Below are 57,671 nucleotides of genomic sequence, written 5' to 3' on the forward strand. Positions count from 1 at the left end.
TATCCACTTTTACAATTACGAACGATTACAGAAAAAACTAAACGGCCTCAGTCCCAAAGAATTTAGGGCTAAGGCCGCATCATAGATCTTTATTTTTTGTACTGTCTACTTGACGGGGAGCAGTTCAGGTTGCGCGCTAAGGGTGGGTATTCACGTTCCAGTAAACTTGAAGGGACATCCCATCCAAGCCCATTATATAGGCCAAGTGTTATCAGCACTTGGTCTTTCTAATGCCTTTTTAACAGTTGCATTGCAGATAAAACACAATTACTTATAGATAGTCGTCCGTTACTGTGTTGACTTCTTGTTGAATCATATCTCTTGCAATTGCGCTGTTGACTTCGAGATTTTAGCCAAGCTACAACGAGAGCCTAGCGTTCACAATAGTGAAAACTCTTCGGCTTTTTGTTTGTCTATACAGACCATACGAGTGTACGCTCTAATCTACACTTCAGGTACGTATGAGCGTTGACTCCGTGTGGACTTCAGACACTTTGGGTACATGCCAGAGAAACTCACAAAACCAAGTGCCATGTACACGAAGCACTTGTACGATGCGACCTCTCGGCTCTTACTTTTCCCCCACCGCCACCGGATTCCCCTTATATGAAATCCAATCGCTCCAGCTGTAGTTTTTACTTGTGATACAGTTCCCCTTCAACACCCTAACTGTGAAAAATTTCGCTCTAATTATGATAAGGTTCTCCGTAACGGGTCTATCGGCGAAAAATGGAGCCGTTTTTGATGGTTTTTTACAAGTCATAATATACTCCGGTTAACTTTTCGGATTGTAACCAAAGTTTTTCCGCAAGCTGCACATCCAATGCCTTTTTGGGAAAATCTACAGACTTCGGTTTCTTAGCCTTTAGTGGATTCATTCCTAACCCTATGTAATTATCTCCGGTGACTGTCGAATCCGTCGCCGCAATAAGTGATGGCCAAGATGATTGATCAGGAGGAGTTCCGAATATTTTCATTAATAGCAGTCCGAATGCTTTGGTTCCCTTCGGTGCATTTCTCCCGATGCCTGTAGGACTTGTACCGGGATGTACTGCTATAGAAGTGATACCTCTCTTCTTCGCACGTCGATTTAATTCTCGGGCAAACAGTATATTTGAAAGTTTAGAGCGATTGTATCCTGCCATTGGTCTGTATTTCTTATCCATCTTTAAATCAGAAAAATCTATATCACCCATTTGAGCTGACTGTGCGCTAACTGTAATGATTCGCCCGTGGTTTTTTTCAATTAAAGGTAATAACAAACCTGTCAACGCAAAGTGACCAAGATGATTGGTTCCGAAGTGCATTTCAAATCCATCGGCCGTCAGTTCACGAGTGGGAACTGCCATTACCCCAGCGTTGTTTATAAGGACGTCTATTCCTTTCATTTTCCCGTGGATCGTGTCGGCGAAGCCTCGAACTGACTTCAGATCAGCCAAGTTTAATGGCTCCACTGATACATCAATATTCGGTGCCGTTTGTTTCATCTTTATGATTGCTTCTTCGCCGCGCCTAGGATCACGACTTCCAATGATCACTTTGGCATCGTGCTTCGCCAGCTCTAATGCCGTATAATAGCCTACTCCGCCATTGCCTCCCGTTACGATAGCGGTTTTTCCCCTTAAGTTTGGGAGATCGTCAGGCGTCCAATTTGGTCTCATGAATTATTCCTCCGAAAGGTTATATTTTAAATATGTAATTGGGTCATTACTACATGCAAAACTGTTTCAGTCAGTCGTGAATAAACGAGGATTGTTTGATATAACGAGCATGTTCGACTGAATCGATCATGAATCTGGCCACGTCGTCACGAGAAATTTTAGCTAGCATGGAAGGAGTGAAAGCACCGTGCTTGTATCGCCCTTTGCCCGGCTCATTGGTGAGCCTTGATGGCTGAACGATAGTCCAGTCCAGTCCACTTTTCCGCACAATACTATCCTGCCTTTCCTTATCGTAAAATTCTCGGAACGTTATTAAAGAAACTAGCATTACTATCATTCTCATCCCAATCCAGAGCTGTTTCCTGCTTTCTCTGCTGGTGCCAAAGCCCGTAAGAACGACCAGTCTCTTTACTTTATGCCTTCTCATCGCGTTCACTATTGAACGAGTCCCACGTAAGCATAGATCTGAAGGACTTCCTGCTGTGGCTCCTAAAGCTACAAACACCGCGTCTTGCCCCTCAACAGCCGATCCTACATCCTCTTCACTAAATACATTGCCTTCCACAACTATTAATCCCTCCCGGGTAAACGGGATTCGATCTGCGGCACGTACAAAGGCTTTTACGGTATGTCCCTTGTTGATCGCTTGGTCAATTAGCTGTAAGCCCGTACCCCCGCTAGCTCCAAAGATGGTAAACTTCATTGTTCTTTGCCTCTCTTTTATCTATATTTCACCTATAATAAGTGAATATTCATTTATTAAAGGCGGAAAGAACAGCGATGCTGCGCATCGCTTAAAATACTTGCTATGCCTTAATAGCGTCCCAACTCATCTTGATGGCAGAATCTAATTGTTTACTATCCAGTATGTTCCCGTTCTTCAAATGTGCTTTCAACAATTCAGCTATTGGCAAGATGGAGTAAACAACTAATATGTTAATATCTACCTTCTTCAATAGCCCCTGTCGGATGCCGGCGTCAAACATCTCGAAGATCGGTTGAAACTGAACTGCCGTATCCTCTAGGCACCATTTCTGGGGCAAAGGCGAATTCATTATTTGCTCCAGGAACAAAAAATAGTCTTTGAAGGATTGAATAAAATCAACATAGTTGCGGATGATAGCCTCAAATTGTTCGTAAACTGTTCGGGTATGATCCACTCCCTGAAACATTCTCTCGCTCATCTTGCCTTTAATCTTCAAGTAGGTCTTGTAGAGCAGATCCTCCTTGTTCTCATGGTAAATATAAATCGTCGCTGCCGATACACTCGCTCTTTTGGCAATTTTGGAAATCGATGTTTCTGAGAACCCAATTTCATTAATAAGCTGTACTGTCGCGTCGAATATGGCTTCGACTTTGTTATCATCTCTGTATCGCATGAAACAATAATAAACGTTCGTTTATTTATTGTCAACATTAAGATATTATTGATAGCAATTACATGTCTTCCTCTAGCAACACCCGCGCCTCAGAAAGACTCTCAGCTCCAAATTTCACCCTATTTGTGATACGGTTCAGCTTAACGGGTTTATCGGCGAAATATACTCCTAAGTGTGCCGCGCGGCGGCGTTTCAGGCTTTAAAGCAGGTTTCCCATAATTCCTTCCTAATTATCTACTGAAGCCAAGTTTGTCATTATTTCCGCTCCCCCTCTATGCTATGCTTTAGTCGAATTCAAACTTGCCATAAGCCATTCTTTATTCAGGTAATTCTAGCCGCCGATTTTGGTGGCTTTATTTTTCATCGATTTCTTTAAGTTCAATAATTTCACGAATATCTCTTGAATGAAGCTCGACTACTTTATTCCGTAAAAAGCCCTATAAGCCAAACCAGCCGTTAGATTACTGGATTCGAGCTTAAAAGGGCTTTATTTTTACGAGTTGAGAAATTCTTATTTTAGATATGCACTCCAATGCAATCCTTTTCAACTAATACTGGCCTTAATCGTCGGTAATGTTTGATTAAAACTAACGTTCCCAGTTCGTTCAATCGTGTTTATAGGGACTGACTTTGAATCGGTATACTTAGTTCTTTCCTTTTGAGCATCACGAATTTTTTCTAATTAACTTCTTGCATCTATTCGATTCCTCCTCCAATGGCAGGGCAGCAAATCGCGGCAACTACGATTGGATAATCCGCTCCGCCTCCAAAGCATCCCAGTTCGGCGTAGGCACATCCGACTTGGTCCTCAACTCGGCGAATGTGTAATTCAACGCATGAAGCTCCACATCCGTCCCATCAATCAACCGACTAATCGGGAGCAAGAAGAAAAGCTTTAGAGCCCAGCGAACTAAGCGTGGATACCTTATAATCGAAGATGCTTGACCCGCCGGGGTCAGCGGGTAACCCAATGAATCCAGTACGTGAAAGCCCTCCCCCATCGCCGCCACCAACTGACGCAATCTCTTGTCGTCACGAACAACTTTTTTCATTTGGAAGCCATGGAACAGAATGACCATGTTCATGGGCACGACTAACACCATGTGATTTTTTAGCCAGGCATCGATCTGATCATGATAGCTGAGCTTGTACTTGGTTCGCTTGAATGCCTGGTCCAGCAGGGAGCGGAACGGAATGGGGCTGTTCAGTCCCCCGATGACCATCTGCCCGTGGCCGCCACGGATGCAAATGACTCGTCCGTCGGTACGTGTACCTGCGGTAGTTTGGAATCCAAAAGCGATCTGTTTGGGCGATTGTCCATGTTTACTCAAATAGTCCTGCATGGCGTAAGCATCCATATTATTGCCTACCATTACGATATGACGGCTAACGTTTTCTGCGAGGATCGGTAGCACAGCCCCGAAGTCTGAATACTTCATCATGACGAAGATCAAGTCATACGCGTCACCTGTCTCCAGTCTACGAATTACACGAACCCGATCGACAGTTGTCTTGCGCTGAAGGTAATGTCGAATGACCAGTCCCTCCTTTTCCAGTTCCTCCGCTCGCTTTCCTCTTGCTAACACAGTCACGTCATGACCGCTCTTTATCAGGACATGTGCCAGATAGCTTCCCTGCACACCTGCACCGTACACAAGTATGTTCAATATAGTCCCCTCCCCATGCAATTAACAGATGTTGAATATGTAACATCTGTGTACTACAATCAAGGTATCATTGGAACTAAAGCAAGCGCAATGGCTAATCGTAACTGCTTTTGTTGAGAAATGAACAATGAAAGCTGGATATGTTCAAAAAAGAGGGGAAAACATGGATCGACGCATCGAGCGATCAAGACAAATGATTATGCAAGCGTTCATCGAGTTGTTGGAGGAGCAGGATTTTGAGAAGATCACCATTCAAGGGATTGCGGATCGGGCCAATGTCAACCGCGGAACAATCTATTTGCATTTCACAGACAAATATGACCTGCTGGAACAGAGCGTGGAAACGTATCTGATGATGCTTGTTGACAGCTGTTTACAGGAGGAAGGAGCCGCTGAACTATCCCGGGATCTGCTGATTCGTGCGTTCACGTATCTGAAGGAGCATGCGTCGATCTACCGCGTGTTGATGACCAACAAAGGCATTCCAACTTTCAGACATCGTATGACACAGATCATTAAGGGAAATATTACCGTGGTGGTGAACTACATGAATCTGGAAACGGGTATCCATCGAGATGTGATGGCGCAATTCTTATCCATTTCCGTTACGGGGTTGATTGAGTGGTGGATCGTCGAATCCATGCCGTATACGCCAGAAGAGATGGTCGAACAGATGACTAAGATACTGGAAGCACGGCTGCAGCTATGGTGAATTTAATTACTAATCCAAGTATAACATTCTTTCTTAGGGACTCTATTGAGTCCCTTTTCATGTTAAATGTATGCATAACTTCGGAACTTCGGCGAGAATGCGAGGTTCCAAGTTTACAGATTTCCTGTAAAATAATGATATGAAAAAAATATTATCGTTCATGGATTGGGGTATATTCGCTCTTCGTTTGTACCATTATATTTTGCTGTTGTCACAGGCTCTGGCGGTAAGTGAGTTTTCGATCCGAACGTTACTAGACGTGATTTGGCTGAGCATAGCCTTTGTCATCCCTTTGCTGTTCTGGTTTCCTGGGCGCCGGACGAACAAAGTCTGGTTCTGCATACTGGAGCTATTACTTGGCGGTTCTTATTATGTGCATTCTGTGATTGATCCGGATTTGACTTCAAAGGCGGACTATTTGCTGCCGAGTCTTACAATGGGGTACTTATTGACTAAGCAAACTTTTTGGATCATTCCCGTCGTTGTTTTCATTCCTTTTTCCTTTCAGTCTTACCTCAGATTATCTTGGGAGCAAGCCCTAAGTATCGGAACAGACAACCTGCTGTTCTGCTTCATTGGCATGTGGGTAAGCTTCGTCGCCAAGGCGTATGATCAGAAAAATAAACTGGTAGCCGAAGTGGAGCGTCAAAACAAACTGTTAACTCACTACTCGACCGAGATCGAGAAGATGACTTTGCTTGAAGAGCGCAACCGCATGTCGAAGGAGATTCATGATACACTGGGACATTCCTTTATCTCACTCATTCTGAGTCTTGATGCCTCTATTGCCCTTATGGATAGCAAACCCGCCGAGGCCAAAGATCGATTAACTCGCTTAAGAACATTGGCTGAGAACAATCTGGACGAGATGAGAAACATCGTTCACGAGATGGGAGAAGAAGAGGAATCAAGTCTGATTCGACAGGTTGAATCCCTTGTGATCCGTTTCCGGGAACACACGGGTACGGTCCTGACTTTGAGTCTGCCAGAGATAGAAGGCTCCATACGTTTTGAAGTACGGCAGGCGATCCTTCGGGTCATCCAGGAATCCCTTACAAACGCACTAAAACATGGGAAGGCATCTCAGCTTCATCTGGAGCTTAAATTTTCCGAGAGCGTTCTGCAATTGTCCGTTCGAAATAACGGGAACCCGATCGACAAGCCCAATTTCGGTTTCGGCTTGACCACGATGAAACAGCGGGTTGAGCGGTTGGGTGGTCGCCTTCAGCTATTATCGGTGGAGGGAACTCCAGCAATGACCGAAGTCCGATGTGAAATCCCGCTGATAGGAGTGATGCTGCATGGAGAAAATTAAGGTGCTGATCGCGGATGATCAAGAACTGATTCTCGAAAGTTTACATATCGTGTTGTCCATGGAAGAAGATTTGGAAATTGTCGGTTTGGCCAAGAATGGCGAAGAGGCACTGAAGGGCTGTGAGCAGTTTTTGCCGGATATGGTGTTGATGGATATCAATATGCCCGTTATGGACGGCGTCGCCGCAACGGCCCTGATTAAAGATCGAATACCTGCAACCAAAATCATCATGCTGACCTCCTATACGGAAGTTGAATATGTATTAGCGGCGTTAAGCTGTGGAGCAGAAGGTTATCTGCTCAAAGCCCTTCATCCCAAAGAACTGGCTGCAGGCATACGGGTGGTTCAGGCGGGAGGGACTCTAATCTCGCAGGAAATGGCGAGTAAAATGATCAAGAGCATTAACAATACCACCCCTGCGAGAAATAATGAATTCGGGCTCACTGCCCGTGAAATAGACGTGCTGCATAAGCTGGCTTCTGGCCTTCGTAATCAAGACATTGCCGAGGCGCTGTATCTTAGTGAAGGGACGGTCAAAAACTATATCTCACTGATTTATTCGAAGCTGAATGTGAAAGGAAGACGGGAGGCCGCCCGCAAAGCCCGAGATTCGGGAATGCTGGATCATTCATAATCCGATCCCCAAGAAGCTGGTCACTCATTAGAGTTACCGGCTTTTTTCACCTATAGCCATAGACGAAATGATGACTAAAGCGCACTGTCTCTTGTGACTTTTTCAGCCTATACTCATAGCATCAAGCAACACAGGAGGCGATGTTGGTCATGAAGAAAAAAGCATCTGAAAATAAAGAGAACCTGCAGAATGGCGGGAAATTAAGCGCTTGGAGTTCATTTTGGCGTTTTCCAATCGTCTGGATGCTTGTGGGAGCTATCGGTATTGTTCTTATCGATACGTTATTCCGGCAGCTGACTGAGCGAGTCGATGGGGTGATTTCCCTTGTCCTTACACTAGTGATGGGGTTGCTGGCCATCTTGGTTTATAAGCTCACGCTGACATACCTGGCCCGGCGTTCCACTCCGGAGATAGCTAGACAACGCGCAGGGATTGAAGCTGTCCTTGGCGTACTTACCGGAACCATCTTTATTGCAGGGTCCGTCTTGATTATTATGGTGCTGGGAGGTTACTCCTTTCAGTGGGCAAGTTCTGCGAATGCGGGTTCTGTTCTACTATCCACCATTGGAGCAGCTTTAGGAGCAGCCATTGTCGAGGAGCTTATCTTTCGTGGACTTATGTTTCAAGCCATTGATAGATTGGGGGGAAAACCGCTCGCACTCGCTGTGACTTCTCTATTCTTTGGAGTTGCCCATCTTGGCAATACAGGGGCAACATTATGGAGCGCGTTCGCCATAGCCCTGGAAGCAGGTGTTCTGCTCGGAGCGGCCTTCCTGTGGCGGCGGAACTTGTGGTTTGCGATGGGACTGCATTTTGCTTGGAATGCCCTTGAGGGCTTGCTTGGCATTCCTGTTTCCGGACACTCAACTGCTGGTCTATTTACTGTAGAGGTGAACGGTGCCGCACTTCTCACAGGTGGCGATTTTGGACTTGAAGGTTCCATTGTTCCGGTTTTGGGTAGTCTTCTATTGTCTATTCCTATGCTAATTGGGGCTGCACGGTATTTTAGGGCCGAGGCCCGGAACCTTCCTATATCCAAGTAAACGGCAGATAAGTTTTTCTGAAGGCTAATCTATGCGGGATCCCTTGTCATGAAAAAAGAAGTTTTATACATTCTCCATTTACCTTGTACTCGATCTTATGTCTACGAGTATACTCAAGGTATGCCGAATAAAGGAGGTATAAGTGGTATGGAGAGCCGACGTTTCTCGTCCGCATTAGGCGAATTTATCAAAACGCGCCGATATCGGCTTCAGCCTGAAGAAGCGGGAATCAAGTCATTCCCCTGATGTGTTGTCCCAAATCAGCCAAGCGCTGCAGCTGGATGAGGACGAGCGGAAGCACTTATTCGATCTGGCCGCACCCGATCCGGTCCGTTTCAGTATGGCACCGAAATCAGAAAAAACCGAAGCCGGATTTCTGTAAAACCTTGTGGATCAATCACGTTATCCTTCTTTCATCGCAAATGAGGTTGCCGATATGATCGTTTGGAATCGGGGAGCAGAGCTCGTTATTGCGGATTTCGGTCGTCTGCCGGAAAGTGAACGAAACATGGTGACGCTGCTGTTTCTGGATCCGGAATACCCGAAAAGGCTGTTGAATTGGGAACAATTCGCCCGTTACATGACAGCATTAATTCGGGCAAGCTTCGACCGTAACAAAGACAACCCGATGTACATGGAGCGATTCGAACTTTTGAGACGGAATAGCGAGGACTTCGTACGTTTGTGGGAATGGCATGAAATTCGGCAAAAAAGCTCTGTCCCGGTCCATTATCTCCTCCCGGACGGACAGAAGCTGGAGTTCACGATCCATTGCGCCGCCGCCATCGACAATGATCTTGGACTGCACTGGTGCTTTCTCGTTCCGACGCCTGGTACAGGCACGGAGGAGAGACTCGCGCTGCTGCTAACAGAAGACACCGAATCGTCATGGTCTTCCTAACCTATTAGTCCTGGTAATAGTAGGAAGGCACTGTGGTTAGCCCCGCCTGTCGTTGGTATGATCAAGACAACTTTAACGACAAGGGGCTGTTTCATAAAATCATATCATTATCAAGGCAAGCTGGCCGTTGTAACCGGCGCTTCCTCCGGAATCGGCGAGGCGTATGCATAAGCGTTGGCGGCGCGAGGCTGCCATGTCGTACTGACCGCACGTTCTCAAGATAAGCTCGAAGCGTTGGCTGGAGAAATCAAACGGAAGCACGGCGTGCAGGCGTATGCCCTGCCCAGCGATTTGTCCCAAGCAGTGGCCTTGATCATGGAACGCATTTCGCGCCCCAAAGCACACTGAGGGGATGTGAGCATTCGTATCTCTCCTATTCCGAGGACTAATAGAACGGGACACTGAAAAAGGTCGACATCAACACAATTGGAGTCTTCTGAGCTATTCAAGTTTGACTAAATACAGTGTTTCTATCTGACTGTAGCAGTAAATAAGTGCATCACAAAGAGATCGAGCTAACTTTGATGATGAGATTGAGGAATACTTCCAAACTATTGCCTTGCCTCTTCCGCTAATAAAGCAGAGGGGGCTTTTTGTGTTCCTAGCAAAATAGTTCGTAGTAAGTAGGGGATTATGATAGCAATCTAATTTTTTATATCGTATGATTTTTTACATACAATAAGATTTTGCAATAAGCTTCATGGAATGGAGAAACTATGAAAAAAATTATTGCCTTTATGATTGCATTACTTATACTGTTCACCGGATTCGCAACACCAAGTTATGCATTATCAGATTCGCAATCTGATTCCATACAAACATTGTTGGATGATGCAAGCCGTATATCAGGTGTACCGGGAATATCAATCTCCATACTTGCGAACAATGAAGTGCACTACTTTTCTTCCGGGTACGCAGATCGTGAAAAGGGACTGCCGGCAAGTGAAAATACTCTATATGAGCTGGCTTCGGTAAGTAAAGCTTTTACCGGCATGGGTATTCTGCTGATGGAAGAACAAGGACTGCTGTCCATGTCAGACTCTATCCAGAAATATTTGCCTTGGTTTACGTTAAAGTATCAGGGGAAACCCGTTGAGATGCAAAGTATGACACTCAATAACTTTTTACACCATACTAGCGGCTTAACAAATGGCCGTCACAGTCAAAATATTCCACAAGGCAATACGCCGGATATGTTGCAAAAAACCGTAGAAATGCTCGTAGATTCTGAATTGTCGTTCTATCCTGGGGAGCAGTATCATTACGGAACTGTTAATTATGACGTATTAGGTCTGGTTATTGAGGTTGTGTCGGGACAAGGCTATGAAGACTTTATGAGGGAACAGGTATTTCAGCCGTTGGGTCTTCACCAGACGTATGTTTATAAAGAAGATGCTCAAGCCACCGGGCAGTTGGCACAGGGCTACCGTTCTTCCTTTTTTATGACAACTCCATATAACGCGCCGGATTATTCCGGGAATAAACCCGCAGGCTACATCATTTCTTGTACAAAAGATATGGCACGTTGGATGGGCATACAGATGGGTATTGTGCAGGACATACCCGAAATATTCCATACAGTTATCGAAAAATCACATCAGGGTGATAGGTCTGTTCCGGCTGTCAACGAAATGTATTATGCGGCGGGCTGGTTGGTAAACGCCAACCAATCGATTATAGAGCACCCAGGGGGCAATCCCAATTTCGGAACCGAAGTGGTCATACTACCAAATGAACGAATAGCCATCAGCTTGCTGACCAACGGCGAAAATATCAATAGAAGCATGGTACTAAAAGTTAAAGATATATTAGACGGCAATCTGACGCAGTCATATAGAATAAGCGGCACACAGCTTTTGGACATCATTTTGTCGTCTGCCACAATTATTCTTTGCCTATTGGCTGTTCTGTTCTTTCTCTTAGGTTTACGCAGAAGGAAAACGAATGAGCGGCAGCCAATGACAAAAAAGCGAATAATCGTAACAGCTATTTTGCTGATTGCTACGATTGTCCAGTGTATAACGTGCTTTGCATTAGATTGGTCAGCGATACTTGTTTGGCGAACATATAGTGTTCTTACAGCTTTGATTTCGTCGGCATTATTAACAGCAAGCATTACATGGTTTGTATACACTCGCCGATATAATGCCTCACTCCGAAAATAAGCATTTCATTCGTTCGCCTTATTGAAAAAACGCGAAGAGTTCTTTTAATGTGAGAACAATATTAGCAAAAAGGAAGTGCCATGCAGCCCCTATTTTTCGCCCTACTTATGATAAGGTTCAGCTTAACGGGTCTATCGACAAAAACAAAAAGCGGCCTAATGGCCGCCATGCGTTGTGTTTAGCTTGCTGCAATGCTTTGTCCAGAGGACTTGATTACTTCAATACTCCCCTTTAATGACGAAGAACGTACCTCGAATCGTCCCGGCCAGCTTGGACTTCTGTCTTGCGAATTTGAACTTTTTCTCTTCCAGTTCCCGAGGTACTTCCATCCCCTCGGACAACTTAAATCCTACGGCTCGCTTCTTAGGATCATCCACCGTATACATGACGTTAACCGCCAGACCGTCTTCATAGAAGACGAAGGCCCATTGGATATTTTCGACTTGAAAACGTGCCGTTTCCAGCGGTTTGGCTGCAAACGCAATACCACGTTCTTCTTTTAACACTCGTTCCACATAATCTAGTGTCTCCTGGCTTTCGCCGGCAGGTACGACCGTGAATTCATGCTTGTATTTGTTCATGAAATAACGGGCTTCATTCGCACGCAAACCAGCTAGCGCTTCTGCTACCGGCGAAGAACCCAGACCGGACGTAGACACGTTTTTAAAATCAACGATAGTGGACATCCTCATTCCTCCTACTGATCTCGTTTACTTCTACTTCTCTACAACCGGAACCCACATTTCGCCATAAACGAGGCCGTCCCGCTGCCCTATCTCAACCGTTGCATTAGGCCCGCCGACATAGGCGTAATTATCGGCTGCCGGTAAGGGCTTGACCAAAAGCAATGCCTGTAAGCATGCTGCTGAGCTCATTGGCCGACTTACCTTCGCCTTTAACGACGAGATATTGTCCCTTAGGGAACTGGATCACTCTGTGCTCTTCCGGTACCGATGAATCCGTCATAACGCCGGCGTAATACATCATCTTCTGATTGACCGCTTCGTTTACGGCAAAGATGTAGGCGTTCGCAGAAGAGGCGGATTATTCCCGTCGACAATCTCACCGATGTCAAACCATACCCCGAGAAAAAAAGGATGAGCAAGAAAAAGATTGCAGAACAACTAGGCAAACAAGAAGAATCCATCAACCTGGTCGTCGAACTTGGTCCCAAGGCGATTGCCCAGTTCAAAAAGTATCATCCTCTAAAAATGACGATTTCATATACGAATCCTTATCAAACTACAGCGATCTTAAAGACGTTCCTCAATGTTCATCATCCGGATGAATTGACCGAGATCACAAATTGGCTGCTTTTCTTGGGTGCAGATATTAAGGTCAGGGAAATACCGAAGGAGGTTGTAGAAGAATTGCAGGACAGAGTGGAGGTGTTGGGGAACAAGTAATTGGCCTTAACATGGCCGATCAGTTGAAAAGACGGATTTTCATCAAAGGAAGGGCGGGATCTGGCAAATCAACTCTGCAGAAGAAGCTTGCCTCCGCTGCTTGCCCATTGTCACGAGCAGCGTACCGGCTGGATAGTTCCGTTCAAATCGGTTGCTGCTCATAAGTCCCGACCTTATGAACGGAGGTGAATCATATGTCGGAGCTTGCCCAGCATCCATAGCCGCATATAAAACGAATAATAACGGCGTGACTTGGTATCAAGTCGGTTGCTGCCAATAATACTTATATACTTCGAAATACATAGGTACCCTTTTGGGTATCCGTATTTAATTTTTAATCAGTAGTTTATTTTGACTATCTCCCAATCAAAGTTAAGGCCATCCTTAGCGGATGGCCCGAGATGAGTTATGATATTAAGAAGTAACCTCAAAAACGGTGCCTTGGTTAAAATAAGTCACCTTCATAGAACCATAAATTTCTACTTACAAAGTAATCTGAACGGAGCCCAAAATCATAATCGGATTCAATGACGAAAATCATTTAGTTACAATCCGATTGTACCTAATGTAAGCTAAGCCCCTCTAACTGGAGGGTGAGCCCCTTCATCCCTTTCCATTTTATATGACTCTTAAAATGTCCCTTTAATTCTACTTATGTTTCGTAGTATCAATACGGTATCATAACTCCCTTAATCCCACACCAACCTTTCACTTGTAGAACGGTTCACTGAAGTGAATCTAGGTGAGATTTTAATAATTTTGTCTTCATAATAAATTTATATTCGGGATATGTAACTCTATATCCCAGTAATTTAAAAAAACAATATTTTTTCGTAACCGGAGGGACTATTTTTTTATTTTTAGAATATAAACTACTTCTAACTTTATCTAATCCATTAGAATCTTTCATAAGCTCTACATAATGATCAATGTTTAGTATTGGAGTAGGTATTTCCTTCTTACCCCCTGTACCAATTGAATAATTAGTTATTATAAAATAGTCTACATTTTTGGGTTTAACACCCTTATATTTTTCACCATAATACTCTTCTAAAATTGTTAATACATTGGCTTGAACATATTCCTTAGCCTCACCAATTTGGTTATATCCTTCTTCTAACATTTTATCAAGATTCAATATATCTCGGCCAGATTCCACTGGAATTTTATATTTTAGTTCTACTACTTGCAATTCATTATTGTTTTCATCATAAATCAATAAATCCATACCAGGTCGTATATTTTTAGACTTTTCATCTTTATTAGAAGTGAGGTAATTAGAGAATATATTATTAGTTATTTTCGATATCATTTCATATTCAAAATTATTTTGAGCTTTGTCATAACTCTTGAATTGTCTTTTTGCTAATAATCGTAAAGCATTTACCTCTGGTCGTGTCAAACTAAAAATAACTTCTGGAACTAGTAATAAATCATTTTTTAAATGTATGAAGTACGTCAAAGAGACATCGCTCTTTAATAGATTGTCGTATGTAAAGAAATTAATTATATCAATTACTTTTTTAGTATCAAGAGTACTTTTCTCAACAATTTTAATTACCCAATCATCTTTAGAATATATTAACCCCACTTCATTATTAACATGCAATATATACGTATTATTTTTTTTCTTACTTAAAAAGTTTTCAGTAAATAAATCCGTTAATGCTGTAGTAAACTCTTTATAATCCTCTAGATCAAATCCTGAAAACTCAACTTTAATATTACAATTAAAATCTAAGTGGTGTACTTGTTTCATTAATTCTTTATAATCAGTTCTAATGGACCCACTGATGTTATTCAGACCTTCATGTTCGGTTGTCTCTCGTAAAAGTGAATCATAACATACGTGCTGTTTGAAAACTTCTTCATTAGTGTAATTAAATGTAATGTGATTTTTATCTTTTCTGTAACGCATAATACCTTTATTATGTAAATCCCAAAAAAGGTGAAATCTATCGTAAGCATATGCGATTCCCATTAGCTTAAAAATATCTTCAACTTGTATTTTTTCAGCTTGCTTTTGAGGTGTATTTATACAGTATTGTGTACACCAACGCATAATCCATTTTATTGATTCTTGAAAAAATGAGAGTTCATCTATCCTTTCTTGTTTTGTATCATAATATTCTTTTATTATCTTTTGAATTTTATTTTGATTAATGAGAGTTAACTTATACAAAACTCCCGCTTTCTCAAATAATAAAAAATATGCTTCCTCAATCGGTAAACTAAATAATTTATTTTTTTGTATTTCACACTCTATCTTTTTTTTAAAATCGTACAAGATTTGATGCTCATTCACGTTAATCACCTGTTCTTAATTAAATATTCTCAGCTGAAGTAACTACTTCAAACCACTCCCAATAGTGAATTACTGGCGATTCTACAGTTTATCTCAGTAGAACAACACGATGCTGTTATCAAGCTTATGGAAACGGTGACGCGAGATTATTACGAATTCCATCGGTCTTGGTGAAGCCTATGCGCAGCAAGTGGCAAGAGAGGCAATGGAAGAGTGAGATAGCTCCAGAAAAATGGATAGGGAGACCGCAAAGGAGAATGCTGTGAAGGATGTTCTCCGTGTAATACCGAGGATAAACATGTAACTATGATCGAACGGATGGAACAAGTCGAATAGAGACGACTACTGTTTAGCTTTTATTCTCGTTTCAAACGATATACTTTTCTTGATAAATATTCAAAATATGCCACCTCCTGATGCTTCAATTATGTTCATCCTTTCAAAACAATTTTTGATACATATGTAACATATGATAAAATTCTATCAATAAAATAACATGATTCTTCTAATGTAATAGAACTTATATCTATATCACCATGTCTAATATCTCTATATTCATTATGAAATATTTTCCACCTGTGTCCATCTGTAACAATAACCTTTGATCCCCATACATTCAGTTTTCAAAGAGCAATGTGTACAAGAATATTATAGCGAATTTTACAAGTAAATTGCAGAAGATGTCAGATGCTTGACGTGGCAAAAGGAAATGTCTTATCCGAAGACAATTCATCTCATGATTAAAATCATAAATGTTCTCGGCTATTTCATAAAAAAATCAAGCAAAACGATTTGCAGTCGCCCACTTTGTAATTACCTTATCTAAAATATCAAGACGTGGCAACGACCGATACCAATGTTGCGCTTGGTCTCCAGGCAAACAACTCGCGCCCGCTAAAAATGCCCTTTTAATCCATGGTGTGAGCTCCGATATATTACGTCTTCTTGCACGGAACCAATGATCTAGTCCAGCACGCCCCATCGCTAGTATAAGCTCCCTTTGGCAATATTGGTCGGTTAACTCCGTGAATAGTCTCATGAATTTATCATCGTTATTCCATTCATTATTGTATGTAAACGTACTAAGTATCCATATCCTATTGTATTCTAAATGCCCAACCACTGAGTCCGTGCATAATTTTAAAAGATCCGTTCCAATTCGAGGCTTTATTAAATTATTGATATCGATCGTTTGAAAGTACAACATTACTTCTTTGATAACTGGATACAACTTATTAATATTACGTAATAGACAATCGACACTGTCGGGACTTCCAATCTGCGTAAGGCGTTTTAAAAGGAATTTTACAAGAGATATATCAATATCATCTGCTTCCTCCAAATGTCTCTCTAAGATTCCCTCTAGGTTTAAACGTTTGATCTGTTCTTGAATATCGTCACCAAGTTCGTCCAAGTCAAAGGAATCATATGGATTGAAAATCACAATATCAGACAGTATTTCATGAAGCTGCTCACTTAATCCATTGATTTCTTGGTCTCGCTCGCTCCCCAATATCTTACTTTCGAAATTATCAACTGTCATGACCCGAGTCTTATGTTGCTGTAAGGTTAGACCATGGTTCTCAAACAAAAGGTTAGCGAGTGTACCTAATGCTCCAAGTGCGTCCTTCTCACTTTCGCAAAAAATTCTGAAGTCATCTACAAAACGACAGTGTATTAATCCCTCTCCCACTAAACCGCGATCAACATCATCCAGCACCAATTCAGCCAAAAGTCGTGATGCTGATTGCCCAACAGGAATACCGTAAGATACGCTCCCGTTAAGCTGGCTTAGACATCGTTTCAAGGCTTTTATATGGTTTGTTTTCGTGGTTGCTTCTCCTAGTGCTTGTTCCAGTGGGTGAGAATAAATACGAGGAAAGAAATCAGCAATATCAGCTACAACGACATATTCGTATTTTCCGGATTGTGCTAAAACTGTACAATGATCTTGAAATGCCTGCCAATTATAACTTTGGTCATACATTCGCCCATCATCATCAGGTTCGAATCTACTGGAAAAAACAATATTCTCATCTTTAGGAATTCTGAAGTTTTCAATGTCCTTCGCTATCTCGTAAATCAGTGATGTAAAAATAATTGAATCTAATGGATCCAACTGAGTAGAGATTCGAAAACCATACCGATGTTTAGGTGTTAATAAGCGACGATATGATCGCAATTCCCAGTTCAACACATTCTGCTGAGTAATTTCAGGCTTTATTTCCGAGTCCCAGTACGCTCGAATTGCGGCAAACTCAAACGGCAAAGGGAAAATATCGGTATCACCATATTTTTCTATATGCTCTAATGCCCAGTCGTAAGACCGCTCTTGCAGCTTTAACATGTTAAGCCTCCCTTATGAAAATTGAAAAATTACTAATAAATCATTAAGTTCTAAATATTTGAGTCCTACTTTTCGTCGTCACTTATGGTACTGTTCCCCAATTAATTTCTAAACAATCCCGGATCGATTGATAAGATTAGCTCACTGCGGCCGAAGGAGAGGCGCCGAAACGGCTACGATGCGGTTAGTCGTGCGGATGTGTCCAACTGATCCGATACCTGCCAAACTTATCTCTTGCCAAATGAACCCCACAGAAATTGGATATGTATAAACCAGTCCATTACTCAGTATCCGTCATATCCGCACTCTGTATCACTAGACTATCTTTGTGCTTCACATATACAATCGCAATAGGAAAACTTGAGGGAGACCCCTTCCCACCTTCCAGTACTCTGACTTCACGTGCACCGAAAACGTAATAGTCACTATCTAATAATTCCTTGATCATTTTGGTTATTTCAAAACTGAATCTAACTCTTTCACCGGATTCAAAATCGCTTAGTAAATCTCCAAAATCATGCAGATATTGTAGAAAGCCTGAAATCAATTCAACCTCAGTCTCATTTTTGGGTTCATCATGGTCAAATTCATATCCCATTGCTCTATCCAAAATATTAATGATTTCTCTTCCGGTTGTAATTCTAGGTAACTTTTCAGGAATATTCTCCTTGATTCTTTTAATTCTCGGAGGTTTGTCTTCTTGGTGGTCAAGGCTTTTAGATACCCAAAGCTCATGGTTTACTTTAAGTTGTTTAATAATATCTTCGGTAAACGTCTCGGGTTGATCATCAATCATCTTATGATGAATACGACATAACAGAATTAAGTTCTCATAAGTATCTATTTCATCTTTAGGGCGGTTTGGATCATGTCTAGGCCCATTCCTCTGTCCAGAAATAATATGGCATTCCTCACCGACAATTGACGAATCATCTTTTTCAGTCTCATCAACAATTAGTATTTGCTTACATATGGAACATCTATTTCCCGATCTACCCCATAATATCTTTCTAGTCTTATCTGAGATCGACATGGGATTTTCGCTGACCTCCCTTAAATATGAGTTCGACTAATGTCCTACACTTTAGAGACTTTTATTATTTCACCTCTAGTTTCTTAATGGAACACGTAGCTCGCCATTAGTTCAATAATACCACGAATTTGGAAAACATTGTCGCATTTGGTCGTACAAAAATCCCCCTAGAACCCACCTCTAGGGGGATTAGCATATTTTTATAGTACCTTCCTCCAACACTATTACAGGCTTTTACATCCTTCTTGTTACAAATTTTAGCTGTCACTTATGGCACCGTTCCCCCGATTAATCTAATTGCCCCATACATCTGCTCCACCAGCACCAGCCGCATAAAACATCTGGTAAACCGAGCGGCGTAGGTACGCAGCGGAAAAATGGTTTTAGATGATGCCACCGACATCTATGAAAGACCTACTAAAGACTGTAATTGTAATAACTCGATGTTCCATAATCGTATAATGAAATTGATTTATTCTTTACTTCTCCACTAAAATGGCATGACTGCCCATAATCATATCCTTCAAACTTAAGTCCTTTTATTTTAAGTTCAATATGGTGGCTGTCACCATAATGGTATAAATCGTATTTTGAACTTCCATGATTTCCTGAAACATGACAACTATTTTCGTAATCATATACCTCAACTTTACTATCATCTATCTTACCATCAATGCTGATGTATCTAGATTGCGAATAGTCATACACCGAACCTGTTTTAACACCTGAAATAATCCTTCCAGCGATATAAGCAACAGCTGCCCTTGTATGATTTTTCATTGAGATTCCTCCTATTTTTAAATGTTTTATTGGTGGTTTCGTTCATCGTTCATATATTCACGACGTCCATTGCCCTTAGATAGCTCTTATCTTAGGAGAATGGATGTGTCCGCAGCCTATACTTCCTGAAGAACTTCTGTGGACCTAGAAACGAAAGGATCGATGAGCGAATATGGTGTTATGTGATGCTCACTGCTTCATTGGGATACTTTCAATTATTATTGATTTTCTTCATTATTATTAAATATCTTTCTGAACCCAATAACAATTCACTATAAAAGAACATGTACTGCATGTGATAACTCATATTAAAACTACTCTTGTGATACTTTATTAAATGGTCTACATATTCTTTATAAAAGTTCTTTATCCGCTTTTCTGTCTTTATTGTGTCAAGATAGTTTGATAATTCTATTAGTTTTTGTTTAGTATATTCCAGTACATCCCGAATTTCTTCTTCTGTTAATTTCTCATATGCTTCTGATCTGGAGTTCCAATGGTTATCGAACACTTCGCGGTTTTCATTTAAGATGAAGTATATTGGTTTGACTAATTCTCTTTCTTGTTTCAACCTATGCATTTCGAATGCATTTTTTAATTTCCGAATAATGAGACATCCCACCTCATTTAAAGATCTACTATGCTCTTAGGGAGTTTCACATAACATCGTATTCACGAGCTTAGTAAATACCTTTGTTACAATCTGGTATTCGAAACCGCTCACCTTGTCTAATCTTACCACACAAGTGGGAAATAGTGGATATATTTATAGTTACATGGAACTAGAAAACCTCTGAAACCAACGGTGTCAGAGGCACGTTACCCCACGTTTTTATTTCCTTGACAACCCAAATTTCGCCGTCACTTATGGCACTACTCCCCGTTTTAATTATTTGCCCGATACACTTGCTTCAGCAGAGCACATGCATTCGATTAGTGCGGGAAGGTCAGTCCCGATTTCAACGAGAGGCTGGGCAAATGGCAGCTTTTTAAGCGGAGCCGCTTCCATTGACAATATAGCGAAAGGGCTTTTCCTTTGTCTGGAAAAGCCCTCGGTCAGAGACACGTGCCTTCGTTTATCATTTAAACGTAATAAGACAATTTCAGAATCCACCTTTTGCAGAGCCTCATTGTACCCTCAAAAAAATAGGCGGATTGCAGCTCTTTACAGACTATACGGTAGTACAGCTTTATTTGATAAATATTTCAGTTATAACCTTAGGCTTCCATACTCTACCTACTTCTACATCATCCCTAATGCGCCCAGAATACACCCCAAGAAATTTTGTTACCATTGATCCTCCGATTAAATGACGCCCATCGGCTGTCGAATACCCACTTGAGATTCTAAGAATCACTGGTGACCCCGACATCCCACTTCGTGTTGTTGCATCAATTAGAAACATTCTTCGTCCTTCGTAATCCACCATCGGGTCTGAGGCTATATGGCCTGTCTTCCATATTGGCCAACCAGTGGAAGACAATCCTAATGGAAATCCAATAATGGATGTTAGTATTGCTGGTCGAAGCACTACATCAGTATTTATCAGATTAAAATCCAATGGATATAATGAAATATCATTTTTTTTAGTTACAGGAATAGCTTACAGCTAGAGTGTTTTGCTAACGGTCAATCACTTGGGTTTGCTACTGGCTTTGTCCCCATTCTTGTTTTATAGTGCGAGTCCCTCATACTATAATTAATTAAACAGTTTGTCCAAACTCTTGCTACAGCAGTGTTCATACCATTTGATTTCATTAGCTATAGTCGAAAATCATCAGGTAGTCAGGAAAAACGCCTTTAAATTTCACCAAATTTCGCCCTACTTATGGTACGGTTCCCCCCGATTAATCTTCACCGCCCTATAAACCTGCTCCACCAGCACCAATCTCATCAGCTGGTGCGGCAAAGTCATCCGCCCAAAGCTAAGCTTCTGCTGGGCGCGCTTGAGTACCGAGGGAGCAAGACCATTGCTCCCTCCAATAACAAAAGCCACGTGGCTGCGCCCATACGTGGCTAACTTATCGAGCTGGTCCGCGAGATCCTCGCTGGACCAGAGCTCGCCATCGAGCGCGAGCGCGATGACGTGGGCGTCTGGCTTCAGCTGCGCCAGAAGCCGCTCCCCCTCACGCTCTCGCACTTGCAATTCTTCCGCCGGACTCATCGTCTCCGGCGCCTTCTCATCGGGCACTTCCGTGAGCGTAAGCTTCACGTAAGGCCCGAGCCGCTTGGCATATTCCGCGATGCCAAGCGTCAAGTACTTCTCCTTCAGCTTCCCGACGGACGCTATCTGAATATGCATATGAGGCCCATCCCTCTACCTATTTTTTGTACACTAACAGAAGTGGGCAGACGCTCTCTCTCACCTTTACAAGCAGCTCGTCTGCTCCATCACTCCAGCTGTCTTCATCTTTCCCGTCACGCTATACCACCAGGAACGCCGCAGCATCCTCGCAGAAGTCGCACTTGCGCGGCGGGTCCCAATCCGCGAATTGCGTCTCCTTCAGATCGACCACATCCGGCGCATCCTCGTATTCGTCTACAAAACGCTCCAATGCCTTCTCAATACACGGTTTACATACACAATACATAGCTGATTCGCTTCCTATTCTTCGAGAGTATAAGTGCTTATTCGACTTCTTCCAGCATAGCAGAACAGGCCCTTTTCTGTGAAGAAAACATTTTGTTAGCAAGTCACATGAAGAAAGCATGTGGCGCCACCCCTACCGCTACACCGACCGCACAAAGCTGCGCATGTTGCCGAACCCAGCACCCCGCCCCTCATCCATCCTGTATATCCAACCCTTAGTCTATGTAGACAGGCAAAGCCTATTCCAACAATCCGGAACACAAGTCTTCACCTAAATATCCGCTCCAAAAAGCAGCACACTCATCTATTTCTTCACATGAGTCTTCGCCGCTGTTGGCCGCCAGTTGATCATCTTGATCAGTTGATCCTGCATATAGGCAGGCGTATACTGAAAGCCGCCCTCAATCCAGTGGAACACAAGGCCCATGAGCGCATGGATGCTGTACACCATCATCAGCTCGCGGTTGATGGACTCCGTCTCCTGCTCCAGCTCCTCGCTGGACAGCTTCTTGATCGCCCCGAACATCTTCTCCTTGATAACCGGCAGCACATCGCTGTGGAACAGCGTCGTATACACCGGCGCACGGTCGTGAATATGCTCAAAGATCTTCACCGAGTTCGCCGTCAGCTCATCCACCCGGAACACATCCAGATCGCCATACGGCGCACGGAACGACTCAATCAGCTCGTCGATCAACTCCGAGATGACTTCGTCAAGCAGCCCCTCCTTGTTCTCATAGTGGGTGTAGAATGTCCCCCGGTTATAATTGGCCCGCTCCACGATCTCCGTAATCGTGATAGCCGAGAAGCTCTTCTCCGACATAAGAGTCAGAAGCGCATCCCTGAGCGCCACCTTGCTGCGCGCAATACGCCTGTCCGCCATAATATTTTCTTCCTTCCACAAAAAAGTAATCAACAACCGTGCGTGTTTTGTCTGTTAACGTACAAATGAAAACGTTTTATATATTGTGGCAATCTGCCTTATTGTATATATTGATCTTAACACCTGTTCGCTATTATACAAGTGTTAAAATTCCGCCTCACAGGCGCATAGCCGTAGTCCATCAAGAACCATACTAACTCTTTAAGAGGAGGACTCTCACATGAAACTTAATGGCCAAGTAGCCGTCATCACAGGCGCAGCATCCGGCATGGGCAAAGCGACAGCCCTGCTCTTCGCAGCAGAAGGCGCGAAGGTGATCGTATCTGACCTGTCCGCCGATAACGCCGCAGTCGTCGTGCAAGAGATTGAAGCGAAGGGCGGTACGGCCATCGCCGTCGCTGCCAACGTAGCCAAAGAAGAAGACGTGCAAAATCTCATCGATACAGCCGTAGACACCTACGGCACGCTCGACATCCTGGTGAACAACGCCGGCATTATGGACAACTTCGTGCCAGCCGCCGATCTGACGGACGAGCTGTGGGATCGCGTCTTCGCCGTCAATACGACAGGCCCGATGCGCGCGATTCGCAAGGCGCTCCCAATCTTCACCGCGAAGCAAAGCGGCGTCATCGTCAACGTGGCATCTGCTGGCGGCCTGTACGGCTCCAGAGCCGGGGCCGCGTATACCGCAGCCAAGCATGCTGTCGTCGGCCTGACCAAGAACGTCGGCTACCAATACGCGACGCAAGGCATTCGCTGCAATGCGATCGCTCCAGGCGGCGTAGCGACGAATATTAGCACCACCATCAATTCGCCGAACCCGTACGGCATGGAGCAAGCCATGAAGGGCATGGGCCTCAACCCGCGCACAGGCGAGCCGGAAGAGATCGCCAAGGTTGCTTTGTTCCTCGCCTCCGACGACTCCAGCTTCGTGAATGGCACAGTTGTCACAGCCGATGCCGGCTGGACGGCCTACTAATCGATTCGTTGCTGCGCTAATGCGGAGATTCATTGCCTAACCTCAGCTCATAACAAAGCCGGAAGGCCCGTCACAAGACGCGCCTTCCGGCTTTATTCATATGCGCTTACTCCTCCGGAACCTGCTCCTCCAGCTTCAGCTTCACAGACTGCAGCTCGCCGTCCCGGTAGAAGGATACCGTAATGTCTTCACCAATCTTTTTCTTGCTGTATAAGTACTTGCGCAGCTCCATCGTGCTGCTCACCTTATAATCATCCAGCTTCACGATGACGTCGTTGAACGTCAGCCCCGCTTCTTTGGACGGGCCTACTGCCTCCAGCACGATTACACCTGACAGTACCTCATCCGGCAGCTGAATGGCTCCCGATCCGCTTGACTCGCCGCTCTTCGGCTCTCCGCCGCCCTCTTGCTCATCCTCGAACATCTTCTCCAGATCCTGCTGCTCCCAATACTGCTCCAGATCCATCGTATAGACACCGAGATAAGGACGAGGCACATAGCCTTTGCTAATCAAGCTCTCCACGATCGGCATCGCATTGTTGATCGGAATCGCATAGCCGATGCTCTCGACGCCGAAGTCGGATATCTTCATGCTGTTGATGCCAACCACACGGCCGTTCAGATCAATCAACGGTCCGCCGCTATTGCCTTGGTTGATCGCGGCATCGACCCGGATCACTTCCTGCTCCCAGTCAATGACGCCGTTCTGATTCAGTGATACCGGAATCACTTCCTTGATGACGCTGACGACACCCATCGTGATCGACTCGCCCATGCCAAGCGGATTGCCGATCGCCATGACGAACTCCGCAGCACGCAGCTCTGAGGAGTTACCAATCTCCGCCACCGTATCGATGCCCTTGGCGTCGATCTCCAGCACCGCCAGATCGGTAATCTGATCCATGCCGACGACGCGAGCCTCGCGCACCTCGCCAGTTGTCAGCACCACTTTCACCTTCTCCGCATTCGCCACCACATGATAGTTCGTTACGATGAACGCTCTTCCGGCCTTCTTCTCTATAATCACGCCCGAGCCGACGCCTGCCTCGCGCAGGACACCCGAGCCTTCGTCTCCATTCTCCAGCCGCTTGCCGCCAATTCCGAGTCCGAACATCTGCTCATTGATGACACTGACTACCGCCGGCTTCACCTTGGCCGTCGCCACAATCGTGCGCTCTGAAGGGTCGCCTGTTGCCGTCAGATGGACCGGCGCCGATCCGCCGCCCCCAAAGCCGCCGAAGATCAGTCCGAACAGGAGGGCCGCAGCTACGGCACTCGTGAAAGACGAGATGAACGCAACACGCAGATTAGACCACTTGCGCTCAGTACTCCCGCCGAAAGATACCCGATGATCGTCCTGCTGGCTCTTGCGGACGGTTCGCCTGGACACCTTGGTCGAATAAAAATCGTCGTCGAATATGCTCACCCGGGAATCTCTCCTCTCTCTTTCGAACCTTGCGGCAAATTTCATAATCTAGGAATGTTTTCGGAAGAATTGACTAAAATAATAATAGATTCAAAGCCTGCTGCTCTACATTTTTTTCAAGAGAGACCGCTTACGCGCAAATTTCGGTATAAAGGAGAGATTCACGATGAAAACAAAGCCGTCCCAAGCATGGGAACACGTACAGCTTGCTGCCAAGCTTGCCGATCTGAAGGAGGAGCATTACCGCACCGTTCTCACATTAAGCGCCATGCTGGAGCTGTTCATAGAGAAGGGCATCCTTAGCCGAGAAGAGCTGGAGAGCAAAGCCGAAGCGCTGGACGCGCAGCTGGAATCGCTTATTTCCGCTTCACTTCGTCCCATGGGGTAGGCTTGTCGTGATACGTCTTGCGCAGAGGAAATTCATCCTGTTTATAAAATATTCCGTGGTTCTCCAATATAGAATTGACCGTTAGCATAGCCAGGTCCATTTGATTATGATCCAGGCTGAGATGCGCCAGATAGACACGCTTCGTTCGGTCCGTCATCAGCTCGATGAGCGCTTCGCCGGCTGCCACATTGGACAGATGCCCGACGTCGCTTAGGATACGCCGCTTAATATTCCACGGATAGCGGCCCATGCGCAGCATCTCGGTGTCATGGTTAGACTCTAGCACGAGCACATCGGAATCCACGATCTGGCTTCTGACTTTCTCGCTCACATAGCCGAGATCCGTCGCGAGGCTCAGCTTCTCTCCTTGCTCCTGGAAGCAATAGCCGACCGGCTCCGCCGCATCATGCGAGATCGGATACGACTGCACGCGCATCGAACCAAAGTCCAGCGCCTCACCCGTCTCCATAATAACCCGCTTCTCCGCAGCGATCGTCCCGACATGGCGTTCCATTGCACCCCAAGTCGCTTCATTGGCATAGATCGGAAGCTCGTACTTGCGCGCGAAAGCGCCGAGTCCCTTAATATGATCGGAATGCTCATGCGTCACGAACAGGGCGTCCAGATCATGTCCGGCAATGCCCCGCTCCCGCATCAGCTCGTCCAGCTTCTTCATGCTAAGGCCCGCGTCTACTAGCACCGTCTTCTCGCTGCTCTGCACGATCGTCGCGTTGCCGGTCGAACCGCTGGCCAATACTGTAAATCGAAGTCCCAAAACGTCCAGTCCTCTCCCATTGCCTCTCTCGAAGCTACCTACATTGTAACCTCGATTGCGTCCAATTTCCCCTGTTGTTTTCTGGCTATCCGAATGAGAGTCAGCCATACGGCAATTAACCTGCCATTCTATCAGATGCCTGACTCTATCAATCATCGTAAAAGAGGAAGAGAGAAGACCCACAACACGATCCTGCCCAGATCCATCATGGCCTCTAGCCAGGTTATCGTGCCGGTCCTCCTATCTCTATACCCTCTTCCGGTCATCTCGCAACATCTATGATCCATCTATTGTATGAATCTCTTATATAGACAGCTGCCGCTGCTCTATTACGCTGCATACTAAGCATAACATGGCAGCGCGCCGACAGCTATGCCGCCGGCGACTCAGAACCCGCTTCCTCGTCTGCGCCTTCTGTCGCAACCTCGCCGCTGATCGCATGGACATAATACACCTTGCCATCCCCCAGCATGACGCGCCAGGTCGGAGCCGACACTTGCTTCTCGGAGTCGAAGATCTGGCCATGATAACCAAGCTGAATATCGGCAATCACTGAGCCTTCGTCCAGGTAAGTCTCAATCAAGGACACGACAACCTTCGCCGATCCGATCACTTGCTTCTCTTCGCCGTGGCCAATCGCCTCTACACGATCCTGTTGGAAACCGGTGATTTTCCGGTTGCTTGTATACAGGAGCTCTAGCTTCACATTGAACATCGGGCGTCCGTCAACCATACGATGCATGACAAATACGCCATCCCGGTCACTGTGCAGATCATATTCATAATCCTCAATATCCGGGATCTGACCGCCCAATGCTTTCACCAGCTCTGCCTTGGTGAATATGAGTGCGCTATCGACCGGCTTCTCCAGCTTCTTCGGCAACGACTTATGATCCGATTGAAGCAAATACGTCAGGTCACTCAGCTTCGGCGTTCCGGCAGGCAGATTGGCAGTCAGCGAGATGCGTTTCTGCCCCATGAGCTGCACCTTGTCCGCAGGCAGCTCCGCAGAGTTCACATTGGCGTTCAACTGCTCGCTAATATCCACCCACAGCTGATAGCCGAGAAGGACATTCAGCATCAGGAACGATATGATCAATACACTTTTCGCTCGACCCCAATCCACTTGCCTCCACCTCCTCTATCAGCCTTATGATCTGGCCCGCAATAATTCCGGGTCACCCTGCTCTTCTGTGTCCGGTACATGCTCCTCCGGAACCTCTGCCTGCTCTTCATCCTCTGCTCCGCTCGGATCATCAGGCGGGCTGTCGGGATCGTCTGGATCAACAGGCTCTTCGTTATTCTCTGTCTCCTGAGGAGGCAGCACAGCAGAGCCAGTCCCGGGCCCATCGCCAGGAGCGGTGCCTTGCTCCGCTCCTGCGCTGGTCTGTTCTTCCTGACCACCCGTCGCATCGGCATGACCTGGCTGGTCCGTATGAGCGTCAGCGGTGCCATTCCCTGTATTCGGCTCAACCGGCTGCTCCCCTTCCGTAGCTTCCAGAAGCACAACCTCGGAACCGTCGGTCAGCTTCACCACCCATACAGGGATGAACTTCAGCCGGTTTTCCTCCAGCAGTACCGCTCTCAGCGCCGGGAATAACGCGGTTACCTCGCCGCGGCGTGGATAACGCTCCAGCGTCTCCTCCAGCCTTGTCCCGCCCTGCAGCCAGCGCGGCTTGCGCGACTCCGTCTGCGCACTGAGCGTAATGAGCGACCGCGCATATTCCGTCACTACCCCTTGCTGCAGCGTCAGCCGGATATGGCCGTACCGGAACGCCAGGTTGTCGATGACCGGATATTGATCAATATATTGTCTGAACGTCACATATTTCTTCTCTTGCTCCGGCGTCGAGCTTATCAGCCGATGCGTGCCGTCCCAGCCGCCATGCTGATTGATAAAGTCCACCGACGCATAGACGTTCTCGCTAAGCGGCGTATCGCTGCTGATCGTGGCAGCCGGATTCGTATAGTTGATCCACATGCCGTCCTGCTCGACCTTAAGCCCTCTCTTCCCGTCTGTGAAGATTTGCGAGCCGCTGCGATCCTCGAAGGAGCGCGTCGTGCTGGAATCGAAGGGCAGGCTGCGCTGCATCTGCTCCGGCGAATACGTCTCGTACGGGTAGATCAGCTCCGTCGCCATAATCGGCTCCACCGGAATGTAGAGGCCGTCTGCCGTCATGCGGTATTGCGGCAAATGCGCCCCGAAACCGACATAGTCCTGCACATCCCTCACTGTCAGATCGGCCCTTACAGATTCATAGACGACATGCTCCTCGCTGCTGAAGAAGAATGTTCGGATCTCTTCCGTATCGGTCGTCTTGAAGATCCAGATCTTGTCGATCTTATCACGAAGGAACAGCAGGTCTCCCTCCATCTTCAGCAGCTTCTGCAACAGCTCGACCGATATGCCGTCCGCAAAGCGGAGCTCGATGCCAATCGAGTCCTTGCGCACCTCATCCCAATCCAGAATGCTCGCCGTACTGCGCTGGAAGCCCTTGAACTCCCTGCCGACAATACGCTGGTTCAGGATCATCTCGTAGAACTGCGTGCCGGGATAGATAACCGTGTGCTTGTCCTCGCCCATATGGATAATTAGTTCCTCCGGGAAGATGACGCTCTCCACGCTTGTCGTCTTGCCCAGCGGCTCCGCATTGACGTAATCCTGATCGCTTCTCACAGTAGCGCCCAGACCCGGCATGCTATAGGCCAGCAGATAACTCTGCAGGAGGCTGAGCACGACCAGAACAATAAGTATAGCTGTCTTCGCTTTCTCCATCATTCTGTCTCGCCCCCTTCCTGCAAGAGCGGCAGTGTGAATGATACCGTCGTGCCTTCATTAAGCTCAGAGGCTAGCAGGATCGTGCCGCCATGCGCCTTTACGATTTCCCGGGCAATCGATAATCCCAGACCTGTGCCGCCCATATTACGGGAGCGCGCCTTGTCTACGCGGTAGAAGCGGTCGAAGATACGCGTCAGATCCTTCTTCGGAATGCCGATACCGGTATCCTTCACGCTGATCTCCAGCAATCCGGTATCCTCCACCTTGCGGGCGGCAATCTGGATGGAACCGCCGTCAAGCGTATATTTGATCGCATTGGAGATGAGATTGTCCAGCACCTGATCGATCTGGTCCCGGTCGAGCCAAGCCTTCTTCAGTCCCCGCTCGACATACACATTCGCCGTAATCGATTTCTGAAGCAGCTGGAAGGAGAAGCGGTCTGCCACCTCGTCCAGCATCTCATGAATATTCGTCTGTCTTCGTCTAAGCGGAGCTTGATTGGAGTCCAGTCTGGACAGATGAAGCAGGTCGGTAACGAGCCTGATCATCCGTTCCGTCTCGTTGCTAATGACGCCGACGAATCGTTCGGACAGCTCCCGCTCCTCCAATGCCCCGTCACCAAGCGCCTCCGCGTAGCTCTTGATCGTCGTAAGCGGCGTCCGCAGCTCATGCGATACATTCGCGACGAATTGACGGCGCGACTGCTCCAGCTTCTCTTGCTCCGTGACATCCTGCAAGACGGCGATCGTACCCGTAATGCCCTTGTCTCTCCGATGAATCGGCGTAACCGTCAGCTTCAAGAGGCTGTCATCATGGCCCTCCGTCTCCGCGTGGTCGCGGTTAATGAGCAAGGTACGCCCGCGCCCCGATTGCAGCTCCGCCAGCTTCTCTGGCGATAGCCCCAGCAGATCGGCCAATTCCACACCCTGGAACGTCTCGACATCGAGCAGCTCCAGCGCCCGGCGATTCCAGACGATAATGCGGCCACGCTCGTCGGCGGCGACCACTCCGTCACTCATATTGGAGAGGACCGACACCAGCTTCTCATTCTCCTCTTCATTCGCCGAGAGCGCTTCCTTCAATCGAATCGTCATGTCGTTAAAAGCCATACTGAGCCGCCCGATCTCGTCATCCCCAAGGACAGGCGCCTTCAGATCGAATCGCCCGTCGGCGACCGCTTCCGCCTGTCGCGTAAGGCCTTGAATCGGATTCGTAATCGTATGGGCGAGCAGAATGCCGAGCACGCCTGTCAGACCAAGCGCGATCAGCGTACCGGAGAAGAAGATTTGATTGACCCGATTCACCGTTTCGTACAGCTCCGTCATGGAAGCCACGACATAGACAGCCCCTACGACCTTGTCATTGTACGTCACAGGCAGCGCAATCATCTTCTTGCGCGTATTGTCCTCATCGATAATCTCTTCTTCATTATCGGGAATATTCTGAAGCGCACGGCTGACCGCCAGCGACTTGTTCTTCTGCCCGATATAGGATTGATGGACCTGCAGCGAGGTCGCCACGACCTTGCCGTTCGCATCCAGCACCTGAACCTCGGCGCCGCTAATACTGAACAGGTTGCGGACGACGAGATTCAGATCCTCCGTCGTATTGTCGGTGGAATCCCCTTCCGATTCCATGTTCGGCAGCAGGCTTGGCGCCGCGAACTTGGACAGGATATCGGCCTGCTCCTTCAAGTTGTTCGTGAAGCTCGTAATGAGCGAGTTCTTGACCGTGCTGATAAAGTAAACGCCGATAAGCTGCATCGCTACGAGAATAAGCAGCAGGTAGATGATGACCAGCTTGACCTGAATCGTGCGGAAGAAGCTCCGCGCCTTCATCCGTTACCGAAGCCTCCCGACTTCGCGTTGCGCATCATGTAGCCTAAGCCGCGTCTAGTCATAATATATTCCGGACGGCTAGGGTCGTCCTCGATCTTCTCCCGCAGACGACGGATCGTCACGTCCACCGTCCGTACGTCGCCGAAGTATTCGAAGCCCCATACCGCTTGCAGCAGATGCTCGCGCGTCATCACCTTGCCGCTATTGCGCGCCATATAATAGACAAGCTCGAACTCCCGGTGGGTCAGGTCCAGCGGCTCGCCATTCTTGTATACGACATACATATCCGTATCGATAAACAAATTGAACAGCTTCAGGCCAGACTGCTCCGACTGCCCGTCCTGCTGGCTGTCCGAAGCGCCATCCGAAGCTTGTCCGCTCTTATTCTGACGGCGAAGATGCGCCTTCACCCGTGCCAGCAGCTCCCGCGTGCTGAACGGCTTCGTCACATAGTCATCTGCACCCAGCTCAAGGCCGAGCACCTTATCAATCTCCGTATCCTTTGCTGTCAGCATGATGATTGGCATTTGCAGCTTAGTGCGCACCTCGCGGCACACATCCATACCATCCTTCACCGGAAGCATCAGATCCAGCAAGATGAGATCCGGCTGCTCCTCGAATGCGAGACGCACCGCTTCCCCGCCATCGAAGGCGCAGATGACCTGATGGCCTTCCTTCTCCAAATTAAATTTTATAATATCCGCTATCGGCTGCTCGTCATCGACCACTAATATTTTTCCGTGCATCGTTACACCGCCTGTCGCTAGTCCTAGTTATGTCTCTATTCTAACATATCAAGGCGCAGCCTACACAATCAAACTCCGAATACACCACCAATGATATGCCCATAAATTGGATTGCATATTTCGGAAGAAATTACGATTTTTGAAGCAACTATAAAGCCGATTCATGCGTTTATCTAATATCGAAAAAAAAAGCACAGCCCGGACCTAGTGTCCAAGCCATGCTTCTTCGCCATTATTCTGCCACGCATAAAAAGTATATTATAAGTACTTCATCGGATTCTGAGGTACGCCTTTCTTGTGAATCTCGAAGTGCAGATGCGTGCCAGTGGAGTTGCCTGTATTGCCCATCACGCCGATCTTGTCGCCCTTCTGTACTTTCTCGCCCTTCTTCACGCTGTAAGAGCTCAAATGCCCATATAACGTCTTGAAGCCGTTCTGATGATTAATAATAATCGTCTTGCCCGTGCCTCTTCTCGATTCGACAACTTCTACAATACCGGAATCGGATGCCAGAATGCTCTTATTGCCGATAAAGTCGATGCCGGAATGCAGACGGCCCCAACGTTGGCCGTACTTGCTTGTAATACGGTAATTCTTCACCGGGATGGCGAACTTGCCTGTCCCCTCACCGAGTACGACCATAGTGCCTTTCTCAACAATCTCCGAGATGGGCTCTACGATGACTTCTTTATTCATCAATTCCTCGGTTACAACGTAACCGTTCTGTTTCACAATTTCATACGTCAGACGCTGCGTGCCTTCGACACCTTGTCTGATCACCTTCGATTGGCCAACTCTAATCTTGTCGTTCTTGCGAACTTCGACAGGAGCTGCAATCTTCTCCAGCTCAACCAGGCTCTCGACCGTACGGACGGTCAGCTCCGGCTGGAGCACCGTCAGATCAAGCTCGTCACCGACGGTAATGCGGTCATCCTCGATCCACGGGTTGTTCTCGTAGATCACTTGAGGAGAAATATCGAATTTCTGTGCGATACAACCAATGCAGTCGCCCGCTTGCACGACATATTTGGTAGGCTTCGTACTGCCGTCGATAATCTTCTTGTAGATCTCTTCTCCCTCGGCAATTTCCGTAGGGCTGATATCAACGCTAGCTACCTGAACTTCCTCTACGAACGATACTTCTGTTACCACTTTGCCCGGCTCGGTATGCTCCTTGGCATCCTCCGTCTCCGACGCCTCGACCTTGCCGTCCTTGTTGTAGGATAGCGTCGTAACCGTCTTCGCTCCTTTTGCCGCCGCAGCGAGCTCTGGAGCAAACTTGCTCTGAACGCGCTTCAGGATGCTGTCGGCTGTTGCCTGATCCTTCACGACGCCGATGACCTTGCCTTCAATCTTCACCTCAACGCCAACTGCATGGGATGTGAACATACTCTCCAGCTTAGCAAGTGTCGCATCTGTCTCGGGGACCGCTTTAAAGGCACTATCGCTTTCGTATGTAATATCACCTGAATCCAGCACCATCGTAACATCCGGATTCGCTTGCTGTACTTTTACCGCTGCTGCGTCAACCAATTGATCAACCGCGCCAGGGTTCTCTACTGTTCCTACTGCTTCGCCATTCATATATACATGATAGAATTGGAATGTGTTGCGTTCAACGTATTGTGTATATTGCTGATAGCCGATAATGCCGGCAACCGTGAGCAGTACTGCCGCCCCGCCGATGATTTGCGTCGACTTCTTCCGCCAAAGTGGGGTAGATACGATCACGTCAGCCGCTTGTTGCTCGGTCTTACCTGTCAAGTCTTGCGAGTTCGTACGTCGAAAGTACTGAGTAGTTCGTTCCCATACTTTCTTCATACGACTCATGTCCCTGAAACCGGTCATGATAGTCTCCTTTTCGCACTTCTGCTGAGAGATTTGCGAGTTCCAAACAGAAAAAAGACGAATTCTCCTGTCGGATCACTCGCCTAATACTTTATCACAGCCTTTACAATAGGGGCAACCTTTGCCATGGTAACGTAATATTAATATTTTTTCAGAATCTCCATCATTTGCTCGTATTCCGACTTGTCGAGATGCTGTGCCATAATCTGTTGAACGCTCGTCAGCTCCTGCTCCGTAAGTCCTCCTTCCATATATTCAGAGATTTCCAGCCAGGACTCCGGAGGCAGCTTCGTCATTAATAATTCGAACAATAGCGACTTATCCTCTTCGCTCATCTCATCCTTCGCCGATGCAATATCGTCGGTTGTCACCGCCGTCTCCGCGCCATCGATTTCGACCTCGGCTCCAGTCTGACCCGTTCCTTCCTGTACACCATCTACCGGATCGCCGCCTTGACCGCTCCCCGCGCCAGGCTCCTCCTCGATCCCGCCGAATACTTCCTTCGCAGCCGGCTCCTGCCCGTTATTCGCGCTGCCGCTCTCTTGCTCGGGTTCTATGTCGGAAGCCAATAGGGGATCGCTGCCCCACAGCTTGCCCCACACACCGGACATCGCCATAGGCGGCACTTCGACGGGCAATTCGAACTGCTTCAGCACCGATTCGACATAGCTAGTCACAATATATCCCGTCGTCCAGATTGACAGAAAGCTGAGGATCAACCCCGCTGCTACGATCTTGCCAATCCAAGCCAAACTCTTCCATACCATTCTCCCTCAACTCCTATCCGTTATCTATCATTATGGTCAAGGATCGAGAGAGGCATTCCTCTTAGGAGGTCAGCAGACAAAAAAATAGCGCCCCGGATCGCTCCAGAGCGCTATGCCTGCGATTATTCTATTCGTAGATTGGACGAACCGGATTCGTCTGCTCGCGGTTGCGGCCGACCGAGAAGATGGCGATCGGAATGCCTGTCAGCTCGGAGATACGGTTCAAGTAGTTCAGCGTGTTCTGCGGAAGGTCTTCCAGCTTCTTCGAGCCGGAGATATCCTCCGACCAGCCCGGATACTCCTCGTATACCGCTTCGCATTCCGACAGCATCTTCAGGCTTGCCGGATAGTGCTCGATGATCTCTCCGCGGTACTTGTAGCCTGTGCAGATTTTCACCGTATCCAGACCCGTCAGTACGTCCAGCGAGTTCAGGGACAAGCCTGTAATGCCGCTTACGCGGCGCGCGTGACGGACGACAACCGTATCGAACCAGCCTACGCGGCGCGGACGTCCTGTTACGGTGCCGTACTCATGGCCTTTGTCACGGATAATTTGGCCGATCTCGTTATCTTGCTCCGTTGGGAACGGGCCATCGCCTACACGTGTTGTGTACGCCTTCGCCACCCCGATTACTTGCTGAATCTTCGACGGTCCTACTCCGGAGCCGATGCAGACGCCGCCTGCGGACGGATTGGACGACGTAACGAACGGATACGTGCCTTGGTCGATATCCAGCATGACGCCTTGCGCGCCTTCGAACAATACTTTCTTGCCAGCGTCGATCGCATCGTTCAATACAACGGAAGTATCCGTGACATATGGACGCAGAATCTCTGCGTAGCCCAGATAATCGCTCACGATTTGGTCAGCGTCAAGCGGCTCGCCACCGTACACTTGCTGGATCAGGTTGTTCTTCTCCAGCATTACGCTGCGTACACGAGTCTCGAACTCCTCAGCGTCCATCAGATCGCTGATGCGGATGCCGTTACGTGCGGCTTTGTCCATATAGCAAGGGCCGATACCTTTGCGCGTTGTGCCGATTTTGTTGTCGCCCTTGCGGTCCTCTTCCAGTGCGTCAAGCACCAGGTGATACGGCATGATGACATGCGCGCGGTCACTGATTTTTAAGTTGGTTGTCGAAAAACCATTGTCATGAATATAGTTAATTTCGTCGATCAGCGCTTCCGGATTAATAACCATACCGTTGCCGATGACGCAAGTTTTATCATGGTTAAAGATGCCCGATGGAATCATCGTCAGCTTATACTTTTTGTTATCGATGAGAATGGTGTGTCCGGCGTTGTTTCCTCCTTGGTAACGAGCAACAACGTCAGCTCCCTCTGCTAGGAAGTCGGTGATTTTGCCTTTCCCTTCGTCTCCCCACTGCGTACCGACTACAACTACCGTAGACATAATCATACCCCCGTCCGATGTTTTCGAACATCGAAAATTACCGTCCCTGCAGCTCCTTTAACGCGGCGCTCGCCAGAAGACAGCATTATTAGTGTAGCAGTCTCACCTGCAGAAGTCAAACGAAAAACGAACAATTGCACAGTCGCCCATGCAATTGTTCGGATATTACGAGGCTTGTGACGGATCCTGATGGCTCCGGTCCAAGCTTACGAATTTATTGTAGTTTTTGAGGAAAACCAGCTCGACGGTGCCGACCGGACCGTTACGCTGCTTGGCGATGATAATCTCGATGATGTTCTTCTTCTCCGATTCCTTGTCATAGTAGTCGTCCCGGTACAGGAACGATACGATATCGGCATCCTGCTCGATCGAGCCGGATTCCCTAAGGTCGGACATCATCGGACGCTTGTCCTGCCGCTGCTCGACGCCCCGGCTAAGCTGCGACAGCGCGATAACGGGAACTTCCAGCTCACGCGCAATCTGCTTCAGCGTACGGGAAATTTCGGATACTTCCTGCTGGCGGTTCTCGCCAGCCTTGCCGCGTCCCTGAATGAGCTGCAAGTAGTCGATCAGGATCATGCCTAGTCCGCGTTCCTTCTTCAGTCTGCGGCACTTCGCGCGAATGTCGGCGACAGTAATGCCTGGCGTATCATCGATGAAGATCTGTGCCTCTGACAAGGCTCCGATCGCCATCGTCAGCTTCTCCCAATCGTCGCCTTCCAGGTTGCCTGTCCGCATGCGCGTCGCGTCGACATTGGCCTCGGCACAGATCATCCGCTGTACAAGCTGAGCCGCTGACATCTCCAGGGAGAAGATCGCGACGGTCTCCTTCGCCCTGACGCCCACGTTCTGGGCGATATTCAGTGCGAAGGCAGTCTTGCCGACGGAAGGACGCGCCGCCACGATGATAAGGTCGCTTCGCTGGAAGCCGGCCGTCATCCGGTCGAGATCGACGAAGCCCGATGGAATGCCCGTCGTTCCGCCCTTGTTGGCATATAGAAACTCGACCTTCTCGAATACCTCCATCAATACATCCCGAATGGAGATAAAGCCGCTGCTGGACCGCCGGTTGGAGATCTCGAGAATCTTCTTCTCCGCATCGCTCAGCAGAACGCCGACATCCTCAGCGTTGGCATAACCATCGGTGACGATATTAGTTGCGGTACGGATGAGGCGCCGCAGCATCGATTTCTCTTCAACGATCTGGGCGTAATAATCGACGTTCGCCGCAGTTGGCACGGCATTGGCGAGCTTCGCCAAGTAGCTGACGCCGCCAATTTCCTCCAGCAGCCCTTGATCCTGGAGATGCGCCGTAAGGGTGACTAGATCGACCGGTTGATTGCTCTCGCCCAGCTCAATCATGGCTTCATATATTCTTTGATGTCCGCTGCTGTAGAAATCCTCGCTCCGAATCCGCTCCATCGCCGTAATCAATGCTTCCGGCTGGAGCAGAATCGCACCGATGACCGCTTGCTCCGCTTCCACGTTTTGCGGCGGAACCCGGTCGAACATCGGCTCCATACTCATCGTGCGCCTCTCCTTTCATTTATATACATTGCTAAAGTAGTCAAAAATCAAATAGCTGGGCATAAACGCTGCGAGAGGGGATTATTCCTCCGATCGCTGTTGTAGACGGAATCTCTCATTTTCTTCAACCGCTAAGCGGTTAGAATCCGTCTACAAAGGCGAACACTTCATTTCTCCGGAACAATCCCCTCTTCTCCGCGCGTACCCGCACGCCGAGCTTTTTTAATACATCAAGCCATGAATAATGGCTTCAAATGAATTTTCAACTGAACAATCCTTATTCCTCAGCCGTCTGAACGTTCAGCTTCGCTTTCACGTCAGGATGCAGCTTTACTGGAACCTGAGTAACACCCAGCGTACGGATCGGCTCATCCAGCTCGATTTTGCGCTTGTCGATTTTGACGCCTTTTGCTGCCAATGCTTCGGCGATCTGCTTGCTGGTGATAGCGCCGAACAGGCGGCCGCCTTCGCCAGCCTTTGCCTTAACGACAATGGTCATCTCTTCGAGGCGCTTGCCCAGTGCCTCAGCGTCTTCCTTTTCCTTCTGCTTGCGCTTCTCTTCGGAAGCCGTCTGAACCTCAAGCGTCTTCAGGTTGCCGTCCGAAGCCAGCTTCGCCAGACCTTTCGGCAGCAGGAAGTTGCGTACATAGCCCTCCGACAGATCCTTCACTTGGCCTCTTTTCCCTTGGCCCTTCACGTCTTGCAAGAAGATTACTTTCATTCGAATAACCCCTCTTCCGATTCAATTTGTTCGAGTACGGCCTTCAGCTTGGCCGCTACCTCGCCGACAGTCCCTTCGAGCTGGGCCGCCGCATTCGTCAGATGGCCGCCGCCGCCCATCCGCTCCATAACGACCTGTACGTTCATGCCGCCAAGTGAGCGTGCGCTGATGCCGATTAATCCGTCCGGCCTCTCGCCAATGACGAAGGAAGCCAGTATATCGGTCATATTCAGCAGCGTGTCGGCCGATTGCGCAATCAATAGCTGCGAATTTACCTTGCCGCCTTCGACTACCGCAAAGGCAACATGGTCATACAACACCTGCGCATGCTTGATAATCTCCGCTTTGTTCACGTAGCCTTCGAGATCCTCCTGCAGCATGCGCTGGATCATCATCGTATCCGCACCGTTGCGCCGCAGGAAGGACGCCGCTTCGAATGTTCTGGCTCCCGTACGGAGCGAGAAGCTCTTCGTATCGACCGTAATGCCCGCGAGCAGCGATGTCGCCTCGCGAATATCGAGCACGACCCGGTCGTGGATATATTGCAGCAGCTCGGTGACCAGCTCGCATGTGGAGGAAGCGTACGGCTCCATATAGACCAGAATCGCGTTGGAGATGAATTCCTCACCGCGGCGATGATGGTCGATGACGACAATGCGGTCGGTCTGCGACAGCAGCTTAGGCTCCTTAACCATGGAGGCCTTATGCGTGTCGACGACAATTGCCAGCGACTGCGGTGTTATCAGCGCCATCGCTTGCTCCGGCGACACGAACCGCTTCGATAGCTTCTCGTCCTCGCGGATGAGCTCCATCATCTTGTCAATGGAGGAGTTGACTCCCTCCAATACGATATAAGCTTCCTTGCCGAAGAGCTGAGCCGCCTTCAGTACGCCGATCGCCGCGCCAACGGCGTCCATATCTGGCAGCTTGTGACCCATAATGACAACATTGTGGCTCTCACGGATCAAGTCGCGCAGCGCATGAGCGACAACCCTCGCTCTGACGCGCGTCCGCTTCTCGACCGCGTTCGTCTTGCCGCCGTAGAATGACTGGCGGCTGCCGACCTTGACCGCCGCTTGGTCGCCGCCGCGTCCAAGTGCGATATCAAGGCTCATATGCGCCCACTGGCCAAGCTCGACGATCTGCTCCGCGCCTGCGGCGAAGCCGATGCTGAGCGTGACCGGGATCTTCTGCTCCCCGGTCATCTCACGCACTTCATCCAGAATGACAAAGCGCGAATGCTCCAGCTGGCGAAGCGTCTTCTGGTCGGTAATCAAGATAAAGCGGTCGGATGTGACCCGCTTAAGATAGATTTTGTACTTCTGCGCCCACTCCGTAATCTCGGTTGTCACCCTGGAGAGCAGCGTGCCGCGCTGGTGATCATCCAGTCCTTGCGTCACTTCCTCCAGGTTATCGATCATCACGACGCCAATCGACAGCTTCTCGTCCTCATACTTGCGGCCGAGCTGCCAGAGGTCCGTAATGTTCTTCACATAGAGAATGCGTTCCTTAGGCCGAAAGATCAGCTGATACATATGCGTACCGACAGCCGCTTCTACCGTGCCTTCGCGGTCCTTCGCATGCTGGAGCGTCGGGAACAGCTCCGTCAGCGGTACTCCGATCAAGGATTCCTTCTCCATTAGCTGCGAGATATACGGATTATGCCACTCAACCGTGCGTTCTTCATTATATAAAATAATGCCGAACGGCAACTCGTTGATCACGTCGTTGCCGCCTTTCTTCACCCGATACGACAACGTGCCGAGGTACGTCTTCAAGTCCTTGCGGAACGCGCGTTCCGCAAAAAACGTGTAGACTGCTATTCCGATTGTCACGATAAAAGCGGCTAGGCCGACGATCCACTGGAACCAGGCCAACACGGCAGACATGAGCAGCATGGCTCCAAGCGCCGCCACATGATGCATGCCGTGCCATCTGTTAATTAGAAACTTTGGCATTTCCCATTCGCTCCCGTGCTATTGTTGTTTGGTAAACGACTTCCGGATCGGAAAGGCGGTATCCAGGACGCCAATCAAGCTAAGCGGCGGCAAGAGCAGCACTGGTATGGCGATTAGGATCGGGACGGCTTTGTTCCACTTCCTCTCATGTGCAATGAAAAAGAAGAAGCCGATCGCTTGTATCGCGAATACGTAACTGAGCAGCGGCACCAGATTCATAAGCGCCACCGCGAGGAACGAATCGTCGCCTGGCTTGATGAACAGGTCGATCACATACGCGATCAGATAATAAATAACCAGAACGCGTGGCAAGCGCCAGTCCTTCGCCATCGGGAACGCCGGAACGTCTAGTCCGGTGCGCATGACGACTCTGCGCGATACATAATGCGAGAATACCGTGTACACAAACGCCAGGACGATAAAGGTTAGCGGGATCATATGGATGACTCTTTGAATCAAGAGATCAATAAATTCCGAATCCCAGCCCGGTGCAAGCAAGTTCTGCTCCTGCATCGAATCGAATGTCGTGCGTATCGTGTGGCTCATCTCGTTCAGCAGTGAAATATCAAATATCATTTGGAACAGCATCAGCTCTAGCATAAGCAAAGCCAGGATGACGATCGTACCCGTCCGTATGACCTTAGCTGCAGCAGCCCCGCTCTTGTACAGATGTCCCATGACAATTGCCGGGACGAGGAAGAACAAGCCGATAATGAGAACGGCGGGGCCGGCGATTAATCCCGCAAGCAGCCATACCGGTATTAAGTGTAACAGGAACGCTCCTCTGGACAGTGTCGTATAGAGTACCACATACGGAACCATCATCAGCAGCAGCGCTGGTAAGTTAAGCAAAGGCACAGCCAGCAGCAGCAATAGCAGGAACGCCGCTCCGCTCCACAGCAAGGGTTTCAACCCAGTCTTCATCCGTTCACCTCTTAAGCCATTTCTAAGTTCTTGTGTCTAGGAGACATTCATCCCTCATTATAGCACAAAAGCCCGTTTGCGCACGCATAGATGAGTCCGCCTTATGGCTGGGTATTCCGGTAATAAAGGGAAGGGACTCCCCCGCTGAATCATTCAGATCCGTTGGGACAGTCCCTTCTGGCAATAATCAATAATTTCGCTTCTGCGTACAATTCCGATAAAATGATCGCGATCGTCCACGACCGGCACAAAGTTCTGCACTTTGGCAAGTGAGATCAGATCGTCCATATTAGCATCAATATTCACCGTCTTATTGTTAATCCGCAGCGGTACGTCGATCAGCTTCACCTTATAGGAGCTGTCGAACGTCAGATCCGGACGGTTCTTCATGAACCATAGCAGATCTCCCTCTGTAACCGTGCCGATATATCCGCCATCTTCATTAATGATGGGAACGGCAGAATAGCGGTGATATTCCATGCGCTCCAGCGCCTGTCTGAGCGTCGCGTCATGCGGCAGACATACGACCTCATGCTTCGGCAGCAGGAAAAAGGCAATATTCATCCTTCCATTCACTCCGTTTCATGCACCGACGACGCACTAGAGAGCGCTTCTACCTCTTTCTTGCTGTCTTGATATTTCGGAGGAAGAATCAAGCTTCCTGCTTTCGTGTCGGCGTTCAACCAGTTTTTGATCATCAGCTGGACCCCAGCCAGGTCGTCTTCATTGGCAAAATAATACCAAGCTCCTCCGGCTTCCAGCCTGTGGCCTTCGCCCAGAATCGTCTGACTGTACATGTTGCGGTTCTTCGACTGCACCATGCTTTGGGCCAAATCAACCAGCTTGCCCGGCTGCATATCCGTGCTGAAGTTCTCGCCCATGATGTCCAGAAGCTCCGGAACCTTGCTCCATTGCTTCATCGCGGATGCCTTCTCTATCATAGCATGAAGGAACTGCGAATGTCTCTCCGTACGGCTCATATCGCCGCCGGCATCCTCGCGGTAACGCACGAAATTCAGCGCATCGTTGCCGTTATACAGGTCTTGCCCGCCTTTGATGGTAAATTTCTCATGGTACGGGTCCTTGTTTACAATATCCTCTTCAATCGGAAGCGCAATACCGCCCAATGCGTCAATTGCGGCGCGGAACCCTTCGAAGTTAATGGAAGCATAATAATTGACCGGCGCATCGAGGAACTTCTCGACCGTATCCATCGACATGCCCGCTCCGCCGAAGGCATAAGCGTGGTTAATCTTGTCTTCACGATCCCTGCCGACAATCTCCACATACATATCCCGCGGAATCGACACAAGCAGCATATTGCCGTCGTTTGGACGTACGACCGTATAGATTAGCGTATCCGACCGCCCGACCTCCTTGCCGCGCTGGTCGACGCCAAGCAGCAGCACCGAGAACGGATCTTGTTTGGTTTTGTCGACATTGACCGGCTTGGGCTCGCGCCCTTCAATCGGCTTATACGTGTTCTCCAGCCGCTTCTCCACCTCGCCCTGCAGGAACCAGTCGAAGCCCATCATAGCCAGCGCACCGCGGTTAAAGTAGGCCAGTGATAAAATGACGAGAGCGACTGCACTAATGATATAGGCCCGTTTATATTTCTTCATATCCTACCATTCTCTCCATTCCGATATCTCTTTTTGTCGATTTAGTTGTGATATACCCCTTTTTATTTTAGACGAAGCAAAGCCCAAGCAGGTTACAAACCCGTTACAATTCATTCGTTCCATTCTTGGGAAAGATTTGCTATAGTAGAGGGGTCTATTGCTAGTCCTAACCGAATATATTGGTTATATAACGAAGATGATCAGAAAGGGATGAACTTATCTCCATGCAGCCCATTCAAGTCAATCCAGACCCGTCATCGACCGGACTGGACCCGAAGATAGCCGCATTGCTCTGTTACTTGGCCGGATTTATTACAGGCATCCTATTTCTGGCGATTGAGAAGCAGAGCCGGTTCGTCAAATTTCATGCCATGCAGTCTACAGCTGTCTTTGTCATCTTGGTGGCCGTCCACCTCATCCTAGGCGTCATTCCGATAATTGGCATTCTTGTCTCCTTTATTCTGACTCCGCTTACCTTCATTCTCTGGATCGCGCTGATGCTTCTCGCGCTTCAGGGCAAGCAGTTCAAGCTGCCTTATATCGGTGAGTGGTCGGAGCAGCAAATCGGCAAGTTCTAAGCATACGTACACTTGTGGCAGCAATCCTCAATAAGAAGAGAAACCCGCCATCTAGACGGGTTTCTCTTCTTTTCTTCTATAGTAGCGGCTGTCCAGGGCGCAGAAGAGGCTGTGCTCCCGCACAGCCTCCTAGTGACAGCTACCCGCTCTTCCCGCTGTCCTTCTGCTCCATCCGCTTCCTCTCCGTCTTCAGATCATCCTGCACGCTGCCCTTCCATAGCGACACACCGGAACGATAAGCCGCGCGTCCGTTCAGATGCCCGGCTACCGGCGAGGTGATGAATACAAACACAATCCCAAGCAGCAACTTAATGCTGATATGATTCTCGAATGCCCAAAAGTACAGAAATCCGCCAAACAAGATAAGGAGCACGCCCATTGTCGCGCTTTTGGTCGCAGCATGGGATCGCAGATATACATCCGGCAGCCTGATGAGACCGAAGACGCTGATCACGCAGACGATTGCTCCAAGTAAGATAAGTATGCCAATCAGCCACTCACCGATCATCCCCAGACTCAAGGACTACACCCCTCTCTATATATCTCGCGAATGCTGTCGTGCCGATGAACGTCAGAATGCCGAGAAGCAGAATAATATCGAAGTAGGCTGTCGTCCGGAGCAGTATGCCCAGCACCGCGATCGTCGCCAGCAGCAGAATGCCAATGGTGTCGAGCGCTGCGATCCGGTCCGGTATGGACGGGCCCTTGAGCAGACGGTACAGAGCGCCGATAATAGCCAGCGACAACAAAATAAGTGCAGACAGCAGCAATCCTTCCATCATGCGCGCGTCACCTCCATGATGGCTCGTTCGAATGAGTTTTTGATTTGATGGGATAATTGCTCCGCATCCTCTATATCCATCGCATGAATATACAGCGTCTCCCCGTCGCCCGCTACATCCAGCGTAAGCGTTCCGGGCGTCAGACAAATCAGGCAGGAGAGCAGCGTAATTTCCCAATTCGACTTCAGCTCCGTCTTCATTGCGAAGATGCCAGGCCGGATGGAAAGCTTCGGCTGCAGGATTTGCCTCAGTACGACGTAACTGGATATGAACAATTCCCTATTAAAGATAAATAACAGCTTAACCCCTGCCCATGTCCGCTTCAGTATAACCATCTCATCTACTCCTTTAGCACCGCGTCAATATAGATAGCCGGCTGCACTAGGGTCTGGCCCGCTTCCGATACGAATCCGTACACCCATTCCGCCCCGAGCCCCATTGCAATCACGAGCACAAACAGGCCAGCCCCAGACCAGAGCTTCATCCGGTAATCCGACGCTCTTACCGGCACAGTCCCAGCTATAGCCATACGTTCCTTGCCCCAGAACGCCGCCATAAAGATGCGGATCAAGGAATACAGTACGACGAAGCTGGAGGCGACGGATAGCGCCGCAAGCACATAGTTCTCCGCCGCGAAGCCGCCGCGTATGATCATCAGCTTGCCGGCGAAGCCGCTGAGCGGCGGTATGCCTGCGATCGCCAGAGCGGTGACGAAGAACATCCAGCCGAGATAAGGATGACGCTTGATCAGCCCTCCCATCTCGGACAGCTTCTTCGTCCCTGCGGCCGCGATGATCATGCCGCCAAGCAGGAAGAGCAGTGCTTTGCCGATCATATCATGGAGCAGATAGAACACTGTCCCGTCCAGCGCATCCTTATTGGCAGAGACGAGACCGAATGCAATAAAGCCGACACTGATGACGACATTGTAATTCAGAATGCGCGGAATGTCCTTGTAAGCCAGTGCCCCGATTGCACCCAGCACCATTGTCGCCCCTGCCATCCAGCCGATCCATGTATGCGTAGTGGATGGATCGTGATAGAAGATGAGCGTAAAGGTGCGAAGCAGCGCATACAAACCAACCTTGGTGAGCAATGCAGCAAAGATCGTGCGAATTGCGGCAGGCGGCGCGCCATAGGAGCCCGGAAGCCAGAAGAACAGGAACAATCCGGCCTTCAGTGCAAATACGATCATGAACAGCATAGCAATGACGTTCAGGATACCGCCTTGCCCCGCTTCTGCGACACGCACGGACAGATCAGCCATATTCAGCGCACCGGTTACACCGTACAGATACGCAACCGCGGCTACAAATAAGGCGGAGGACAGAATGTTAATCAGTATATATTTGAGCGATTCTCTTAATTGAAGCTTCGTGCCTCCAAGTACGATGAGCGCATAGGAGGAAATCAACATGACCTCGAAGCAGACGAACAGGTTGAAGATATCCCCCGTCAGGAACGAACCGCTGACACCCACCAGCAAGAATTGAAACAACGGATAATAATAATGCTTCTCCCGCTCCTCTCCGATGCTTCGGAAGGAGTAGAACAGGCAGAACAAGCCGATGACCGCTGTTGCCAGAACGAGCAGCGCCGCAAGCATATCCGCTACAAATATAATGCCGTATGGAGGCGCCCAGCCGCCCATATACAGCGTCTGAATGCCCTCCGACTTTACCTGATAGAGAATGTAAGCGGCGACTGCCACATTCGCTATTCCGCTTATACCGCTAATCCAGCGTTGCAGCGGAATACGCCCTTTCAAGAAAACGAGGATGACTGCCGTCAGCAACGGGATGATGAGAGGAAGAACCAACGTATTATTCATTCTTCTCCCCCCTTAGCTGTTCCATATCATCTGTCCCAAGCTTTTGATAAGCTTTGTAAGCAAGCACGATGAAAAAAGAGGTAACGCCGAAGCTGATGACGATGGACGTCAATATGAGCGCCTGCGGCAATGGATCGACATACGACTCCGCATGCTCGCCAAGCAGCGGCGCTGAGCCTGTCTTAAGGCGCGACATTGTCAGCAGCAGCAGATGAACGCCATGCGTCAGGAAGGACGTGCCCAGAATGATGCGCAGCAGGCTTTTGGACAGAATCAGATAGACACCTACGGTGAATAACACGCCGATCGTCAAGGACATATACAGTTCCATCTATTGATCCCTCCCGATCGTAAAGATAATCGTCATGGCGACCCCGATAACCGTCAGATAGACACCAAGATCGAACAACGTCGCCGTTGCCAGCTCCAGCTCGCCAATGACCGGAAGATCGAAGTAATCAAAGGTATGGCTGAGGAATGGCGCGTCAAAGAAGAAAGAACCGATTCCCGTCAGCAAGGCGATAACAATACCAAGTGCAGTCAATCTCTGAAAATTAAGCGGTACAACTTTATCCACCGATTTCATGCCGTACGCCATACCCAGCAGCAGCAGTGCAGCAGATGCCATCAAGGCTCCGATGAATCCGCCGCCGGGATGGTTATGTCCCATATAGAACATGTACAGGGAAAACCCAAGAATAATCACAATCGCCAGCTTCGCCATCGTCTTCAAGATCATATCATTGCTCTTGAACCCGTTAAGCGGAAGGTTCTTCCCCGATTGCAACAACGAGCCCTCTATCCCATCCTCCTTCAGCTTTAGCATGATCATGGCATAGATGCCGAATGAGGCAATGCCAAGCACGACAATCTCCAGCATCGTATCGAAGCCGCGGAAGTCCACAAGGATGACATTGACGACGTTTTTGCCGCCCGCGAGCTTATAACTATTTTCCAGGAAATAATGAGAAATCGATTCAAACGGCTTCGTACCGCTTGCGCTAAGAGCAACAAGCGTCATCACTACGCCTACCCCAAGCGCAATTATAAAGTTCCCGAGCTTGAATCGAAGCGATACAAGCTCCTTCTTCAACTTCGGCAAGTGATAGAAGCATAGCAGGAACAAAGCTACCGAGACCGTCTCCACACTTAGCTGCGTCAACGCCAGATCCGGCGCTCTGAAGATAACGAAGAACAACGAGACGAGATACCCCACTGCCCCTGTCAAGATAATCGCCATCAACCGCGAATTGACGAACAACACAGCAATTGACGCGATAACGAGCGCGATCATGACCGCCGCTTCGTAGAAGCTCATATCTGCAAAGCTCGACATATCCAGCTGGAAGGCATCCTGCGTGAATAGAGTCAGGCCAATCGCCAGAATCAGAAAGGCAAAGATATAGATCAGGTAATGACGGATGGATCCCGTCATATATACCCTTGTAATGGCATGGGATACACGGTCGATCATACGAAGGCCGCCGTCGTAGCTCCGGTTCAGGGTTGCTTTGGCGAATAAAGGCTGATTCAGCACAGCTGTCCGCTTATGAATAAAGAACAGGATGAGACCGATTGCCACGACTCCAGCCGTCATGAACAGCTCCATCGTAAAGCCATGCCATAGGTCGATGGACACCAAGAACTGCTCACCCGGACCAAGCAGTCCTGGATGGACGGCAGCCATAGCCGGCTCGATAAGCGAATAGGATGCCAAATTCGGGAATAACCCGAATACGATAGCGAGTGTGGCTAGCACCACCGGCGATAGCAGCAGGCCAAGCGGCGCTTCATGCGGCTGCTTCTCCAGCTTATCGAACTGAGGCTTGCCACCGAACGTGCGGAAGACAATCAGCATGCTGTATACAAATGTGAAGATGCTGGCCACCCATGCGATAACCGGGAATAGCGTTCCCCATACATCCATGCCGTACAGGTCCATGTTTCGTATATTCAACACGGCGGTAAAGAACATCTCCTTGCTGAGGAAACCATTGAACGGCGGAATGCCGGCCATAGAGAACGACCCTATCATCGCAATAGTGAAGGTGATCGGCATGACGGACATTAGTCCGCCAAGCTTGCGGATATCCCTCGTCCCCGTCTCATGATCGACAATGCCGACGACCATAAACAAAGCGCCCTTGAAAATGGCGTGATTCAGCAGGTGAAAAACGGCGGCCATTGTCGCTTTGCTGAAGAACTCAGCTTGTGGCGTCCCTGCGTATAGAGCTGCTGCCGAGCCAAGACCGAATAAGCTCATGATCAGTCCCAGCTGACTGATCGTGGAGAAGGCCAGCATTGACTTTAGATCGACTTGCTTCAACGCGCGATATGAACCATAGACCAGCGTCAACAAGCCAAGTCCGGAGACCAGCCATAGCCATAACGCCTCTCCTGCGAAGATCGGGCTCATGCGCGCTACCAGATAGATACCCGCCTTCACCATCGTTGCAGAATGGAGATAAGCGCTGACCGGTGTCGGCGCCTCCATCGCATCCGGCAGCCAGATATGGAAAGGAAATTGCGCTGATTTCGTAAACGCCCCGAGCAGAATCAGGAGCATCGCCGGAATAAACAGATCATGTCCCGCAATCGCCGCGGCATCGCCAATCAGCTCCCGGATACTGAATGTACCGGACATCACGTACAGCAGCAGGAAGCCCGCGAACATCGCTAAACCGCCGAATACCGTAATAAGCAGCGACTTCAACGCCCCATAATTCGATTTCTCCCGCTCATGCCAGAAGGCAATCAACAGGAATGACGATATGCTCGTCAACTCCCAGAATCCGTACAGCACCATCAGATTGTCCGACAGCACAAGTCCTAGCATCGCCCCCATGAACAGCATCAAGCTGACATAGAAGCGAACAAGCTTCTCCTTGTTCTTATTCAGATAGAAGATGGAATACAAGAGCACCAGAGATCCGATTCCCGTTATCAGGAGCGAGAACAGCAGCGACAGTCCGTCTGCATAGACATGTACATTCACGCCTAGTGACGGCATCCATGAGATCGTCCCCTCTTGGGGCCCCTGTTCCCGTATAACAGGAATGAGACTCAGCATATACGCGAACAGTACCGCCGGCACCGGCAGCATCAGCCATCCCACATGGACGCGCGGAAGCAGCTTGTGCAGAATAGGCGCGCCAATCGCGAATAGAAAAGGCAAAATAATGGCGAGATGAAGAATAACCAAGATGCAACCTCCTATTGTAGTATCCATAATTCAACAACAGTATTGCCCATCAGAAGGAAAACCAAGCCATACTGCCCAGCTTGATCACCATTTGGATCGGATAACCCCAAAAAAACGCAAAAAGAGCCCGCTGTTGGCAGGCTCCTCCACTTCAAACCTATGAATGCTTACGCACAAAATGTAAGTCAATTATAGCTTTCAGCCCATTCGTTGTCAAAAGAAATTACCAGCATCGGAATGAAATCAGCACCCCAAGGGGATTACTCATTATAAAAGGAGTGAGTAAAACCTGTGCTGAAAACCAAAATAACGTTATGTGCGATTCTGTCCTTGTCACTGATTGGCTTAAGCGCAATCGCACACCATCATATCAGAAAGGATCATGATTCCTATTCGATGCATCCTCCTGTACAAGAAGGTTCTTACAGAATCTACGATGATTACAACTCAAGCCGCGATGGAACGATCTATACACCCTATCAACCGAGAGAATACGTCCGAATCGTTAAGCGATCCGTTCCTCAATAAGCTGAATTTGCCTTTGACAAAAGGAATGTTGTCTCCTATCATGAAACACATCAAGCAAAATTACCAGCATCAGGCTCCTGCTTGAACCCACTATTGCCAGGATGTGATTCATTAATGAAGAAACAATTTTTGGTCATTGGCTTGGGACGCTTCGGCTCCAGCCTGACACGCACGCTGATCGAGAACGGCCATGAAGTGCTGGCAGTTGATAAGAATGAGCACCTTGTGCAGGAGATGGCGTCTACTGCGACCCACGCGCTCCAGGCCGACTGTACGGACGAGTCTGTGCTGCGCGAACTTGGCGCGAGCAACTTCACGCATGCCATTGTCGCAATCGGCGACGACCTGCAGGCGAGCATTCTGACCACGCTGCTGCTGAAGGACCTTAAGGTGCCGAAGGTAACGGCCAAAGCCCGCAATGAAATGCACGGGAACGTGCTCAATAAGATCGGTGCGGATTATGTGATCTATCCTGAGCGAGATATGGGCATCCGGCTGGGTAATCAGCTCAGCTCCGACAACCTGATCGATTATATCGAGTTGTCGCCGGAATACAATCTGTCCGAGATCCTAGCCCCTCCTGCCATGAACGGTCTATCGCTGAAAGATCTGAACATTCGCGCCCGATACGGATGTACCATTATGGCCATCAAGACAGGTCAAAACATTAACGTATCGCCGAAAGCCGAAGATGCGATTCATACCGGAGATATCCTTCTCATTATTGGCAGCTATGATGATATAAGAGATTTGGAGAACGATTATGGACGCCCTTAGAACGAGGCGCAATGAATTGAGCTTTGTCGAGCGAACGATCAACCGGTTGAAGGGCAATATCAGTCCGCCTCAGTTGATAACGATTGTGTTCTTCTTCTTAATCTGTATCGGCACCGTGCTGCTGAGCATGCCCTTCTCTTCCAGTAACGGACAGTCTGTCGGTGTGCTTAATGCATTATTCACATCTGTCTCAGCCGTCTGTGTGAACGGTCTAGTCGTACTGGACACCGGCTCAGCCTTCTCTATCGCCGGACAAGTTATCATTATGATTCTTATCCAGATTGGCGGCATCGGCTTCATGACCTTGGGCGTCATGGTAGCCATCCTGTTAGGCAAAAAAATAGGACTGAAGCATCGCCTCATTATCCAGCACTCTACACAAGCGACTTCTGCACAAGGACTGGTGCGGCTATCGTTGTATATGGTGCTAATTGTGTTTCTGTTCGAATCGATCGCGACTTTAATCTTGACGCTGCGCTGGGAGAACGAGATGGGACTTGCACACGCTGCCTATTACGCCTTGTTCCATTCGGTCTCCGCCTTCAATAATGCAGGCTTTGCGCTTTGGTCCGATGGACTAAGCCAGCATGTTGGCGATCCGATCGTCAACTTCATCATCATTACCTTGTTCGTCGTCGGCGGCCTTGGCTATATCGTGATCGTGGACATATTCCGCAAGCGTTCCTGGCGCAAGCTGTCCTTGCATTCCAAGATCGTCATTCTGGCCACGGCCATCCTGTCCGTCATGGGATTCCTGCTCCTGTTTCTGCTGGAGAGCTGGAACAGCGCAACCTACGGGGAGCTGTCTTTCGGCGAGCGAATCATGGCTTCGATCTTCCAAAGCTTTACCCCGAGAAGCGCGGGGTTCAATACCGTTGATATCGGCAGCATGCTCGCTGTATCCCAGTTCCTGCTGATTATCCTCATGTTCATTGGGGCCGCCTCCGGCGGTACCGGCGGTGGCATCAAGATTAATACCGTAGTCGTCCTGCTGTTGGCTACGTTCAACACCTTCCGCGGGGGCGGGCAAATTCATGCGTTCAAGCGCAAGATATCGCAAGATACGGTCATGCGGGCGCTGGCTGTCGTGATTAGCTCGCTTGCCTGTGTACTCCTTGTCACACTGCTGCTGACGATTACGGAGGATATGCTGGAGGATCACTTCCTGGAGGTACTCTTCGAAGCAACCTCGGCCTTCAGTACAACTGGTCTTTCCATGGGGCTTACAGCCGAGCTATCACCAATTGGCAAAGTGATTGTCGCCATTACGATGTTCATCGGCCGGCTTGGACCACTCACCCTTGCCTTCGCCTTATCGCAGAAGAAACAAACCTCCAAGATCGGATATCCAGAGGACCATATCTTGATCGGATAATCAGCCGATCACCTACAAGGAAGGCCCGCAACGACAAGCGTTGCGGGCCTTTACATATCCTTCATTAACTAGGTTTGTGCCATTGGTGTCCCGATGGTTGGGATAATCCGATCTTATCCACCATCCGGCGGCTCTCTTCATTCAGTCCAAGGATGTCTACCGTCTTGCCCAACTGCTCATACTTGCCCACAACCTTGGAAATTGCCGTCACTGCGGAATGATCCCATACATGGGAGTCAGAGAAGTCGATCGCAATACGATCGGGGTCGCCCTGCGGATCGAACAGATCCGCGAAGTGGCTCATCGTTCCGAAGAACATCTGCCCGCGAATATGGTACACCTTGCGTCCGCCCGCTTCCAACTCTGAGACCCCCTGTATACGTGCAATCCTCCAGCCGAAGATCAGCGCGCTCATGATCACGCCTACCATAACACCTCTGGCAAGATCATGCGTATACACGACGACTGCTACGGTCGTCACCATGACCAGCGTATCGGACATTGGGATTTTCCTCATATCCAGAATAGATCGCCAGTCGAAGGTGCCGATGGATACCATAAACATAACCCCGACCAAAGCAGCCATCGGAATGACCCGAACGACATCCCCCAGCACCATAATGAGGAACAGAAGCACAATGCCAGCGGTCAGCGTCGACAAGCGGCCCCTGCCGCCGGACTTCACATTAATAACCGATTGGCCAATCATAGCGCATCCGGCCATGCCTCCGAAGAAACCCGTCACCGTATTGGCAATGCCCTGACCGCGTACTTCTTTATTTTTATCGCTTTTAGTATTCGTCGCTTCATCCAGAATAGTTGCGGTCATCAGCGACTCCAGCAGTCCTACTATCGCCAGCGTCATCGACACTGGGAAAATAATAGCGAGCGTGTCCCAATTAAGCAGGATATCCGGCACATGGAAGAGTGGCAACGAGCGTGTAATCTCGCCCATATCTCCTACCGTGTTCACCTGAATGCCGCCAAATACCGTTACGCAGGTCATCACGATAATCGCGACAAGCGCTGAAGGCACAGCCTTCGTAATGCGGGGCAGCCCGTAGATGATGAGCAGCGTGGCCGCAACTAATGCATACATCACCCAAGTGGCTCCTTCGAATTGAACGAGCTGCGTCATAAAGATCAATATCGCCAGCGCATTCACAAAGCCGGTTACGACAGACTGCGGCACGAACGTAATGAATCGCCCCAGCTTGAGCGAGCCAATTATAAACTGCAGGATGCCCGTTAAGATTGTGGCGGCATACAGATACTCCAGTCCATGATCAGCAACCAAAGTCACCATGAGAACCGCCATTGCCCCGGTAGCGGCGGATATCATGCCCGGGCGTCCTCCTACAATGGAGATGATAACCGCGATGCAGAATGAAGCATGCAGTCCTACCATGGGATCAACGCCGGCAATAATCGAGAATGCGATAGCCTCCGGTATCAAAGCCAGCGCTACCGTAATCCCCGCCAGAACATCGCCTCGGATGTTGAAGAACCAGGTGTTTTTCAGTTTTGACAATAAAATAAGAAATCCTCCTCTATGTTGTATATGGGTGACCTTCCACTCTCAGAAAGGTCGGGGCCGGTGGTCAACGTTACTTATTATACATAGAGTTGTTTCGTTATTCATCTTATTTCTTTCTTATGTAAGCGGATTAATGACTATATTTCTTAACTATCCTCTATTATGCTCCGCATTTCATTTCTCTTATATCGTCGGTTAACCACCCTATTCATCGTCTGCATCTCATTAGCAGCTCCCTTCCCTGCATAGCAAAAAAGAGCCCAAGGAATACCAACTTGATTAATTAAAGATAGTGTGTTTATTATATTAATAACTTCCTTTGCATTACATTAGATTTCCCAAGTATTGGGCTTCACTCGCCGTTAATCTGAAGGAACCTTCCCCAAATATCTTATACATTAAAAGGAAGCGATAATGTGGATCAGATCGATAAAAACATCCTGTTTCATATGGAAAACCAGGCCAGATTGTCCATGACCGAATTGGGAAAGTTGGTGGGACTATCACAGCCAGCCGTCACGGAACGCGTGAAACGACTGGAAGAAAGCGGTGTGATCGAAGAGTACCGTACCGTTATTAATCCCCACAAAATAGGAAAACAAAGTACATCGTACCTGCTTTTTCGGACCAGAGAATGTAATGCTTTCCTTGATTTCTGCCGTTCTTCGCCCGAAGTTGTGGAGTGTTATCGCGTAAGCGGGGAACATAACTATTTATTAAAAGTCATGACTGACTCCATTGCGGACCTAGAAGCGTTTGGAGATCAGTGTGACAAATACGGGACCTACACTACACTTATCGCGATGTCTTCGCCTATTGCGCATAAAAACCTGATTGAAGGAACCAATCCCCTCATTTAAGTATTACGTATTTATTCAAAGACCGCCCATCCATCGGTTACGTGGATTGGGGCGATCTTTCATATAATGCAGGAAGTCGTTTTACAAGGTGTTCCTGACAACTGATCTTACCCGATCTAAACATTCACCTTTAGCGAGTTCTAGGAAAACCATGTTTTCGGGCGGTCCAAGCTACAAGAAGGGTAATTAGCAACAAAAGAACCAATGAACCTGGTAGGAATCTCGCCCCGATCCAATCAAGCAGGATAGCACCAACAATTCCCCCTGCACCAATTCCGAGATTCCACGCCGTTACCAGCATGGATTGAGCGATATCCGCACTTTGCCCTCCTGCAAGTGCAATGGCTGTCTGTAGTAATGTGGCTGCTCCGCCAAAGGTCATTCCCCATGCAATGACACCGAAGACGATGACGACCGGCTGATTTATCCAGATACCCATTGTCGCTGAGGCAATGGCAAATATCGCAATGCTTGATAAAACCAGTATTCTCATAAAATGATCAATCAGCAACCCAATTATCCAAATGCCGATCACTGAAGTCACGCCGAAAATAAGCAGAATCAGATCCACTCTGTGGGCCAGAGCCGTGTTGACCAGAAAAGGAGAAATGTAGGTATACAATATATTGTGAGCTAGCACCCAGCCGAGAACTACAAATAAAATAGGCCGAATTCCAGGTATAAAAAAGATTTTATGCAATGGGAGTTGATCCTGAGCGGGCTCACCGTCATAATCCGGCACTTTCCAGAGCACCCATGCGATGAGGGCCAGCGTCAATATGGATACTGTTCCAAAGATCAGGCGCCAGCCTGCATACGTTCCGAAAAATGTTCCTATCGGAACCCCAAGCGCCAATGCCAAAGGTGTGCCGACCATAGCGACGGCCATGGCTTTTCCTTTTAGCGACTCAGGCACCATACGGCGTGCATAACCTGCAGTCATTCCCCACAACACCCCCGCTGCTACTCCTGCACAGAAACGGGCGATTAGCGTTATAGCATACACCGAAGATAAAGCAGTCACCGTGTTAAATACCAGAAAACTTGTGATACAAAGCAGCAAAAGCGGTCTACGTCTCCACCCTCGTGTCGCTGTGGTCAACGGTATTGCAGCTAGCAGAGAGCCTACTGCATATAACGTAACTAGTTGTCCGGCCAGCCCCTGCGTTATGCCAAGATCAGTCGCAATCTGGGGTAGCAGCCCCGCAGGCAGACTTTCCGTAAGTATGCAGATAAATCCTGCCATAGCTAAAGCCAGCAGACTTGTCCATGGAAGACTTTCATTTTTGGCATCGATGTCATCATTGAGGGAATTCATTTCGTTCGAGATCACAAATAATGCTCCTTTAATCTGTATTTTGAGATAGCTCAAAATGCTCACTTGCTATCTTTGATAAGCTTATATAAATAAGCTCTCATTGTGCATACAGCATTAAAGGTAGTGAAACCTAATCACAAGGATAATCCATTTATTTTATAATGTTTACTTTTAATTTTAATGGTTATCGTATTTTAGCCACCATGACTGTGCCAACCTGCCCGTTAGCTTAATGAAATAAGAAGAAGCAGCTACCGCTTCGGCAAGCTGCTCCTGGATTTAAACTAATGTTACCCGATAGCTTAACAACCATTGTCTTCATAATAACTAAAGAACTGTGGTCGAGTAACTCCCAACTATATGTACCTGATGTTCAAATGTTTCTAGAATTTTAATTGCTTTGACCATACGCTCTTCACTTTGAGCTACTTCAGTTTCGATTAGAAATCTATATCGCTGCAATATTGGTATTACTGGATTATTTAACATATTGGGCGGCCGTTTCTGTACTATCTGTATATTCACATCTAAATCCATGATTTTTAATAAATTCTCTGCATTGATTTAATGCGGGACTTATTGACTTCGGTCCGGTCGAATGCCGCTCGTACACCCGATCCGGACGCTAGCAAAATACCAGCTCCCATCCTCGTACATCAATCGGAATACCGCACCTTGTGCGTTCATATGTTTACCTCCGCATCTTCCGTTATATTCAGCAAATAATTTTGCAAGTCCGCTTTCTCAATGGAAAGTCCATAGGCTTCTACCTCATGAATAGGCAGAAGGTTGGACTCCAAATTCATGACCAGCTGAACAATTACGATTGGGCTGGTCTTCGCAAGGCGTGCTTGAATACGACCAAGCCCGAACCTCCGCTAGGTCTCACCGAACTTGCTCTCAACCCTTGCACATTAGCCGGATTCCTTAGAGATGACACCCATGCTGGGCATACAACAAAAAATGGAGGACCCTAATTAAAGGGTCCTCCATTTTAAACATTCGACTATTCAGTCGTGTATGGCAGCAATGCGATTTGACGGGAACGTTTAATTGCAACAGTCAGCAAACGTTGGTATTTCGCGCTTGTGCCTGTTACACGACGTGGCAAAATTTTGCCGCGCTCGCTAATAAACTTTTTCAGCAAATCAGTGTCTTTATAGTCAATGTGAGAAATTTTGTTCACAGTGAAGTAACAAACTTTACGACGTTTGTTACGTCCGCCTTTACGGCCGCCGAATTTGCGTTCTGGACGCTCATCGCCGCCTTCTCTTTGCTTAAAGCCCATGATACATCCTCCTTATCGTCAATAGTTAGAATGGTAAATCATCTTCGGAAATGTCAATCGGGCGTCCGTCATCCTTGAACGGATCATTGTCGTTCCGTGATTGATTCGAACGGTTGCCGCTATTCCCGCCGCTACTTGAAGGGTTGCCGTTGCCGCCTCCACTATAGCCGCCCGTATTGCCACCGCTGCTGTACCCGCCTCCGCTTTCCTCACGCGGAGCTCCACCTTCGCGGCTCGACTCCAAGAACCGGACGTTGTCTGCAATAACTTCCGTTACATACACACGCTTGCCCTCATTGTTCTCGTAGTTCCGCACTTGAATGCGCCCCTCTACAGCCGTCAGACGGCCTTTACGCAAGTAATTGGCACAGGTCTCCGCAAGCTGGCGCCACGTCACGACCGGAATGAAATCCGCCTCGCGCTCTCCTTGACCCGACGTGAACGGTCGGTCTACGGCTAGCGTGAATTGCGTCACTGCTACTCCGGCTGGCGTGTAACGGAGCTCTGGGTCCCTCGTCAATCTGCCAATCAATATTACACGGTTCAACATGTCATGACCTCCCCATTGAACAAATTCCTGTGGAAAATTAAGCTACGTCTCTGACGATCAACGTACGGATAACTTCATCCGTAATCTTCATGATACGGTCAAGCTCATTGACAACTTCAGTTGTTGCGTTGAAGTGTACCAGAACAAAGTAACCATCACGAATCTTATTGATCTCATACGCAAGACGGCGTTTGCCGATTACGTCTGTTTTCGTAACCTCTCCACCGTTGGAGATGATGCCATTGAACTTATCAACGAAAGCTTGAACGTTCTCTTGCTCTACGTCTGGACGAATGATGTACATCACTTCATATTTGCGCATATTGTTTCACCTCCTTTTGGACTAACGGCCCCGCAAAGCGGAGCAAGGAACGAGCCTTAGGCTCGCATCTCTATACTATATCAAATTCCACCCGCAATGACAAGGCTTGCAGGCGTCCGAATTCTGTCAGACATGCCCGCTCCGAATTTAGCCCATACTAAATCATGGACGATGCTGCTCTGCCATAGC

General features: G+C 48.4%; 51 protein-coding genes and 3 pseudogenes. 15 read left to right on the forward strand and 39 right to left on the reverse strand.

Annotated features, from left to right (window positions below):
• The first annotated feature begins 1 nt into the window (after window position 1).
• Window positions 2-85: an IS3 family transposase gene (locus tag D3P07_RS27985; RefSeq protein WP_397334621.1), complete on the forward strand. Its 84-nt coding sequence runs from the start codon at window positions 2-4 to the stop codon at window positions 83-85.
• Between the two features lie 667 nt (window positions 86-752).
• Here the strand turns inward: D3P07_RS27985 and D3P07_RS25120 are convergent.
• The 4 genes from D3P07_RS25120 to D3P07_RS25135 all read right to left on the reverse strand — a co-directional run bounded on the left by D3P07_RS25120 (window position 753) and on the right by D3P07_RS25135 (window position 4,707).
• Entirely contained in the window at window positions 753-1,661 is a 909-nt protein-coding gene (locus D3P07_RS25120) for an oxidoreductase (RefSeq protein ID WP_119803535.1), read from the reverse strand.
• Between the two features lie 70 nt (window positions 1,662-1,731).
• Window positions 1,732-2,364 (reverse strand): NAD(P)-dependent oxidoreductase, encoded by a 633-nt coding sequence (locus D3P07_RS25125; protein ID WP_119803537.1) that lies wholly within the window; start codon window positions 2,362-2,364, stop codon window positions 1,732-1,734.
• A gap of 103 nt (window positions 2,365-2,467) precedes the next feature.
• Window positions 2,468-3,040 (reverse strand): TetR/AcrR family transcriptional regulator, encoded by a 573-nt coding sequence (locus tag D3P07_RS25130; RefSeq protein WP_119803539.1) that lies wholly within the window; start codon window positions 3,038-3,040, stop codon window positions 2,468-2,470.
• Window positions 3,041-3,780: 740 nt separating this feature from the next.
• The gene (locus D3P07_RS25135) at window positions 3,781-4,707 is read right to left on the reverse strand and encodes a ketopantoate reductase family protein (RefSeq protein ID WP_119803541.1); all 927 of its coding nucleotides are present in this window, start codon (window positions 4,705-4,707) and stop codon (window positions 3,781-3,783) included.
• 163 nt (window positions 4,708-4,870) lie between these two features.
• Between D3P07_RS25135 and D3P07_RS25140 the strand changes: the two genes are divergently transcribed.
• The 6 genes from D3P07_RS25140 (at window position 4,871) to D3P07_RS25165 (ending at window position 11,477) form a co-directional block, all read left to right on the forward strand.
• Window positions 4,871-5,419: a TetR/AcrR family transcriptional regulator gene (locus D3P07_RS25140; RefSeq protein WP_119803543.1), complete on the forward strand. Its 549-nt coding sequence runs from the start codon at window positions 4,871-4,873 to the stop codon at window positions 5,417-5,419.
• A 139-nt stretch (window positions 5,420-5,558) separates the two neighbouring features.
• On the forward strand, window positions 5,559-6,734 hold the full coding sequence (locus D3P07_RS25145) for a sensor histidine kinase (protein ID WP_182914509.1): 1,176 nt from the start codon (window positions 5,559-5,561) through the stop codon (window positions 6,732-6,734).
• A complete protein-coding gene (locus D3P07_RS25150) occupies window positions 6,721-7,368 on the forward strand; it encodes a response regulator (protein ID WP_119803545.1) in 648 nt (215 codons plus the stop codon). Before D3P07_RS25145 ends, D3P07_RS25150 begins: the two co-directional genes overlap by 14 nt.
• Window positions 7,369-7,517: 149 nt before the next feature.
• Window positions 7,518-8,411, forward strand: coding sequence for a CPBP family intramembrane glutamic endopeptidase (locus tag D3P07_RS25155; RefSeq protein WP_182914510.1), 894 nt, complete (start codon window positions 7,518-7,520; stop codon window positions 8,409-8,411).
• Between the two features lie 436 nt (window positions 8,412-8,847).
• The gene (locus D3P07_RS27730; RefSeq protein WP_259391688.1) at window positions 8,848-9,312 is read left to right on the forward strand and encodes an MmyB family transcriptional regulator; all 465 of its coding nucleotides are present in this window, start codon (window positions 8,848-8,850) and stop codon (window positions 9,310-9,312) included.
• Window positions 9,313-10,028: 716 nt separating this feature from the next.
• A complete protein-coding gene (locus D3P07_RS25165) occupies window positions 10,029-11,477 on the forward strand; it encodes a serine hydrolase domain-containing protein (protein WP_119803547.1) in 1,449 nt (482 codons plus the stop codon).
• A 218-nt stretch (window positions 11,478-11,695) separates the two neighbouring features.
• Here D3P07_RS25165 and D3P07_RS25170 read toward each other — a convergent pair whose 3' ends face one another.
• Both D3P07_RS25170 and D3P07_RS25175 read right to left on the reverse strand, forming a co-directional pair.
• A complete protein-coding gene (locus D3P07_RS25170; RefSeq protein ID WP_119803549.1) occupies window positions 11,696-12,163 on the reverse strand; it encodes a phage tail protein in 468 nt (155 codons plus the stop codon).
• A 30-nt stretch (window positions 12,164-12,193) separates the two neighbouring features.
• Window positions 12,194-12,518: pseudogene (locus D3P07_RS25175) on the reverse strand (GyrI-like domain-containing protein); the annotation flags it as partial.
• On the opposite strand from D3P07_RS25175, the pseudogene D3P07_RS25180 reads away from it, so the two are divergent.
• Window positions 12,503-12,883: pseudogene (locus tag D3P07_RS25180) on the forward strand (WYL domain-containing protein); the annotation flags it as partial. The pseudogenes D3P07_RS25175 and D3P07_RS25180 overlap by 16 nt on opposite strands.
• Before the next feature lie 724 nt (window positions 12,884-13,607).
• Here the strand turns inward: D3P07_RS25180 and D3P07_RS25185 are convergent.
• From D3P07_RS25185 to D3P07_RS25220, 7 genes are all read right to left on the reverse strand, one after another.
• A complete protein-coding gene (locus D3P07_RS25185; protein WP_119803553.1) occupies window positions 13,608-15,188 on the reverse strand; it encodes a hypothetical protein in 1,581 nt (526 codons plus the stop codon).
• 778 nt (window positions 15,189-15,966) lie between these two features.
• A complete protein-coding gene (locus D3P07_RS25190; protein WP_119803555.1) occupies window positions 15,967-17,535 on the reverse strand; it encodes an RNA-directed DNA polymerase in 1,569 nt (522 codons plus the stop codon).
• A gap of 280 nt (window positions 17,536-17,815) precedes the next feature.
• Window positions 17,816-18,568 (reverse strand): HNH endonuclease, encoded by a 753-nt coding sequence (locus D3P07_RS25195; RefSeq protein WP_119803557.1) that lies wholly within the window; start codon window positions 18,566-18,568, stop codon window positions 17,816-17,818.
• A gap of 417 nt (window positions 18,569-18,985) precedes the next feature.
• On the reverse strand, window positions 18,986-19,348 hold the full coding sequence (locus D3P07_RS25200) for a hypothetical protein (RefSeq protein WP_119803559.1): 363 nt from the start codon (window positions 19,346-19,348) through the stop codon (window positions 18,986-18,988).
• A gap of 1,823 nt (window positions 19,349-21,171) precedes the next feature.
• Window positions 21,172-21,651 carry a 23S rRNA (pseudouridine(1915)-N(3))-methyltransferase RlmH gene (gene rlmH, locus D3P07_RS25210; RefSeq protein WP_116048373.1) on the reverse strand — a complete coding sequence of 160 codons (480 nt, stop codon included), beginning with the start codon at window positions 21,649-21,651 and terminating at the stop codon, window positions 21,172-21,174.
• 121 nt (window positions 21,652-21,772) lie between these two features.
• A complete protein-coding gene (locus D3P07_RS25215; protein WP_119803563.1) occupies window positions 21,773-21,940 on the reverse strand; it encodes a CxxH/CxxC protein in 168 nt (55 codons plus the stop codon).
• Between the two features lie 303 nt (window positions 21,941-22,243).
• Window positions 22,244-22,822, reverse strand: a complete 579-nt coding sequence (locus tag D3P07_RS25220) for a TetR/AcrR family transcriptional regulator (protein ID WP_119803565.1) — start codon at window positions 22,820-22,822, stop codon at window positions 22,244-22,246.
• Between the two features lie 220 nt (window positions 22,823-23,042).
• Between D3P07_RS25220 and D3P07_RS25225 the strand changes: the two genes are divergently transcribed.
• Window positions 23,043-23,801, forward strand: a complete 759-nt coding sequence (locus D3P07_RS25225; protein ID WP_119803567.1) for an SDR family oxidoreductase — start codon at window positions 23,043-23,045, stop codon at window positions 23,799-23,801.
• A gap of 106 nt (window positions 23,802-23,907) precedes the next feature.
• On the opposite strand, the gene D3P07_RS25230 is transcribed toward D3P07_RS25225, so the two are convergent.
• Complete coding sequence (locus D3P07_RS25230) at window positions 23,908-25,227, reverse strand: S1C family serine protease (RefSeq protein WP_119803569.1); 1,320 nt, start codon at window positions 25,225-25,227, stop codon at window positions 23,908-23,910.
• 166 nt (window positions 25,228-25,393) lie between these two features.
• Between D3P07_RS25230 and D3P07_RS25235 the strand changes: the two genes are divergently transcribed.
• A complete protein-coding gene (locus tag D3P07_RS25235) occupies window positions 25,394-25,615 on the forward strand; it encodes a hypothetical protein (RefSeq protein WP_119803571.1) in 222 nt (73 codons plus the stop codon).
• On the opposite strand, the gene D3P07_RS25240 is transcribed toward D3P07_RS25235, so the two are convergent.
• From D3P07_RS25240 to D3P07_RS25305, 14 genes are all read right to left on the reverse strand, one after another.
• Window positions 25,584-26,390 carry an MBL fold metallo-hydrolase gene (locus tag D3P07_RS25240; RefSeq protein ID WP_119803687.1) on the reverse strand — a complete coding sequence of 269 codons (807 nt, stop codon included), beginning with the start codon at window positions 26,388-26,390 and terminating at the stop codon, window positions 25,584-25,586. The genes D3P07_RS25235 and D3P07_RS25240 overlap by 32 nt on opposite strands.
• Before the next feature lie 370 nt (window positions 26,391-26,760).
• Window positions 26,761-27,516 (reverse strand): two-component system regulatory protein YycI, encoded by a 756-nt coding sequence (gene yycI / locus D3P07_RS25245; protein ID WP_119803573.1) that lies wholly within the window; start codon window positions 27,514-27,516, stop codon window positions 26,761-26,763.
• Window positions 27,517-27,540: 24 nt separating this feature from the next.
• Window positions 27,541-29,169, reverse strand: a complete 1,629-nt coding sequence (locus D3P07_RS25250) for a YycH family regulatory protein (RefSeq protein WP_119803575.1) — start codon at window positions 29,167-29,169, stop codon at window positions 27,541-27,543.
• Window positions 29,166-31,007 carry a cell wall metabolism sensor histidine kinase WalK gene (gene walK, locus D3P07_RS25255; RefSeq protein ID WP_119803577.1) on the reverse strand — a complete coding sequence of 614 codons (1,842 nt, stop codon included), beginning with the start codon at window positions 31,005-31,007 and terminating at the stop codon, window positions 29,166-29,168. The genes D3P07_RS25250 and walK overlap by 4 nt, the downstream gene beginning before the upstream one ends.
• Window positions 31,004-31,753 (reverse strand): response regulator YycF, encoded by a 750-nt coding sequence (yycF, locus tag D3P07_RS25260; RefSeq protein WP_119803579.1) that lies wholly within the window; start codon window positions 31,751-31,753, stop codon window positions 31,004-31,006. Before yycF ends, walK begins: the two co-directional genes overlap by 4 nt.
• Window positions 31,754-32,011: 258 nt before the next feature.
• A complete protein-coding gene (locus D3P07_RS27820; protein ID WP_119803581.1) occupies window positions 32,012-33,601 on the reverse strand; it encodes a M23 family metallopeptidase in 1,590 nt (529 codons plus the stop codon).
• Window positions 33,602-33,741: 140 nt separating this feature from the next.
• On the reverse strand, window positions 33,742-34,368 hold the full coding sequence (locus tag D3P07_RS25270) for a hypothetical protein (RefSeq protein WP_119803583.1): 627 nt from the start codon (window positions 34,366-34,368) through the stop codon (window positions 33,742-33,744).
• Between the two features lie 127 nt (window positions 34,369-34,495).
• The gene (locus tag D3P07_RS25275; protein WP_119803585.1) at window positions 34,496-35,782 is read right to left on the reverse strand and encodes an adenylosuccinate synthase; all 1,287 of its coding nucleotides are present in this window, start codon (window positions 35,780-35,782) and stop codon (window positions 34,496-34,498) included.
• Window positions 35,783-35,947: 165 nt separating this feature from the next.
• A complete protein-coding gene (gene dnaB / locus D3P07_RS25280) occupies window positions 35,948-37,309 on the reverse strand; it encodes a replicative DNA helicase (protein ID WP_119803587.1) in 1,362 nt (453 codons plus the stop codon).
• Window positions 37,310-37,586: 277 nt separating this feature from the next.
• Complete coding sequence (rplI, locus tag D3P07_RS25285; RefSeq protein WP_119803589.1) at window positions 37,587-38,030, reverse strand: 50S ribosomal protein L9; 444 nt, start codon at window positions 38,028-38,030, stop codon at window positions 37,587-37,589.
• A complete protein-coding gene (locus D3P07_RS25290) occupies window positions 38,027-39,988 on the reverse strand; it encodes a DHH family phosphoesterase (RefSeq protein WP_119803591.1) in 1,962 nt (653 codons plus the stop codon). The genes rplI and D3P07_RS25290 overlap by 4 nt, the downstream gene beginning before the upstream one ends.
• Window positions 39,989-40,006: 18 nt before the next feature.
• Window positions 40,007-40,912, reverse strand: a complete 906-nt coding sequence (locus D3P07_RS25295) for a DUF2232 domain-containing protein (RefSeq protein WP_119803593.1) — start codon at window positions 40,910-40,912, stop codon at window positions 40,007-40,009.
• Between the two features lie 153 nt (window positions 40,913-41,065).
• On the reverse strand, window positions 41,066-41,476 hold the full coding sequence (locus D3P07_RS25300; RefSeq protein ID WP_119803595.1) for a CBS domain-containing protein: 411 nt from the start codon (window positions 41,474-41,476) through the stop codon (window positions 41,066-41,068).
• A gap of 8 nt (window positions 41,477-41,484) precedes the next feature.
• Window positions 41,485-42,534, reverse strand: a complete 1,050-nt coding sequence (locus D3P07_RS25305) for an LCP family protein (RefSeq protein WP_119803597.1) — start codon at window positions 42,532-42,534, stop codon at window positions 41,485-41,487.
• A 224-nt stretch (window positions 42,535-42,758) separates the two neighbouring features.
• Between D3P07_RS25305 and D3P07_RS25310 the strand changes: the two genes are divergently transcribed.
• Window positions 42,759-43,112 (forward strand): DUF4870 domain-containing protein, encoded by a 354-nt coding sequence (locus D3P07_RS25310; RefSeq protein ID WP_119803599.1) that lies wholly within the window; start codon window positions 42,759-42,761, stop codon window positions 43,110-43,112.
• A gap of 139 nt (window positions 43,113-43,251) precedes the next feature.
• Here D3P07_RS25310 and mnhG read toward each other — a convergent pair whose 3' ends face one another.
• From mnhG to D3P07_RS25340, 6 genes and pseudogenes are all read right to left on the reverse strand, one after another.
• Complete coding sequence (gene mnhG / locus D3P07_RS25315) at window positions 43,252-43,620, reverse strand: monovalent cation/H(+) antiporter subunit G (protein WP_119803601.1); 369 nt, start codon at window positions 43,618-43,620, stop codon at window positions 43,252-43,254.
• Window positions 43,610-43,894, reverse strand: coding sequence for a Na(+)/H(+) antiporter subunit F1 (locus D3P07_RS25320; RefSeq protein WP_119803603.1), 285 nt, complete (start codon window positions 43,892-43,894; stop codon window positions 43,610-43,612). Before D3P07_RS25320 ends, mnhG begins: the two co-directional genes overlap by 11 nt.
• Window positions 43,891-44,217, reverse strand: a pseudogene (locus tag D3P07_RS25325) (Na+/H+ antiporter subunit E); the annotation flags it as partial. The pseudogene D3P07_RS25325 and the gene D3P07_RS25320, both read right to left, overlap by 4 nt.
• 17 nt (window positions 44,218-44,234) lie before the next feature.
• Window positions 44,235-45,725, reverse strand: a complete 1,491-nt coding sequence (locus D3P07_RS25330; protein ID WP_119803607.1) for a Na+/H+ antiporter subunit D — start codon at window positions 45,723-45,725, stop codon at window positions 44,235-44,237.
• The gene (locus D3P07_RS25335) at window positions 45,718-46,056 is read right to left on the reverse strand and encodes a Na(+)/H(+) antiporter subunit C (RefSeq protein ID WP_119803609.1); all 339 of its coding nucleotides are present in this window, start codon (window positions 46,054-46,056) and stop codon (window positions 45,718-45,720) included. Before D3P07_RS25335 ends, D3P07_RS25330 begins: the two co-directional genes overlap by 8 nt.
• Window positions 46,057-48,927, reverse strand: coding sequence for a Na+/H+ antiporter subunit A (locus D3P07_RS25340; protein WP_119803611.1), 2,871 nt, complete (start codon window positions 48,925-48,927; stop codon window positions 46,057-46,059).
• 291 nt (window positions 48,928-49,218) lie between these two features.
• Between D3P07_RS25340 and D3P07_RS25345 the strand changes: the two genes are divergently transcribed.
• From D3P07_RS25345 to D3P07_RS25355, 3 genes are all read left to right on the forward strand, one after another.
• Window positions 49,219-49,455, forward strand: a complete 237-nt coding sequence (locus tag D3P07_RS25345; protein WP_119803613.1) for a hypothetical protein — start codon at window positions 49,219-49,221, stop codon at window positions 49,453-49,455.
• A 114-nt stretch (window positions 49,456-49,569) separates the two neighbouring features.
• Window positions 49,570-50,232: a potassium channel family protein gene (locus D3P07_RS25350; RefSeq protein ID WP_119803615.1), complete on the forward strand. Its 663-nt coding sequence runs from the start codon at window positions 49,570-49,572 to the stop codon at window positions 50,230-50,232.
• Window positions 50,219-51,607 carry a TrkH family potassium uptake protein gene (locus D3P07_RS25355; protein WP_119803617.1) on the forward strand — a complete coding sequence of 463 codons (1,389 nt, stop codon included), beginning with the start codon at window positions 50,219-50,221 and terminating at the stop codon, window positions 51,605-51,607. Before D3P07_RS25350 ends, D3P07_RS25355 begins: the two co-directional genes overlap by 14 nt.
• A gap of 64 nt (window positions 51,608-51,671) precedes the next feature.
• Here D3P07_RS25355 and D3P07_RS25360 read toward each other — a convergent pair whose 3' ends face one another.
• Window positions 51,672-53,144, reverse strand: coding sequence for a SulP family inorganic anion transporter (locus tag D3P07_RS25360; RefSeq protein WP_119803619.1), 1,473 nt, complete (start codon window positions 53,142-53,144; stop codon window positions 51,672-51,674).
• Window positions 53,145-53,560: 416 nt separating this feature from the next.
• On the opposite strand from D3P07_RS25360, the gene D3P07_RS25365 reads away from it, so the two are divergent.
• Window positions 53,561-54,004, forward strand: a complete 444-nt coding sequence (locus D3P07_RS25365; RefSeq protein WP_119803621.1) for an Lrp/AsnC family transcriptional regulator — start codon at window positions 53,561-53,563, stop codon at window positions 54,002-54,004.
• 130 nt (window positions 54,005-54,134) lie between these two features.
• Here the strand turns inward: D3P07_RS25365 and D3P07_RS25370 are convergent, their stop codons facing one another.
• The 4 genes from D3P07_RS25370 to rpsF all read right to left on the reverse strand — a co-directional run bounded on the left by D3P07_RS25370 (window position 54,135) and on the right by rpsF (window position 57,482).
• The gene (locus D3P07_RS25370) at window positions 54,135-55,322 is read right to left on the reverse strand and encodes an MFS transporter (RefSeq protein ID WP_119803689.1); all 1,188 of its coding nucleotides are present in this window, start codon (window positions 55,320-55,322) and stop codon (window positions 54,135-54,137) included.
• Window positions 55,323-56,328: 1,006 nt separating this feature from the next.
• Window positions 56,329-56,610: a 30S ribosomal protein S18 gene (gene rpsR / locus D3P07_RS25380; protein WP_116048423.1), complete on the reverse strand. Its 282-nt coding sequence runs from the start codon at window positions 56,608-56,610 to the stop codon at window positions 56,329-56,331.
• A 25-nt stretch (window positions 56,611-56,635) separates the two neighbouring features.
• Window positions 56,636-57,160, reverse strand: coding sequence for a single-stranded DNA-binding protein (gene ssb, locus D3P07_RS25385; protein ID WP_119803623.1), 525 nt, complete (start codon window positions 57,158-57,160; stop codon window positions 56,636-56,638).
• Window positions 57,161-57,197: 37 nt separating this feature from the next.
• Window positions 57,198-57,482, reverse strand: a complete 285-nt coding sequence (gene rpsF / locus D3P07_RS25390; RefSeq protein ID WP_119803625.1) for a 30S ribosomal protein S6 — start codon at window positions 57,480-57,482, stop codon at window positions 57,198-57,200.
• Window positions 57,483-57,671 lie beyond the last annotated feature (189 nt).

Source organism: Paenibacillus sp. 1011MAR3C5 (assembly GCF_003591485.1).
Taxonomy (GTDB): Bacteria; Bacillota; Bacilli; order Paenibacillales; family Paenibacillaceae; genus Pristimantibacillus.

Excerpts from the sequence above, each read along its gene's own strand:
- dnaB (WP_119803587.1), bottom strand. The coding sequence starts at position 37,309 with ATGAGTATGGAGCCGATGTTCGACCGGGTTCCGCCGCAAAACGTGGAA.
- D3P07_RS25320 (WP_119803603.1), bottom strand. The coding sequence starts at position 43,894 with ATGATGGAAGGATTGCTGCTGTCTGCACTTATTTTGTTGTCGCTGGCT.
- D3P07_RS25120 (WP_119803535.1), bottom strand. The coding sequence starts at position 1,661 with ATGAGACCAAATTGGACGCCTGACGATCTCCCAAACTTAAGGGGAAAA.
- D3P07_RS25195 (WP_119803557.1), bottom strand. The coding sequence starts at position 18,568 with ATGTCGATCTCAGATAAGACTAGAAAGATATTATGGGGTAGATCGGGA.
- D3P07_RS25200 (WP_119803559.1), bottom strand. The coding sequence starts at position 19,348 with ATGAAAAATCATACAAGGGCAGCTGTTGCTTATATCGCTGGAAGGATT.
- D3P07_RS25250 (WP_119803575.1), bottom strand. The coding sequence starts at position 29,169 with ATGATGGAGAAAGCGAAGACAGCTATACTTATTGTTCTGGTCGTGCTC.
- D3P07_RS25300 (WP_119803595.1), bottom strand. The coding sequence starts at position 41,476 with ATGAATATTGCCTTTTTCCTGCTGCCGAAGCATGAGGTCGTATGTCTG.
- D3P07_RS25350 (WP_119803615.1), top strand. The coding sequence starts at position 49,570 with ATGAAGAAACAATTTTTGGTCATTGGCTTGGGACGCTTCGGCTCCAGC.
- D3P07_RS25190 (WP_119803555.1), bottom strand. The coding sequence starts at position 17,535 with ATGTTAAAGCTGCAAGAGCGGTCTTACGACTGGGCATTAGAGCATATA.
- D3P07_RS25150 (WP_119803545.1), top strand. The coding sequence starts at position 6,721 with ATGGAGAAAATTAAGGTGCTGATCGCGGATGATCAAGAACTGATTCTC.
- D3P07_RS27730 (WP_259391688.1), top strand. The coding sequence starts at position 8,848 with ATGATCGTTTGGAATCGGGGAGCAGAGCTCGTTATTGCGGATTTCGGT.
- D3P07_RS25335 (WP_119803609.1), bottom strand. The coding sequence starts at position 46,056 with ATGGAACTGTATATGTCCTTGACGATCGGCGTGTTATTCACCGTAGGT.
- D3P07_RS25275 (WP_119803585.1), bottom strand. The coding sequence starts at position 35,782 with ATGTCTACGGTAGTTGTAGTCGGTACGCAGTGGGGAGACGAAGGGAAA.
- yycF (WP_119803579.1), bottom strand. The coding sequence starts at position 31,753 with ATGCACGGAAAAATATTAGTGGTCGATGACGAGCAGCCGATAGCGGAT.
- D3P07_RS25170 (WP_119803549.1), bottom strand. The coding sequence starts at position 12,163 with ATGTCCACTATCGTTGATTTTAAAAACGTGTCTACGTCCGGTCTGGGT.
- D3P07_RS25220 (WP_119803565.1), bottom strand. The coding sequence starts at position 22,822 with ATGGCGGACAGGCGTATTGCGCGCAGCAAGGTGGCGCTCAGGGATGCG.
- D3P07_RS25145 (WP_182914509.1), top strand. The coding sequence starts at position 5,559 with ATGAAAAAAATATTATCGTTCATGGATTGGGGTATATTCGCTCTTCGT.
- mnhG (WP_119803601.1), bottom strand. The coding sequence starts at position 43,620 with ATGATCGGTGAGTGGCTGATTGGCATACTTATCTTACTTGGAGCAATC.
- D3P07_RS25130 (WP_119803539.1), bottom strand. The coding sequence starts at position 3,040 with ATGCGATACAGAGATGATAACAAAGTCGAAGCCATATTCGACGCGACA.
- D3P07_RS25270 (WP_119803583.1), bottom strand. The coding sequence starts at position 34,368 with ATGGTATGGAAGAGTTTGGCTTGGATTGGCAAGATCGTAGCAGCGGGG.
- D3P07_RS25125 (WP_119803537.1), bottom strand. The coding sequence starts at position 2,364 with ATGAAGTTTACCATCTTTGGAGCTAGCGGGGGTACGGGCTTACAGCTA.
- rpsF (WP_119803625.1), bottom strand. The coding sequence starts at position 57,482 with ATGCGCAAATATGAAGTGATGTACATCATTCGTCCAGACGTAGAGCAA.
- D3P07_RS25355 (WP_119803617.1), top strand. The coding sequence starts at position 50,219 with ATGGACGCCCTTAGAACGAGGCGCAATGAATTGAGCTTTGTCGAGCGA.
- D3P07_RS25295 (WP_119803593.1), bottom strand. The coding sequence starts at position 40,912 with ATGAAGACTGGGTTGAAACCCTTGCTGTGGAGCGGAGCGGCGTTCCTG.
- rpsR (WP_116048423.1), bottom strand. The coding sequence starts at position 56,610 with ATGGGCTTTAAGCAAAGAGAAGGCGGCGATGAGCGTCCAGAACGCAAA.
- D3P07_RS25155 (WP_182914510.1), top strand. The coding sequence starts at position 7,518 with ATGAAGAAAAAAGCATCTGAAAATAAAGAGAACCTGCAGAATGGCGGG.
- ssb (WP_119803623.1), bottom strand. The coding sequence starts at position 57,160 with ATGTTGAACCGTGTAATATTGATTGGCAGATTGACGAGGGACCCAGAG.
- D3P07_RS25165 (WP_119803547.1), top strand. The coding sequence starts at position 10,029 with ATGAAAAAAATTATTGCCTTTATGATTGCATTACTTATACTGTTCACC.
- D3P07_RS25235 (WP_119803571.1), top strand. The coding sequence starts at position 25,394 with ATGAAAACAAAGCCGTCCCAAGCATGGGAACACGTACAGCTTGCTGCC.
- D3P07_RS25330 (WP_119803607.1), bottom strand. The coding sequence starts at position 45,725 with ATGAATAATACGTTGGTTCTTCCTCTCATCATCCCGTTGCTGACGGCA.
- rlmH (WP_116048373.1), bottom strand. The coding sequence starts at position 21,651 with ATGCATATTCAGATAGCGTCCGTCGGGAAGCTGAAGGAGAAGTACTTG.
- D3P07_RS25225 (WP_119803567.1), top strand. The coding sequence starts at position 23,043 with ATGAAACTTAATGGCCAAGTAGCCGTCATCACAGGCGCAGCATCCGGC.
- D3P07_RS25310 (WP_119803599.1), top strand. The coding sequence starts at position 42,759 with ATGCAGCCCATTCAAGTCAATCCAGACCCGTCATCGACCGGACTGGAC.
- D3P07_RS25140 (WP_119803543.1), top strand. The coding sequence starts at position 4,871 with ATGGATCGACGCATCGAGCGATCAAGACAAATGATTATGCAAGCGTTC.
- D3P07_RS25305 (WP_119803597.1), bottom strand. The coding sequence starts at position 42,534 with ATGAAGAAATATAAACGGGCCTATATCATTAGTGCAGTCGCTCTCGTC.
- walK (WP_119803577.1), bottom strand. The coding sequence starts at position 31,007 with ATGAAGGCGCGGAGCTTCTTCCGCACGATTCAGGTCAAGCTGGTCATC.
- rplI (WP_119803589.1), bottom strand. The coding sequence starts at position 38,030 with ATGAAAGTAATCTTCTTGCAAGACGTGAAGGGCCAAGGGAAAAGAGGC.
- D3P07_RS25215 (WP_119803563.1), bottom strand. The coding sequence starts at position 21,940 with ATGTATTGTGTATGTAAACCGTGTATTGAGAAGGCATTGGAGCGTTTT.
- D3P07_RS25290 (WP_119803591.1), bottom strand. The coding sequence starts at position 39,988 with ATGCCAAAGTTTCTAATTAACAGATGGCACGGCATGCATCATGTGGCG.
- D3P07_RS27820 (WP_119803581.1), bottom strand. The coding sequence starts at position 33,601 with ATGACCGGTTTCAGGGACATGAGTCGTATGAAGAAAGTATGGGAACGA.
- D3P07_RS25370 (WP_119803689.1), bottom strand. The coding sequence starts at position 55,322 with ATGAATTCCCTCAATGATGACATCGATGCCAAAAATGAAAGTCTTCCA.